The organism is Neolewinella lacunae, assembly GCF_014349155.1.
Classification (GTDB): Bacteria; Bacteroidota; Bacteroidia; order Chitinophagales; family Saprospiraceae; genus Neolewinella; species Neolewinella lacunae.
Genome location: NZ_JACSIT010000069.1, coordinates 1 through 57,671, shown reverse-complemented (window position 1 = coordinate 57,671; position 57,671 = coordinate 1). Strand labels below are relative to the sequence as shown.

Below are 57,671 nucleotides of genomic sequence, written 5' to 3'. Positions count from 1 at the left end.
CAGACCCGATGCGTCACTTACTGATCTTACTAGTTTTAGCCATTTGTTCTTCCTATCTGCCCGCCCAGTTGGTCGGCGACACCGAAAATGGCCTGGCCAGCTACTACAGCGCGGAATACCACGGGGCTGAAACGGCCTACGGGGTGATTTACGACAAAAACCAACTCGTAGCCGCCCACCGGCAGTTTCCCCAGAACAGCGTCGTGCGGGTCCGCAACATCGAAAATGGTAAGACTGTCGACGTACGCATCATCGATAAAGGCCCCTTTATTCGCGGCCGCGTCATTGAACTGAGCGAGCGCGCCGCCGCCAACCTCGGCATGCTCGGCAAAGAAACCGTCCCGGTGGAAATTACCCTGCTCTCTACCCCCAGCCAGCCCGCCGCGGTCAACACCGATCCTCCCCGGCAAACGCCCGTTGTGCCCGAAGCCACCCCGGCCACTCCCGTCACCCGCCCAACTACCGAACCCGCAGCCACGCCAGCGACCGACACCCGCGTAGTGACGCCCGAGCCCGCCCGCCCCGCGCCCGTCCAGCCCGGTGAAGTAACGCCCCGTAGCACTCCGTCCACCACGGCTCCCATCAGTACCCCGCCCCCCACCGTATCCGCCGCCGACGCGGTAAAAGCCACCCCAGTGGTCAAGAAAAACTACGTTCGCCAAAATGCCTTTGCCCCCGGCACTTACAAGATCGAATTGCTCAAGCCAAGCGGCGGCAACTTTGGCGTGCAGGTAGGCAGCTTCAAGGACCTGGAAGGCTCCATGGATAAGGTAGCTGAACTACAGGGCAAATGGTTTGAAAACATCCTGGTCCAGAAGATCAACTCAGGTCCCTTTGCTACCTACAAAGTCATCCTCGGTCCTTTTGATACGCAAGCCAGCGCCACCCGCTACGCCTCCGACCTCAAGAAGCGCTACAAGATGGATGGCTTCACCGTTACCCTCGAGTAAGTCAAAAAATTACCGGTACTTCAAACGCTACGGCCTGCCGGGTAGTAGGGTGCGTAAAGGCAATCCACTCGGCGTGCAGACACAGCCGGCTGGCCGCAACGCCGTATAAGTCATCCCCTACGATCGGCGCGTTGAGTCCGCCGGGGTGGGCGGCGTGCACGCGAAGCTGGTGGGTGCGCCCGGTAACCGGCCACAAGTGAACCAAAGTACGCTTGCCCTCCCGCCCGATTACTTTCCAGTGGGTGCGGGCGGTCTTGCCGTGGGTCGTACAGACGATCTGCCGTGGCCGGTCTTCCAGGTCGCCCCGCAGCGGCAAATCAATCGTCCCTTCTTCGCCGTCCACCACGCCTTCGAGCAGGGCGATGTAGCGCTTTTGCACGGAGCGTTTGAAGAACTGGTGCTGGAGCAGCTTGTGGGTTTCTTTATTTTTGGTGAGGAGGAGCAGGCCGCTGGTGCTCATGTCGAGACGGTGGACGATCAGTGGTCCGGTAGCACTGGGATACCGCTTTTTGGCGCGCAGCCAGACGGAGTCCTCGATGTTCTTGCCGGGAACGGAGAGCATCTCGTGGGGTTTATTCACCAACAGGAGGTCATCGTCTTCGTAGACGACGGTGAGGGATTTGCCTACGGCGGGGTTTTGGAGCAGGGGGTTGGGCTCAACGGACAGGCCCTGGAGCATATGGCCCAGGATGGGTTCGCATTTGCCCCGGCAGGCGGGGTAAAAGTTGCCGTGCTTGCGGATTTCCGAGGCAGGAGATTGTCCCCACCAAAACTCGGCCATCGTTACCGGGCGCAAACCGTGGCGGTAGGCGTACTGCAAAAGTTTGGGGGCGGCGCACTCCCCTGCCCCGGCCGGCGGCGTCTGGAAGATGGTTTCGCGGAAGATGTCGGGCAAGTCCCGCTCCCGGCCCTCCGCGTCCAAAAAGCGGTACTGCTCGAAGATGCGGTGCTGGAGGGCGTGCGAAAGTACCTTGCGCTGTTCCCTGAGGTCGGCTACCTGCCCGGTATAAGTCTGGAGCGTAGCGCGCAGGGTGGCCAGGCGCTGTTCCCAGGCCCGGACGAGGTCTTTGAGGGCAAAATGCTGCCCGACGCTTTCGCGGGCCAAGGCGGCTTCGAGTTGCTGAAAATCTGTGGGCGGAAGCAAGTCGCGTTGGGCATCCCGGCGGACGGCCCGCTGGCGTTTGGCGCTTTTGAGGGCAGCTTTTTCGGCGGCGATTTCGGTGGCGGCCTGGTCTTCGGCGTCGAGAAGGGCCTGGCGGGCGGCGGCCAGTTCCGGGCTGTTTTCGAGGGCTTCCAGCCGGGCGTTGAGGGCATTGACCTCCTGCTCGCCCGCCTTGTAGAAACCGTCTTCCTGCAAGACGTCGTAGACCGGTGGGACGAACCCGGGTAGGTGGTTGCTGTCCGCCAGTTTCCCTGAAAAAGCCGCCAGGTAGCCCACCTCGCCCGCCGGGTTTACCACTACGAGTACCCCAAACATCTTCCCCTGGGCACCGATGGCTCCGGGCTGACCGAAGTCGTAAGACCAGTCCGTCTGCGTCGAAAGGCGTTGCTGCAACTCCGCCGCTGCCCGCAAGGCCAGGGGATGGGGAGCGGAATGGAAGGGGTAGTTGAGCCGGGGGGGCAACTCGGCCAACGGCACCGGGGGCTGAAAGGGAATAAATTGGGGAGCGGCTTCGGTCATGGGGACGGCAAAGATCGGGATTTTCCGCCGGGGAAGCGGACAAGGGAAGCACCGAAGCCGCAAAAGCAGGATTTTTAGCGTACCTTCGTTGGCCAGCGGGGCCTGCGGTGAACGCCCCGTCTTCCTTTCTGATAATTGAAATTTCCGGTCCGATGAAATTACTTTCCGTCGCGCGGGGGGCTTGCCTGGCTCTCCTTATCCTTACCCTGGCACCTGCGTTGAGCGCCCAAACGGAGCACAGTGTGGCGCGGCAGTGGAATGAGCAGATGCTGGAAGCCATCACCAATGATTTCGCGCGGCCGGTGGTGCACGCCCGCAACCTTTACCACATCTCGGCGGCGATGTACGATGCCTGGTCTTTGGCCACTGAAAAGGGACGCCCCTGCCTGATGGCCAGCACCCAGGCCGGCTACCGGCTGGGCATCGACCACTGGAAAATCCCCGCCTACGCTGACCCCGACACCGCCGCCGAAGAAGCCATCAGCTACGCCGCCTACCGCATGATCCTGCACCGTTATCAGCGGGCACCGGGCTACGCTGGCATCGTCAGCCGCGCCGAACAACTGATGCAAGACCTGGGCTACGACCCCGCCTACACCGGCACCGATTACCAGGGCGGTGGCCCCGCCGACCTGGGCAATTACATCGCCCAAAGCATCATCGCCTTCGGGATGCAGGACGGCAGTAACGAGGTGGCCAACCACGCCAACCGCACCTACCCGGCCCCCTTCAACTCGCCGCTGCAATTCACCAACCCTTTCTCCATTTTTGCCGTCCTGGACCCCAACCGCTGGCAAACCCTGCAATTTCCCGGGACGATCATCGACCAGTCTGGCCAGGTCATCGGGAACGTCCTGTTGCCATTTTTAGGTGCCGAATGGGGAGACGTCACGCCCTTCGCCCTGAAAGCCGAAGACCGGAAAACGCCCGTCCCCGGTGTACACTACGGCAACAGCCCGATTTACCACGACCCCGGTCCGCCCCCCTACTTTTCGCGTACCGATACCCAGCAGCTCGCGTACTACCGCTGGGGCTTTGAACTGGTTTTGAAGTGGTCTTCTCACCTCGACCCCCGGGACGGGGTGATGTGGGACATTTCTCCCGGTGCCCTCGGCAACTTCACGGGTACTTATCCTACGGACTACGCCGACTACCCTGATTTTTACAACGTGCGGGACGGGGGAACCTACAACGCCACCGGCCACCCCGTCAACCCCGTTACCGGCCAGCCCTACCCGCCCAATATCGTCCCACGCGGCGATTACACGCGGGTTTTGGCGGAATTCTGGGCCGACGGACCGGCCAGCGAGACCCCGCCGGGGCACTGGTTCTCCATCTTCAACACGGTGCTGGATCATCCCCTATTTGAGCGCCGCATCGGGGGGGAAGGACCGGAACTGCCGGCGTTGGAATACGACGTCAAGGCCTACCTCACCCTGGGCGGAGCCATGCACGATGCGGCCATTACGGCCTGGAGCATCAAGGGTGCCTACGACTACGCCCGGCCCATTACCGCCATTCGCTACATGGCGGTGAACGGGCAGAGTTCTAACCCCAACGGCAGCAACTACAGCATCTTTGGCCTCCGCTTCGACCCCGGACTGATTGAGCCCATTACCGATTTCTCGGAGCTCGAAAACAATACCACTTTGGCCCTGGTCAAAGCGCGTGGCTGGATCGGCCCCGATGCCATCGCCAACCCGGAGACGGACGTGGCGGGCGTGGGCTGGATCAACCCCACGATGTGGATGCCCTACCAGCGCCCCAATTTCGTGACCCCCAACTTTGCCGGCTACATCTCCGGGCACTCTACCTTTAGTTCCACCGCCGCAACGGTCCTGGAAAAACTCACCGGCTCGCCCTATTTCCCCGGCGGCGTGGGGGAATTTGTGGCCTCCAAAAATTCTTTCTTGGTCTTTGAAGAAGGGCCAAGCGTTGACGTGGTCTTGCAGTGGGCGACCTACCGCGATGCCTCCGACCAAACGAGCCTGAGCCGCATCTGGGGCGGGATTCACCCGCCGGCCGATGACGTCCCCGGCCGCATCATCGGCATGGAAGTGGGCGAAGACGCTTACGACCGCGCCACGGCCATTTTCGCCGAAGACCTCACCGCCACCCAAAGCCCTGCGCAGGTAGAAAACCTGCGGGCCTACCCCAACCCCGCCCGCCGGGGTATGGCCGTTACGCTGGCGTTCAGCGACGAAAACTTCCGGCGGCAAGTGCGGGTGTACGACGTGAACGGGCGGGTTCTCCAGACCTTGCCGGCACCGGGCCGTACCGTCGGCATCCCCACGGATGTTCTGCCGGGCGGCCTGTACTTCGTGCGGACCCTCGATGGCCGGGCGGGTGGTGTCTTCCAGGTGTTTTAGTGCACAGTGCCGTAGTGGAGTAGTTTATAGTTGAACTACTCCACTACCAACGATATCCCTTGATTCGGAGAACTTATCGGATATTGACGGCGAAAAGCCGATCAATCCACCATGTCTACTCCCAGCTATACCCGTCCCTTTTACGCCTTACTTTCCCTGCCGGCTACGGCCATGGGTTTTGCGCTCTGCGTGCAGATTGCGGCCCTGAGCTGGATATTGAACACCCAGTACGGGCTCAACATCGAGGAGATTGGATACGTCTGGCTGGCCGGTCCGGTAGCGGGTATTCTGGGGCAGGTCATCATCGGAGCGGTGAGCGATAATGTCTGGCTCTGGGGCGGGCGGCGGCGGCCCTTCATCGTGATTGGGGGGACGATTGCGGCGCTTATGATCCTGGCCCTGCCTAACCTGGGCCTCATCCAAACTGCCCTGGGGGTAGAGAGCATCATCGGCATTGCCATTGCCGTAGCCCTTACGCTGGACCTGGCCATTAACGTCAGTTTCAACCCCGCGCGGTCCATCATCGCCGACGTAACGCCGCTGGGAGACGCCCGTACCAGGGGCTTCACCTGGATGCAGACCATCTCCGGCTTCTTCGGGGTACTGGCCTACCTGATGGGGGCATTCATCAGCAACTACTTCCTGATCTACAGTGGCGCGGCCATCGTGTTGCTCTTTTCGCTCATCCCGGCCTTTTACATCCGGGAGCCACGACACTTGTCCGTGCCCGAAGAACCGGAGGCGCTTAACGTACAGGAGGCGCTGGTGCCCGACGTAGGCATCGGGGTGGCGAACAACAGCACCGACTGGTCTTCCTTCCTGAAAATCTGCCTGGCCCACGGCTTCACCTGGGTGGGGGTGCAGACGATGTTCATCTACACTTTTGCCTACATCAAGGAGGTGATTATGGGGTTTGAGACTACGCAGGACCTCAGTGCCACCCAGAACGACGCCATCGGTTTCAGCATCGGGGTAGCATTTGCCATTCTGAACACGGTGGGGTTCCTCTTGCCTGCGCTGGTACTGACGCCCATTGCGGAGCGGATCGGCCGGGTAAAAACCCACGCGGCGGCCATTGCCATCAGTGCGCTGGGCTACGGGCTCATCGTGGCGTTTGGTACCTCGGTGGCGGCGTTTTACGCCCTGATGGCGGTGGTGGGCATCGGCTGGGCGGCGGTGGTGAGCCTGCCCTTCGCAATCATGACCGAGGTGGTAGACCAGCGGCGGATGGGCCTGATGATGGGTCTTTTCAACCTCTCCGTTGTCTTGCCGCAAATCGTGGCTTCCAACCTCGGGGGCTTCATTGAGGCGGCGGCGGATAAATCAATGATCTTCTGGATTAGCGGCGGCACCCTGGCGGTAAGCGCCTTGCTGTGGCTGCTGGTCAAGGAGCAACGGAGCGGGACGAAGGAAGGGGCGCTGACGCAGGTGCATTGAGGGGATTGGGAGATGGTTCATAGTTCTGTAGTTCTGGGGTTCTGGGGTTCTGGGGTTCTGGGGTTCTGTGGTTTGTCTTGGGGGGCGGGAGAATGGCTGCGGCTGGGTGGGTAAAAGTGACCAACAGATTACCAGCGAATTTTCGCTAAACCTTGGTGATCGGGGGCAACTGCCCTATATTTGCGATCCGCAGTTTGGGGGAAAGGTGTTGGGCATTGCTTCCTGGTCCTTTCCCTGGCACCTGCGGCCGCGCAAGATGCCTCGCAGTTTGCGTGGTCCCGACGAGCGAAAGCGGAACTCGGGGCCGCGCCCACTGCTCTGGCCCAGGCGTGGTAAGAAACGAGCCCGATTAAAGTGATCAAAGCGAAAATATGAAGCTGCTGGTTTGCGTCAGTAAGACGCCCGAAACGACTACCAAAATCCAACTTACGCCCGACCAAGCGGCGCTGGACGAGCGGGGCGTGAACTATATCATGAACCCCTACGATGAGTGGTACGCGCTGGTGCGCGCCATGGAACTTAAGGAAGCCGTTGGTGGCACGGTGACCCTGCTCAACGTTGGCCCCGCCGACAATGACGCGGTCATCCGCAAGGGCCTCGCCATTGGGGCTGACGATGCCATCCGGGTAGACGCCACCGAGGGCGGCAGCCTCTTCATCGCCAGGCAAATTGCCGCCCAGGCCAAGGAAGGTGCCTACGACATCATCTTCTTCGGCAAAGAAACGATTGACTGCAACGGCTCCGAAGTAGGGGCTATGGTCGCCGAGCTGCTTGACCTGGCGTACGTCGGCGACGCCAGCAAACTGGAGGTGAACGGCACGGCAGCCACGGTTACGCGCGACATTGAAGGCGGCGTGCAGGTGGTGGAAGTAAACACCCCTTTCGCCCTGAGTGCCGCCAAAGGCATGGCCGAGCAACGCATCCCCAACATGCGCGGCATCATGATGGCCAAAACCAAGCCCCTGAAGGTAGTTCCCGCCGTGGAAGCCAGCCCCACCACCCGGGTGCAGCACTACGACCTGCCGCCCGCCAAATCGGCCGTCCGGCTCATCGACCCCGAAAATATGGACGAACTGGTGCGCCTGCTCCACGAAGAAGCCAAGGTGATTTAACGCCCACTTCAGCCCTTTCCCTTAACCAATCCAGATGCCCGGCCCAGCGCCAGATCTGCCCAAAAAATCAATACGATGGTCCTAGTATTTGCGGAAGCGAGCAACGGAAAATTCAAAAAAGCGGCCTTTGAGGCCGTTACTTACGGTGCCAAAACGGCGGCCGCCCTCGGCACCGAATGCCACGCCCTTACTTTGGGCGAAGCAGACGCGGCGGGAGAACTGGGCCGCTACGGCGCCCAAAAAGTGTACCACCTCAACGCGCCCGAGTTGGCGACCTTTGACAGTGCGGTGTATACGGCGGCCATCGCCGGTGCGGCGCAGGCCATTGGCGCGAAGGTCATCGTCCTGATGCACAACAGTACGGGAAAGAACCTGGTGGGCCGCCTGGCCGCCCGGCTCGAGGCTGGCTCCGCGCCCGGCGTAAATGCCCTGCCCAAGGTTGAGGGCGGAAAGTTTACGGTCCGCAAGGCCGTATTCTCCGGCAAAGCCTTCGCTGAAGTGGAAATCCTGACGGACTACAAAATCATCAGCCTGGCTGGCAATTCCATTCCCGTAGAAGAAAGTGGCGCGGCCGTGGCAGTAGAAAGTCTGAACGTAGCCCTGCCCGCACCCAAAACCAAAGTGCTGGAGACCAAGCGGGCGGAGGGCATTACGCCACTGCCCGAAGCGGAGCTGGTGGTATCCGGCGGCCGCGGCCTCAAGGGCCCCGAAAACTGGGGAGTGATTACTGACCTGGCGGACGCCCTGGGTGCCACCACCGCTTGCAGCCGGCCCGTTGCCGACGTACACTGGCGCCCCCACCACGAGCACGTAGGGCAGACCGGCGTGGCCATCCGGCCCAACCTCTACATTGCGGCCGGCATCAGCGGTGCCATCCAGCACCTGGCGGGCGTCAACAGCTCCAAGACCATTGTAGTGATCAACAAAGACCCCGAAGCGCCCTTCTTTAAGGCTGCTGACTACGGGGTGGTGGGCGACCTCTTTGAGGTGCTGCCGCGCTTGACGGAAGCGATTAAAAAGCATAAGGGGGTGTAGTTAGTTCAGTAGTTCATAGTTCAATAGGTGATACACTGACGGGTACTGAGCAACGACTATTGAACTATGAACTATCCAAGGGTTGTCGTAGACCAATACTTTTGGTTAGGTGCAGGGGTAGATTGATGCCTTTTTTGCGGAGCCTTGGGGTGGATGAAATTCCTAGAAAGGGGGGTAGGGGAAAAGACTGGAAATAGTATCTTTGGAGCACGTTCAATCTATCGCCAGGTGGTTTTAGCCAGCTGTGTGATGGGTGCATTTGTTTCACAATCTGCTTCTGAGATCATGCAAAAAATACTCTTCCTCTCGCTGTTGATGGCGGGTAGCCTTTCCATCGGCGCACAAGACTTCATGCTGCAAGGCTGGTTTTGGGATTATCCTAAGGATGGATGCTTTACCTCCTCAGGCAATTACAGTGGGCCAAACTGGGCCAGTACGGTAAACAGCAAGGTGAATGACCTGGCCAATGCGGGCTTCACCTACGTTTGGCTGCCGCCCCTTTCCCGGGCCAGCTTCGGGGCCTGCTCCAATGGCTACGACCCCCAGGACCTCTACGACCTGGGCGACCCCGCCATTGGCCGTACGGGCTTCGGTACCCGTGCAGAGGTAGACGCCCTGGTGGCCAACCTAAGTGGGGCGGGCATTCAGTCGGTGGCCGACGTCGTATACAACCACCGCGACGGGGGAAAGCCGGAAGACAACCCCGCCGTGAAAGCCTACATTGAAACCCACTTCAACGGGATGGGTAAGCAACCCTACCCCAGCGATCGCTTCCGCTGCCGGCTCCCCCTGGGTGGTAGCTACGGTGCGGGAGATTACTACTTCAAAATCAGTTCCAAAACCCAGAGCTACGGACCCAACGAATACCAGTTCCGGGCCTACGTCGCGGGGGTCCCGCGCGCGGCGGCACCCGACATCAACGAAAACGAGCCCAACGGGGGCGGGGATTGCAGCCCACAGCCGTTTAATACCGTACAACTCAACCAACGCATCCGCGCCACCCTCTTCGACTTCAGCGGCTGCTACACCGACGAGTTTAAGCTGAGCATCAGCGCGGCCGACTTCCTGGCCGGTGGAGATGACCTCTTGATCGACCTCATCAACGCCAACGTCAGCGAGCGCGGCTACTCCGACCACCGCATCTACGCCATCTACTACGAGTCCAACCCCGGCACCCAGGGCATCAATATCCCGCTGGAAGACCTGAAATACCAAACTTATACCGACTTTACGACCATGCCCAGCGGGCAGGGGCCGATGAACTTCGAAAATTTTCGTCCCAACAGTGCGAATACGAGCACCACCTTCATGGCTGGCGACTTCGATGCCCCCCTGTTTTTCTACGACGTGGTGCAGGAAAATCCTTCGACCCTGGCTACTTACGCCGACTGGACCCACTGGCTGCTCAACGACGTAGGCATGGGCGGGCTGCGGCTTGATGCGGTCAAGCACTTCCCTCCCGTTTTCGTCGCCCAAATCCTCGATGAACTCGCCAGCCGCAACCCCGGCTCCAACCCGCCCATGGTGGTCGGCGAATTTTTCGATGGCAACCCCACGCTGCTTGCCGCCTGGGTAGACCAGGTAAACAGCAACATCACCAGCAGCACGGCCTACGCCCGGGTATTCGACTTTACCCTCCGCAATGCCCTGAAGGAGGCCTGCGACAACGGTGGCTACGATTTGCGCAACGTCTTTTCCAGTTCCCTGCGCGACAATGGCCTCTCCGGCTTCAACGTAGTAACCTTCATCAACAACCACGACTTCCGGGGACCTGGAGAACCCGTACAGAACGACTTGCTGCTGGCTTACGCTTACCTGCTGACGAACAACCAGCTGGGCGTCCCCACGGTATTTTACCCCGACTTCTTTGGCACCAGCATCCCCAACGCGCCCGTCTTTAACCTGGGGGCGGAGATCAGCGAACTGATGCAAATCCACCGCGACCACATCTTTGGCTCGCCGACGGTAGACTACCTCAACCGCTTCGGAACTCCTTATTTCGCCAACTATCAGCAAGGGAGCTCCAACCGGGCCCTGATCTACCAGATCATCGGCGGAGCAGGAGCGACGGACCTGGTGGTGGCCATTAACTTCGGCAATTCCACGCTGAAGGTAGACCAGACCATCAACGCTACGGCTTCCGGCGGGCTCACCCAGGGATCCATTTTTAATGATCTTACGGGCAATGCCTTCAACAGCAGCACTACCCTTAACGGGAGCAACCAAATCCTGATTGACGTACCCGCTAAGTCTTTTGCCATCTACGCCGCTACGGGAGCCAGCCTCCCGGTGGAACTGCTGAGCTTCACGGCACAGGTGGATGCCAAAGGCCTGGTTCAACTGGACTGGGAGACCGCCCTGGAAGAAAATGTGGCCGACTTTGTGCCCGAATACAGCGTGGATGGCAGCACTTTCGTCGCCTTGAACCCCGTCAATGCCCGCAACACGCCGGGTAAGTACGCCTACACGGATAACCGCCCCTGGCCGCAAGCGGTACGCTACTACCGGCTCCGTTCCCGCGATACCGACGGGCAGGAACAACTGAGCGCCGTGCGCCGCCTGACTTTCCGCGCTAACGACCTCCTGCGCGTCAGCCCCAATCCCGCTGGCGACCGGGTGCGGGTCTTTGGCCTGGCCACCGAAGCGGCGTGGCTGCTGACCAACGTTGCCGGGCAGCGCCAGGACCTGAACGCCCACCGCGGCGACGGCTGGCTGGAAATGGACCTGACACACCTCCCGGCGGGCCTCTACTACCTGCGCACGGGCGGAGAAGTCGTCAAAATCGTCAAACAGTAGCCAAAGCGGGCTTCCCGGCCTGCCCGTCGGGAAGCCCGCCCCCGCACCAAACTAAATTTTCCCGCCCCTCTTTTCCAATTCCACGAAAAGCTGTACCTTTGCGGACCGTTTCAAACCCGGAGTAAAAAACAAGATAGCATGGCACATCATAAGTCAGCCCAAAAGCGGATTCGTCAAGACGCCAAGAAGCGCCTTCACAACCGTTACTACAAGAAATCTACCCGTACCGTCATCGCCAAAGTGCGGAGTATGGAAGACAAAGACGAAGCCGAGAAGCAACTCCCCCGTCTTTTCAGCATGATCGACCGCCTGGCAAAGCGCAACCTGTTCCACCCGAACAAAGCTGCTAACCTGAAGTCTGGCCTGGCCAAGCACGTTCAATCCCTGGGCTAGCCCACGCTTTACCCCTTGGGTTTGATCGTTTTCGGGAAGCCTCCCTTTCGTTACGCGGAAGGGAGGCTTCCCTGCGTTGGGGAAGGGAGTAAAGGGGGGAAAGGAGTAAGGGGATAAAGGGGGAAAGGAGGGACCCTGCTGCGCAGGTCTTTTTTGAACCACTAAGGACACGAAGATGGACTAAGTAGGGAAGGGGGCCACAAAGCCCCTGCCGGCCCTGGAGGGGCCGCTTGGGTAGCGTCGGGTGAAGCCCGACGTTTTCGTTTTAGTCCGTAAAGTGTAGACATTCAAATATGAACAGTCTCGTTGCCAACCGTTTGACCTGCCTTATTTCGCCTGCAAGTGGATGATGATGCGCTCGCCGTGGTCGCGCGTATTCTCGATAAAGAGCTTGCTGGTTTCCTGGCCGGCGCAGGCTACGCCCGCCAGATAGACGCCGGGCAGCTGGGTCTGGAGCGTCTCCGGGTCAAAAATTGGCTTGCAGGCATCGTCGGTTTCCACGGGTAAGCCCAGGCGTTCAAACAGGGCGTAGTTGGGCAGGTAGCCGGTCATGGCCAACACAAAATCGTTGGCTACGCGCAAGGGGCCTGCGGGGGTATTCAAGTCTACAGAAGCAGGATGAATGGCCGTAACGGTGGTATTAAAGTGGGCCGTGATGCTGCCTTCCTTGATGCGGTTTTCGATGTCGGGGCGGATCCAGTACTTCACCCGGTCGTAGATGCTGTCGCCACGGATGGCCATGGTCACGCGGGCTCCTTTGCGCCAGCACTCCAGCGCCGCGTCGCAGGCACTATTGGCTGCGCCGACGACCAGAACCTCCTGGTTGATGTAAGCGTGGGGGTCATCGTAGTAGTGCTTTACCTTGGGCAAATCCTCGCCCGGCACGCCCAGCAGGCGGGGGGTATCGTAAAATCCGGTGGCTACGCACACGGCGCGGGCGTGGTAGGTCGCTTTACTGGTACGCACGGTATACCCCTGGGGAGAGCGGGGCTCCATGCCCAGCACTTCTTCGTAGAGGTGAAGGTGCAACCCATTGGCCTGGGCCAGGCGGCGGTAGTATTCGAGCGCCTCGGAGCGGGTGGGTTTATCGCCGTGGCTGATGAAGGGCGTGTTGTGAATTTCCAGCTTCAGCGAGGTGCTGAAAAAAGTCATATTGACGGGAAAATGAAACAGGCTATTGGCCAGCATCCCCTTTTCGATGATGAGGTAGCGGAGGCCGGCCTTTCGGGCGCTGATGCCCACGTTGAGGCCGGTGGGGCCACCGCCGATGATGAGGAGGTCGTAGGCTTGGTCGTCCATATTTGCTGGGGCTGACGCCGGGGAATACTTGTTCCGGCGACTGACGGTTAGTTGTGGGCTCGCGAACGCCGCAGAGGGCTGCCCAAGGGGGGGCAAGCGGAAAACAGATAAATGTCCACCTTGGTTGGCCGGGCGGGTGGGGAGCGCGGCGGGCTTCGTACTTTTGCCGCATGTCTGCTACCCCTGCCTCACTACCTGCGGCCCTGCTCGGGGCCTTTCTTACGGAGCTTCGTGCTACTTTTTCCGACCGCGAGCCGCGTGGCCTCTACCAGCCGATTGATTACATTCTGGACCTGGGCGGCAAGCGCGTCCGCCCCCTGCTGGCCCTGCTGGCTGGCCGGATGTACGGCGATGAAGACCTGCGGCAGGCCATGCCCGTGGCACTGGCCGTGGAGGTATTTCACAACTTCACGCTCGTCCACGACGACATCATGGACGATAGCCCCTTGCGGCGTGGGCAGGCCACCGTCCACGAAAAATGGGACGTCAATACCGGCATTCTCAGTGGCGACCTGATGCTGATCCAGGCCTACGCCCACCTTTGCCGCTGCCCCAACGCGGCGGCGCTGCCGGGCCTGCTGGCGGCCTTTAACCGGGTGGCCACTGGCGTTTGCGAGGGGCAACAACTCGACGTAGATTTCGAAACCCGCTCCGACGTGACCGTCGGGGAATACCTCAGCATGATTGAGCGCAAAACGGCCGTGCTACTGGGCGGGGCTTTGGAGATGGGGGCGCTGGCCGCAGGTGCAGGGTCGGTTGATGCGCAACATTTGTACGCTTTCGGCCGGCTGACGGGACTGGCCTTCCAGCTCCAGGACGACCTGCTGGATACGTTCGGTGATAGCCAGGTAACGGGAAAGCGGACGGGCAACGACATCATCCGCAACAAGAAAACCTTCCTTTATCTCCAGGCCAGCGCAGCACTGCCGCCCGCCGAAAGTGCGGAACTCGCCGCCCTCTTCGCCAGCTCCCCCGCCGATCCGGGCCCTAAGGTGGAGCGGGTGACGGAGCTGATGGTCCTGGCTGGCACACCCCGGGCCGTAGCGGAACTGCGCGATGCGTACCAGGCCGAAGCAGTTGCCCACCTCACTGCGGCGGGTGGTGACCCGGCGGTGAAAGAAGTCCTCCTCCAACTCGCCGAAGATTTGCTTCAGCGCGAAGCTTAGGATTCGATTTTCCTTGCTTTTTCAACGGGACCTGGCACCTGCGGCCGCGCCCCAACGTGGCACTAGTAGCAGGTGACGAGCTGCCGCAGGGCGTCGACCTGATAGATTTGGTATTCCTCGTAGCCGCCGGACCAGAAGATGCGGACGTAGTCGAGGGCCTGGCCGCCGAGCTCCTGGGCGGCACCCCGGGGGAGGCGGTAATCAACGTTGTAGTTGAGTTCGCGGCGGCCGTGGTCGATGATGCCGACGACCTCGCGGGCGGCCTGGAGGGAGATGTGCCGTCCGTTGAGCAGGTGCAGGCTGAGGCTGGAATTCTCCGGCAGGAAGCCGTAAGAAGTCATGGCATTGGCGTTGGCGAAAGTGAGGGTGAGGTGGAGGTAGCGCTCGCCGCGGTCGTCGCGGGTGAGGTAGGCGGTGCAGCGGAGGTATTCCTTGCCATCGAGGAAGGGCCGCAGGTTTTCGTCGGTGTGGGTAAACAGCAGGCGGGGAAAGGTGACGGCTTGGGCGTTGTTGACGCTGGGCAGGCCGACGGGGTTTCCGCAGGGTGGTGCTTCGTAGAGGGGAAGGCGACCGGCGGCGGGGCCGAAGCCGCTGAATACGGGCTCGGCGGGGAGGAGTTTTTCGAGGCTGCGTTCGGTCCGGGTGGCGGGTTTATCGATGGTGGGTCCGCGGCGTTCGCTCCGGCGGGCGGCGTTGTAGGCGTCGACGTAGCGACCTTCCTGGACGATGATGGCGGCGGCGGCGGCCCGCGTTTCGGCGGCGGTGCGGTCGGCCAGGGCATTGGTTTCTACTTGCCGGGCGAGTTGGAGGCGGCGCTGGAGGGCATTGGCTGCTTCGAGCCGGCCGCCGCTGCGGGCGCTTTCGAGGTCGCGTTCCAGCTGGAGGCGGTTGCTGACGGCGGCGCTGGCGCGGGTACGGGCCAGGGCTTCGGCTTCGCGGGCGAGCTGGAGTTTGCGTTCGGCGATGTGCTTAAGATCGGCCTCGGTGGGGTCTACGCCGTCGGCCAGGGGCTCGATGGTGGCCTTCACAACGGGGTAGATGTTCCTGGCACTGTCTTTTTGCATGGCATCGATCAACGTGAGGTCGTTGAAATAGCGGGCTGTCCCATCGGCGTACACGATGATCTTTTCGCCGGCCGCGTTCGTGCGCAGCTCTTGTCCCCAACCCTGCACCTGCGGCAGCGCCCAAAAAAGAACAAACCCGTACCAGAACCGAAAGGCGCGCGGAGTAAGCATGGGGCAAAGATACGGGTCCCCGTGGGGAGTGCCGCAGCAATTCCTGGTGCCTGCCAAAGCAGATCGCTCTATCTTCGCGTTTATGCAGTGTCTGCTTTTCAAGATCGGTTTTCTCCAGGTAGACGTCTGGGACCTGTTCGATATCCTGATCGTTGGACTCCTTCTTTACCAGTTGTACCAGTTGCTGAAGGGCAGCATCGCGCTCAATATTTTCGTGGGCATGGTGTTGCTGTTCCTCAGCTACCAGGTGTTTCAGGCGCTGGGGATGGACCTGCTGAGCAGCATACTGTTTCAGTTCACTAACCTGGGTTTCATCAGTCTGATCATCATTTTCCAGCCGGAGGTGCGGCGCTTTTTGTTGCTGCTGGGGACCAATACGCTGCGGCAGCGGGATTCGTTCTGGAGCCGGCTGCTGGGCAAGGAAGACCCCACGCTGGACGCCACCGAGGAGGTGGAAGAGATCCGGCGGGCCTTTCTCCGCCTGGCGCGCAGTAAGACCGGGGCGCTGATCGTTTGCACCCGCGATGCCGACCCCGAGACCATCATATCCGGGGGCACGCCCCTCAATGCCAACATCAGTTATGGCCTGATTGTCAGCATTTTCCACAAGGAAAGCCCCTTGCACGACGGGGCGGTGGTGATTGAAAACCGGCGCATTTCGCGGGCGAGCGCCATTTTGCCGGTATCGGAGAATACGACCCTGCCAAAGAGTGTGGGCCTGCGGCACCGGGCGGCCGTGGGGGTATCCGAAAAAATTGACGTGGGCTGCTTCATCGTTTCGGAGGAGACGGGGAAAATTTCCTTTGCCCACGGCGGGCATCTGGAACGGGGGCTGGGGGAAAAGCGGCTGACGGAGTTGTTGAATGCTTATTTGTGAGGTCAAGACGTTTTACGTCGCAGCTGAGGTCAAGACGTTTTACGCGCAGTTGTTTTAGAACAGTTCCGGACCTCCGGTCCGGTAGGTTTATTTTAGCCCATGGAGTTGCTTGGAGTTGGGGCATGGAGTTGCTTGGAGTTTTTGTGAGGTCAAGACGTAGGGTGTGTAATCTGACGGGAAATCTGTTCGCCGTTTTTTGGCTCCCTTGTAAAAACGTAACTACTGGTTTTAAACGTAGTTATGAGTTTTTCCAACGGCACAGTTACCGTGAGGGCATTCTGCATCAGATTACACACCCTAGGTCAAGACGTTTTACGGCGCAGGAAAGAGAATCTGGCACCCCTCACCCCTCGACGTGGAACGTCTCGACCTTTCGTCAGGCATCCCTCGACGTGGAACGTCTCGACCTAGGGTGTGTAATCTGACGGGAAATCTGTTCGTCGTTTTTTGGCTCCCTTGTAAAAACGTAACTACTGGTTTTAAACGTAGTTATGAGTTTTTCCAACGGCACAGTTACCGTGAGGGCATTCTGTATCAGATTACACACCCTACGTCTCGACCTTTCGCCAGCAGCCCCCTCGACGTGAAACGTCTGAACCTCAGCAAGAACATTAAGTGGACGGTAACGCGGGTCTTAACGGCTTTTAACGGTGATGAAGCAATTTGGGGCCGAACTTTGCCGCTAAATGAATAAAAACCGACATCCCGCTTCATAACCAACATCCCTCTGTATCATGAACTACCGCATTTTTTCCCTCCTCGCTGGCCTTTTGTTTTCGGTGCCAGCTTTTGCCCAAGTAGAATTTGGCCTCAAGGCCGGACTGGCTACTGAGTCCTTACAAGAAGAGCGCTTTGACCTGAGCCGCGCGGGTCGCGAAGACCTGGCGCTGGCCATTTCGGACGCCGACTACGGTTTCCAGTTTGGTGCCTTGCTGCGCATTCCTTTCTCCGAGCGCTTCGGCTTGCAGACGGAGCTGACCTTCAACAGTGCCAAAACCGACTTCAGCTTTGACGACCCCGACAGCGACGGCACCCAGGTGTTCCGCGAGCGCTACAACGACCTCAACGTACCCCTGATGGCCAGCTGGAAACTGGCTTTCCTGCGGCTGAACGCCGGGCCGGTGGGCCACTTCTTCGTTTCCTCCACCAGCGACCTGATGGATGCCGACGGACTGGAGCGGACCTGGGATTCGTTTAACCTGGGTTACACGCTGGGCGGCTCCATTGATATTGGAAAAATCACGCTGGACCTCCGCTACGACGGCAACTTCAGCAAATACGGCGAAGACTTCTCCGTAGCCGGCGAGACCTTCCGGGTGGACCAGGCGCCTAAGCGCTGGATTGGCACGCTGGCGTACCGGTTTTAGTGCAGTAGTCTTGTAGTTCATAGTTCAATAGTCCAGTAGTTCAGTAGGTGCCGGTTCCCTAATGAACTATGAACTATCAACTATGAACTCCCCAACCAACCCTGGCGCTTACCCTGGCCTCCTTAGCTGGAGACCTCAACGTGATGACCCGAACTTTGACACGCAACAACCGTACTTCGGAAATACCCGCTCGCATGACGGAAGCCGCACTCGTAAAGGCCTGCCTGGCGCAAGACCGACGCGCCCAAAAAGAACTTTACGACCGCTACAGCCGCGCCATGTACACGGCCTGCTACCGCATTTGTGGTGATTTTGACCTGGCCAATGATGCCCTGCAGGAGGGTTTCCTGAAAGTGTTTCAGAAACTGGACACCTACCGGGGAGACAGTACGGTCGGGGCGTGGATGAAAGTCGTCATCGTCCGCACGGCCCTCAACAAAATCCGTACCCAAAAGGTGATGGAGCCCTTGCCGCTGAACTACGCCGATGAGGAATTGGACTGGTCTGCCACGGCACTGGACACGGAATACCTGGAGCAGGCGATTCAACGCTTGCCCGCGGGATACCGGGCGGTATTCGTCCTGATAGAAGTAGAAGGTTATAAGCACCAGGAGGTGGCGGACCTGCTCAACATCAGCGTCGGCACCAGCAAAAGCCAGTTGTTTTACGCCAAAAAGAAACTGCGGGAGTACCTGCAAAACGTATGAAGGAGAAGAACGAAGCACGTCTGCGGGAGGCACTGGGTCGCCTGCCGGAATACGACCCGCCCGCAGGAGTTTGGGAGGACCTCGCTGCGCAGCTCCCCCCCGAGCTACAGGGGCGGCTGCCGAGTTATCCGCCGCCGGCAGAGGTGTGGAATGCCGTGAGTCGCCAGCTTGATACGGCCCAGCAACCCGGCGTCGAGCGCCCGTTGCGTAGCCTGCCCCGGCTTCCGTTCCGGTGGTCGGCCGTGGCGGCAGTACTGTTGTTGGTGTTGGGCGCAACGGCGGTGTGGCGGGGGATTGACCCGGGGCCGAAGGTTACTTACTCTTACGGGCAGGAAATCAGCCGGGAATCAACGGTGGCCGACTGGGACAACGAGGAAAGCAGTTTCGACCGCGTCTTGGCCGAGATCGAGGCCCGCAATGAGCCCAACCTGAACACCCTCCGCCTGGAACTCGACGAACTGACGGAAGCAAAAGAAGACATCAAGGCCATGCTGGTAGCCTACGGGGAGGACCCCGAGGTCGTGCGGCAACTCGCCGAGATTGAGCGCGACCGCTCCGACGTTTACCGCCGAATCATCGTAGAACTTTAAGTCCACCGCCCGAATGCGTTACCTCCCCCTGCTCCTATTGACCTTCCTTGGCACCTGCGTCAGCGCCCAACAAAATACCCCCTCGGGTAAATCGGGAAATGCCCTGCGCGAGGTGGTGACGAAGACCATTGAAGACACCTACGCCTATACGCCCGGCAAGGAACTGGCCGTGGAAGGGGAAAAAGCCGAGATTTTTGTGGAGACGTGGGATAAGCCAAAAATCCACGTCAAAATCGTCATGACGGCCCGCCACGCCAGGCTGGAAACGGCCAAAAAAGATTTGGAAAACCTGGAATACCTGAGGGAAGTGGCGGGGCAGAAAATATTTCTGCGCAACCGCCTGGTCGATAAAAACCTGAAAAGCAGCAGCGAGCTGACCATTCATTATTACATTACTTTGCCGGAGGAATGTCCGGTATACCTGAAAAGCTACTTCGGCGGCACGACCATTTCCAACCTGCGCAACCAACTGCGCATTAACGGGGAATATTCGGCCATTAACATCAACAATGTCCAGGGATTACTGGATATCCGCTCCCGCTTTGGCGACATCACCGGCGAACGCATCGACGGCAACGTAGTGATCAATTCCCGGCGTTCGGACATCAGCCTGTTCAACATCGGCGGCAATTTTACGATCAACGCCCAGTACGGTGAGCTCAAATTGAGTCCCAACCTGCGTATGCGCGACCTCAAAATTACGGCGGACAAGAGCGACGTCTACCTCTACGAGCCCGTTGGCGGCGAGGGAATGGCTTACGAGATATCCCTGAACAACGGCGAAATGAAGCTCCCCGACGGTCGCAAAGTGTTGGAATTGGAGCGCTCGGAGGAAGTCCGGCGGGTGGCCATCCGCCCCAACCGCGAGCGCATCGGCACCATTACGGCCAGCGTTTCCTTTGGCGATCTTTACCTGGATAAGCAGGTGCGGGAGTTGGAGCGGACGCGGTTTTGATAAGCGAACGTCGGGTTGGGATATGCAACGTAGCTATTCGCTGATTTTCAGCTGATCAGATCGCAGGGGTTTGTTGGTTCGGTAGTGGGGCATGGTCCACTACCGAACTACAAAACTACAGTACTGCCTTCTAAAAGCAGTTGAAGACCAATTAGTTGTGATCATTGCAAGGGCTCAACCTCTTGTTAAGCTTATATCACCTCCAAACTCTCTTCCGGCAACCAACCCTGCCGGCCGTCTTCCAGGCTGACCTTGCGGTAGCCATCAAAATCGTCGAGGATGCGCAGGCGCAGGCCCTGGTGCAGCGTCTCTTCCAGGGTAGCATCGGGGCCGGGCGCTACGCGGAGATCAGCCCCTTCGGTGATGAGGACGGCTTCGCGGTCGTTTTCCAGCAGCGCGTTACGGCTGTTGCCGAGGGCGAAAAAGAGGATGGCCAGGACGAGCAAAAAACCCGCGCCGGGCAGCAGGGCAAAGCGGCGTTTTTCTTCCATTTCACTGCGGCGCAACCACCAGAGGGTGATCCCCCCCACGGCCAGCCACCAGCAGGCCATCGCCAGCCAGTACGCCAACTCCGCGCCCAAAAATGCCGCACTGATCCGCCACCAGCGGATGAGAAAAAATTCTTTGATCTCCAGGCGGTTAATGCCCGCTTCGGCCCGGACGTAGCGGAGATTATTGGCCAGGCCCGCGTGGGCGGGTTTGATGCGCAGGCCGCGCTCGTAGTTCAAAATGGCGTAGCCGAAATTGCCGCGCGCGAAATGGGCATTGCCCAACGCCTGGTAGTATTCGGCACTCACGCCCCCACCCCGGGCCAGCAAAGTATCCAGGGCGGCAATCTGCGCTGCCGCATCATCACCCTGCAAACGCTGCCGGGCCAGGGCCAATGCATCGTCTTGGCCAACGAGGGCCAGACAGAGCAGGAGCGTAACGAGAAGGAGCAGTGGACGAAACATGGCGGAAAAATTGCGGCTAAAGGGACACAAGTTTACGGCATTCGGGGCGATACTCCCGCAGCATCAGCCCCCATCCCCTTCCGGCGTAGCCGCCGGACGCGGAGAACCCGTCGAGAGCGGCACACTGAGCGGGGCCGTACCACTGCCCGCCGCAAGGGGCCGGAAAAGATCGTCCAATGACGCGGGCCGACGCTCCGTTTCCCAACGGAAGCCCTCCAACTGAAGGGCCCGGTGGTCTACCGCCCCCATCGGATCCATCTTCCCACTCGGTGCACTCAAAAAACGGATTTTTTGGACGGTACCGTCCTGAAACTGCAGTACCATGGCACTGCAAGCCGTTTTATTCACGCCTACGTAGGCCTGGTTCTCGTCGAGGATGTAGTAAATCGCCTCGGCGTTGCCCGTCACTTCGGTACGCCGCAAGCCGGTAGAATCAAAAAAGGCTTCAATCTGCTTGCCTTTCACCTGGTTGAAGAAAAGGAGATCGGGGGTGGTGATTACCAGCGCATTGCGCCGCAACTGCACACGATCCAAAGCTTCGCCACGGAACAGGATATTGATCGTATCGCCCACCAGCTGGCTCGTATCCTGCCAGAGGATAGGGTTTTGGTAGAGCGTCAGAACCGAGTCGATGGTATTGAAGCCGAGCGAATCGCAGGCGGCCTGCAGGTCGCTCTTGAAAATGCGCACGTCGTGGTGGGCGGCCAGGTAGCGGATGCTGTCCGTCGTCACCGTCGTATCCCGCGCCAGGCGGGGCTGCACGAAGGTCGAATCCCCCAGGGTGAGGGTATCCTGCCCCACGACGCGACTGGTGACGAGGGTGTCCCGCCGGTCTTCGCGCACGGATACCAACGTATCGGCCACCATCCACAGGGTGTCGCCTTCCAGGACGGTGGAGAGCAGGGGGCGGGAGCCGAAGTAATCGGCCTGCCCCGGCGCCGGGCCCGCGCCGCCGGTGGCCAGCAGATAGCCCGTGGCTTCGTTGTAGCGGGCAGCGGCGGCCATGACCGTCGTCTGGGCCGAAGTATCCTGCCAGATGACACGGCCGCTGGCGGTGGAATAACCGGAGACGGGGTCGGAGTTCAGGCGATCAGCCACGATGATCATCGGTGGGGCGGAGACCCTCGGCCTACCCCCCGCAACGGCGTAGCTCTTGGCGCGGGCGTCGTAGTTAATGGTGTCTCCCGTGACGGTCTGGATGGAATCCCGGACGAAGGCCTGCCCCTCCAGCTGGTAACGGTCTTCGCGACGGAAGTAGTTGATGCGTTCGGCTTCGGCGCGCTGGAATTCGCCTTCGGCCACGTAGGCCTGTCCCTCCAGCACGTAAACTTCGTCTTTACCAAAGTAGCGGATGGTATCGGCCGCCGCCCGGCGTTCGCCGGAGAGATACTGGGCGTTTTGCTGGAAAACGGCTTCGTCCAGCTGCACGTCGTAGTAGCCCGCTTCGCAGTAAATGCGGTGGGTATCGGTGCGGATTACGGTGGGGCCCAGGAAGTAGACGCGGTCTTGGCCCAGGTCGTAGAGCAGGGTATCAGCCCGCATTTCGAAGCGCTCGTCGACCACCACTACGCTGTCCCGGAAGTACACTTTTTCTTCACCAGCGTAGTAGTAGCCATGGGTGCTGCGCAGCTCGGTGGTCTCGTTCACAATACGGCCGCCGGTGTGGTAGGTAGCCAGCTTGGTGGTCAGGTCGTAGGCCAGGCGGTCGGTGTACAACTCCGTATTTCCACGTTGCAAGACAACGCGGCCAATCAGGTCGGCCAGGCGGGTTTCGGCGTTGTAGTCCAGGACATCCGAGAAAGCGGCCAGGCTATCGCCCTGCTGGATGGTGACGTTGCCGTAGGCGTTCACCTGCACACTCCGGGCCAGCAAGACGCTATCGCCGTACATAAAAATGCTGTCCTGGCTCAGCTCCACGTTGCCCACCAGCAGCTGGGTTGCGCCCCGGTTGAGCATGCGCAGTTCATCGGCCGCATCGATGTTCACCACTTCCTTGACCACACTATCGCGCGGCGTGGCCTTTTGGGCGCTGACGCAGGTGCCAAGGGCAGACAACAGAGCAAAGAAGGTCAGTAAAGCGAGTTTCTTCATCGGGGCGGCAAAGATAAACAGTTTGGGAAGGGCGAGGGCCCGGCCAAGGTCCCAGGGACTAAGTGCAACCAAAGCGCTGTCCTGAAGACCCCGCACCGCGCAAGAATGTACCAGCAGCCCCCGCCTTTAACGGCAGTTTAACGTTGGGGGATAGGATTGGCCCTGGCTTGGTTTCACGGCTCCTTAATGTTCGTCGCCAAAACTTATTGCTGTTTTAACCCGCAAGTAGGCGCTGCTTTATACTGCTGGATCACCTTTGCGTCCGGTTAGCGGGCACCCTTTTTCCTGCTATTGCCAAAAGATCACCATCGCTCATGCCCCTGCTCCCCCCGGCTTCGCCAGCCAACGAAAGCAAACTTACCGTGCCGCAACATTTGCGGACCTATTACCGCTTCCAATCGCGGATCTACGACCTGACGCGGTGGAGTTTCTTATTCGGCCGGCGGCGGGCTTTGCAGCAGCTGCCCATCAGCCCGGCGGCAAACATTTCCATTCTGGAAGTAGGTTGCGGTACGGGACACAACCTGGTAGCGCTGGCCAAATACTTTCCGAATGCTTACGTGACGGGGATCGATTTATCGGAAGACATGCTGGCCATTGCGGCCAAAAAGGTAGCGCGTTTCGGCGGGCGGGTCACCTTGGAAGAAGGTGCTTTTGGGGTAGTGCCGTTGGAGGAGAAGTACGATTTGATCGTCTTCAGCTACTGCCTGACGATGGTTAACCCCGACTGGGATAAGCTGCTGGAGGTGGCCCGCAAAAGTTTGCCGCCCACGGGCATGCTTACCGTGGTGGACTTTCACGACAGTGCTTTTCCGTTTTTTCAGTCGCACATGAAAAAACACCACGTCCGGATGGACGCCCACCTGCTGCCGGTGCTCGTAGAAGAGTTCGAGCCGGTGCGGCACACGGTAAAATCTGCCTACGGCGGGCTGTGGCGCTGGTTTCATTTTGTGGGGCGGCAGAAGTAGCCCAGGGCGGGACGAAGGGGAATAATTGCTCCTCCAGGAACGGCACAGAATAAGCTGGTCGGTCGAGATTTATCCCCCAACCCCCGAAGGGGGCTGTCCCCGAACGGGAAGCGATCCGGGTTTAGGTGAAATTAGGCCGTGGAGTATTTTTTTGTCCCGCGCGGCAGCAAAATCAAATATCAAATATCAAGAATCGTCTATCGTCTATCAAATGGCTCTCCGCCGCACAGCGGCTCAACCATTTCGCGGGTGGGTAGCCCAACGGATCCGGGCAAGTACCTTACTTTAGGGCCAAATAATTGCCCGATGTTCAAGTCTGCACTGTTTTTTGCTGCTGTTGTTTTCCTCCTGGGTTGTGGGGGGGCGCCGGGGGGGGAATCGACCTCCACTGCCGATCAGGCTTCCACGGCACCTGCGGCCGCGCCCGCGAACGAAAAAAGTGCTGCGCCCGATGCGCACTACCGCCCGGCCTACCACTTTACGCCGCCGGCGGGCTGGATGAATGACCCCAATGGCATGGTTTATTTTGAGGGCGAGTACCACCTGTTTTACCAGCATTTCCCCGACGGCAACACCTGGGGACCGATGCACTGGGGCCACGCCGTGAGCAGCGATCTGGTGACCTGGGAGCACCTGCCCATCGCCCTGGCCCCCGACGAAAAAGGCTACATCTTCTCCGGCAGCGCGGTCGTTGACCGGGGCAATACCAGCGGATTCGGGCAAGGCGGACGCCCGCCGCTGGTGGCCATGTTCACCTACCACGATATGGCCGCCGAAAAGGCCGGAAAACAGGATTTTCAGTCGCAGGCCATCGCCTACTCCAACGACCGGGGGCGAACGTGGACGAAATACGCCGGCAACCCCGTCATCCCCAACCAAGGCGTGCGCGACTTCCGCGACCCCAAAGTCTTCTGGGACGCCGCCCACCGGCAATGGACGATGGTGCTGGCCGCCCAGGACCGCGTGCAGTTTTTCAGCAGTCCGGACCTGAAAAACTGGACCTACCGTAGCGACTTCGGGGCCAGCGCGCCCAACCACGCCGGGGTGTGGGAATGCCCCGAACTCTTCCCCCTGAAAATCAGCGAAAGCGGGGAAACGGCCTGGGTCTTGCTCGTCAGCATCAACCCCGGCGGGGCCAACGGCGGATCAGGGACTTTTTATTTTGTTGGCGACTGGGACGGCAGCACCTTCCGGCCCCGCAAGGAAGCCATCCCCACCCCGCAGGATACCGTGCAGTGGGTGGACTACGGCCGCGACAACTACGCGGGGGTGACCTTCAGCGACGTCCCGGCCACCGACGGTCGGCGCATCTTCATGGGCTGGATGAGCAACTGGGACTACGCCAACGAAGTACCCACCACCACCTGGCGCAGCGCCATGACCCTGCCCCGGGAACTGACCCTGCACGATACCGACTTCGGCACCCGCCTCCACCAGCAACCCGCCCGCGAACTGCTGAAATTGCGCGGCCAGCGCATCCCCCTGGAAATGCCGCGCATCGGCGACGGAACCACTACCATCGACCTGAGCCAGCTGCCCGCAGCGGGCGTTTTTGAACTGGACCTGACCATCGACCTGGTCGATAGCGACGCCGAAGAACTCTACCTCACCCTGAGCGACGCCACGGGCGAGCAATTTTACCGCGTGGGCTACAGCCGGCGCAGCGGCGTGGACAATGCCTTTTTCACCGACCGGCGGCAGGCGGGGCAAACGGACTTCCGGCCCAGCTTCGCGCCCGGCCTGACGGTGGCTCCCCGCTGGAGCAACGAAGGCAACCTGCGCATCCACGCCTTTTTTGACCGGACCTCCGCCGAGGTCTTTTTCGACGGCGGAGACCCGGTGCTGACGGACATCTTCTTCCCTACCGAACCCTTTACGCAGCTCACGCTGGAGAGCTACGGATCAGCGGGCGAGGGTATGCAGGAAGGCTGGAGTTTGGTGGAGGGGAGTATTTGGGCGCTGGAGTAGCTGTATATAGGGAGAGGTATTTTTTGTCATTTGATCGTCAGAAAAACAGAAAAAATTGCACAAAGCATAGCTTTCGCATTTGAAAGTAAAACTATCACACTCTTCGATAGTTTACCCTTCAAACGCCACAATTATGCTACGCTATCTCACCCTCGTACTTATCTTCCTGCTGGGAACGCTGGCGGGATACGCGCTCTCCGCCCAGGCCAGTGACTTGCCCATGCTGCCAGCCTCGGGAAACACGCGTTACAACAATTTACCGGTTGCCGAGCTCAATCTGGCCCACCGGCAACAACGCAACGGGCAATTTGAGCAGGCTCTACTAACTTATAACAGTGCATTGGCTTGGCAACCCAACTGGGTACCTGCGCTGGCCGAACGCTCGGCTTTGCTCGCCCGAATGGGCCGCGACCAGGAGGCCAACCGCGATCAACAACTGGCCGAACGCCAAAACCCAACTGCGGCTGCCTTTTACCTGGCCAAGGGGCGTAATGGATTGATGCCCTTCCTGGCCCTCTATCCCCAGGAATGGTACGCTGATCACTATGGCTTCCCGGAAGAACGCCAGATCTCCGTGGAGGCTACTACGCCCCAGGCATACTTTATCGAACAGTACCTCAGTATCATGGAAGGACCAGATACGGCCCAGGCAGTGCTCGCTTTGCAGCAAAAGGTAGATCAAGACGTCTTGGCCGCTAAGCGTAGCCTGGAAACCCTGCCGCGGGATTATAACCCCGGGGTAAAAAATATGCTGCTGGCCAACCTGGCCATGCTCAACCACGACTACCGCGAAGCGGTGCAACTCTACAACGATGCCCAACTGAAGTACGGCTTCAACTGGCCCGAATTGCCCTACAACCGAGGACTGGGTCAAATCCTGCTACACAACTACATGAACGGCTGCCAGGATCTTGCGCAGTCGGCCAAAGCAGGGTTTGCACCAGCAGGGGTGATGTACCAAAGCCTGTGTAATTTTTAGTCTCCCTCATCCTTAAAAACCAAATGCCATGAGAAGTCTGATTCGTTTTGTTGCCCTCTGTACCGCAGTCTTCCTCCTCTTCCCCAGCTGCACCATCGTACGCGAAGGGGAGGTGGGAGTGAAAAGGACCCTCGGTAAGTACAAAGAAAAGCCGCTGGATAAAGGTGTCGCCGTTTTCAATCCCTTCATCACGGCCGTACAAAAAGTGAGTACGCAGACCGAGAACATGGAAGTGGAACTGAACCTGCCCTCCAAAGAAGGTCTCAACATCCGCGCGGAAATCTCCATCCTCTACTCCGTCGATGGCACCCGGGCACCCGAACTGCTCCGCCAAATCGGGACGAACTACGAACGGTCCGTCATCCTCCCCGTCTTCCGTTCGGCGGTGGCCGACGTCTCCGCCCGCTACTTCGCCAAGGATATGCACACGGGCCAGCGCTCCATCATCGAAGGAGCCATCATGGAGCAAATGTCTAAGGTCTTGCTGGATCGCGGCTTAATCGTCGAAAACGTACTGGTTAAATCCATCCAACTCCCCGCCAACCTCGCCCGCTCCATCGAAGAAAAACTGGAAGCTGAGCAACAAGCCCTGCGCATGGAGTTCGTCCTGCAGCAAGCCAGGCAGGAAGCCGATCAGCAGCGCATCCGCGCCGAAGGTACCCGCGATGCCCAACTCATCATCGCTGAAGGCCTGACGGCCGAAGTACTCCGCTTCAAATCCATCGAAGCTTTCCTGGAACTCTCCCGATCCCCCAATGCCAAAGTCATCATCTCCAACGGCGAAATGCCCGTAATGATTGAAGGAAACCAGAAGTAAGCCTGCAACCCTGAGTAAAAGCGTTTTTTCCTACTAGTGAGTAAAGTTGAGTGTCAATTCGTCGTTTTTTGACGCCGCGGCATATTGCGCGGCGTCTTTTTTTTTGGCGGAAGTGCGTAAATCGAAATGTTTTGAGCCGGACGGGACGTTTGGCACCGCAGGAAAGGGGTTTAAGCTGGACGGGACGTCCGGAACCGTTTTATTTCCCCACCTCTTCCGCCATCTGCCGCTCGACGATCTCGGAGTAGTACGCGCCGTTGGCCATCAGTTCTTCGTGGGTCCCCATCTCGGCAATACCGCCGTCTTCCAGGACGATGATCTTATCGAAGCGCAGGTGGCCGTAGATGCGGTGGGTGATGATGATGGCGGTTTTATCGGCCAGCGCCTGGTTGAAATAGCCCAGGATCTGTTGCTCCGTGTTGGTATCGACGGCGCTGAGGCAATCGTCCAGAATGACGATGTCGGGCCGTTTGATGAGGGCGCGGGCGATGCTGACGCGCTGTTTCTGGCCACCCGAAAGCGTAACGCCGCGTTCCCCCACCAGGGTATCGAATCCTTGGGTGAGGCCGGCGATGTCTTCGTAAACCGCCGCGTGGCGGGCAAACTGTTCCACCTCCTCCCGCGAAGGATCGTGCTGGGCACCAAAGGCGATGTTGTTGTGGATGGTATCGGAGAAGAGGAAAACGTCTTGGGGCACGAGCCCGATGCGCTGCCGCAGGTTGGCCAGACCGCGCTCCCGGATGTCTTTGCCGTCGATGAGGATGCGGCCCGTAGAGACGTCGTACATCCGCACCAGCAGGTCGGCTACCGTCGTTTTCCCCGAGCCCGTCCGCCCGATGATGGCCAGTTTTTCACCCGGCCGGAGGGTGAAACTCAGGTCGCGGATGGCCCGGATACCCGTATCGGGATAGGTGAAGCCGACGTTTTCGAAGACGATCTCTCCGCGCAGGGCCTCCCGCTCCGTGGGGGCGGGGTCGACGATGCTGGCTTTGGTTTCCAGAAATTCGTTGATCCGCTTCTGGCTGGCAGCTGCCTGCTGGACGATGCTGGCAATCCAGCCAATGGCCGTCACCGGCCACGTCAGCATGTTGACGTAAATGACGAACTCCGCGATGTTGCCCGCCGAAATATTGCCCGCCACCACCTGCAAACCGCCCACGTAAACGGTGATGATCGTGGAAGCACCCACCATGAAAACCATCAAAGGGAAAAACCAGGCGTCGATCTTGGCCAGGTCCATACTCATGCGCTTGTATGTCTCGCTTTCCTCGGCGAAGTAACGGACTTGCTGCCGCTCCCGGACGTAACTCTTCACCACCCGGACGCCGCTGAACACCTCCTGGGCAATGCTTGTCAGCTTCGAAAGCTGTTGCTGGATGAAGGTCGAGCGGGTGTGGATGAGGTTGCTGACGTAGTAAATGCTGATGGCCAGCAGCGGCAGCGGAATGAGGGTGTAAAGCGTCAGCTTAGTGCTCACGGCCAGCATGCTGATCACAACCAGCAGGATGGTGGACACGAGGTTGGCCAGGTACATCACCGCCGGGCCCAGGTACATGCGTACCTTATTGACGTCCTCGGTGATGCGGCTCATCAAATCCCCCGTGTTGTTGCGCTTGTAAAAGTCGAGGCTCAGCTCCTGGTAGTGGTCAAAAATCACCTCGCGCAGGTCGTACTCAATCAGGCGGCTCATCACGATGATGGTCTGCCGCGTGAGGTAAAGGAAAAAACCCATCAGCAGGGCCAGCAGCAGCACCAGGCCCGCAAAGAACATCAACGTCGTGGAAAGGATGCCGAAGTAGGTATCGCCGACGGTCGTAAAACCGTCGTACATCCGGTAGTTGTTCACCTGTTCCACCACCAGATCCAGGGCCTCGCGGATCACCTGCGGCTGCAAAACACTGAAGTAGTTGGAGATGCAGATGAAGGCAATGCCCAGCAGCATTCGCCAGCGGTATTTCCAGAAAAACTGGTTGAGAAATTTGAGTTCGCGCACGGTGGGTGGGGGGCTTGAGTGGTCCGTCTCCTAGGGCAAACGTGCGGAAAGACGGGAGGTTGTACGGCGCGCATCTTTTCCAGGGGGCGCGGCCGCAGGTGCAGGGGAGGTTGGAATTGAACATTTACAATTAGCTGGGCTGCTGCCTACGGCGGTAAACATTCAACATTCAACATTTGCTTCGCGGGAGGTTGGGGAGTTTTGTACGGCAACTGTTTCCCCTTTTGGTCTTAGTCCCTCTTCGTGTCCTTAGTGGTAGGCTGTCTAATCTAATGGGTTTAACCCGTACGCGCTTTAGGGGCCTGGACCGCCTAGGTTGAGACCCTCTGGGTCGATCCAGCTAATCACGGTGCCCCCCTGGGTTGAGACCCTCTGTGGGTCGATCCAGCTAAGTAAATTGGCGTATTCTCCTACGGCCCAGAGGGTCTCGACCTATTAAGCGCTTGAGCCTCCCCGGTTGGCTAAAGTGAGTACGGCTGCGGCCTGGCTAATTAGACAGCCTAGCCTTAGTGGTTCAAAAGTGGTGGAGCCGTTGTACGGCGAAAAACGCCGAACTGCAAGGTTATCAGTAGGTTACGAAGCAACTTAATTTTAGCGAAAATTCGCTGATCCTCAACACTTTATCCCAATCATTGACCCAACAACAATTTTGCTTTTCATTTAGCGAAAGCCGGCCTTACCTTCGCTCCCATGACCGAACTCGAACTGGTAGCGGATAAGCTGCTTTCCCTCGAAGACCTGAGCCGCCGCCGCTGCGGTTGGCGCACCTATTCCCAGCGCACCGTTTTCACCAATGGCGTTTTTGACCTCATTCACCCGGGGCACCTGACCTACCTGGCCCAGGCTGCCGCCCTCGGCCAACGGCTCATCGTCGGCGTAAATTCCGACGCCAGCGTGAAAGGGCTCAAGGGAGAGAGCCGGCCGATTATGCCACTCGCGGCCCGGATGCAACTCCTGGCCAGTCTCTTCTTCGTGGATGGCGTAATCGCCTTCGACACAGATACTCCTCTGGAGCTCATTAAATTTTTGCGGCCAGACGTACTCGTAAAGGGCGGAGACTACCAGGTAGAAGACATCGTTGGCTACCGGGAAGTGATCGGATGGGGGGGTGAAGTTACTACCTTGCCCTTCCTCACGGGACACAGCTCCACGGGCATCATCGAGCGGATGAGCAGCTCGGGGTTAGAATAATGGTTGAACCCTGGCGAAATTCACAAATAGCTGTAGTTCTGTAGTACGGTAGTGGACAATACCCCACGAACTGCAAAACCATTGCGATCTAAGAGCTTGTCTAAATTTTTATTTCCTGATAACCAAGCACTTATGAACCTGGCGTCACAAAAAATGGCTTACGTAGTCCACTATGCGCGCAATTTTTTGTCTAGCCAGAACCATAAGTCATTGATTATCAGTTCTTAAAAATTTTAGACAAGCTCTAAGGCCTGAAAATCAGCGAATAGCTACGTTGCATACCCCCAACCTGACGTTAGGATAGGGTATTTTTCCCGGCGGCGGTGGCCAGTCACTGCTTCTTTATCCCGTACTTTGCACCTGCGGCCGCGCCCCCCTGGCCACACCGCAGCGCAAAAAAACCCTTTGCATGACGATTAAGGAGATAACCGACTACCTGGAATCCATCGCGCCCACCCACCTCCAGGAGGGGTACGATAATGCTGGCCTCATCGTGGGATACCCGGCCACGGAGGTGACGGGGGTGCTGACCAGCCTGGACTGCACCGAAGAGATCATTCTGGAAGCCAAGGCCCGGGGCTGCAACCTGGTGGTGGCCCACCACCCCATCGTTTTCCGGGGGCTAAAGCGCTTCAACGGCAGCAACTACGTGGAGCGGACCGTCATCCGGGCCATCCGGGAAGGCGTGGCCATCTACGCGATCCATACCAACCTCGATAACGTCCGTCACCGGGGCGTGAACGAACGCATCGCCCAGCGCCTGGGCCTGCAAAACCTCCGCGTCCTGGCCCCCAAAAGCGAAGACGGCACCGTCGGTTCCGGCATGGTCGGGGAACTGCCCGGGCCCATGGACGAGACGGCCTTCCTGGCCCACCTGAAAGCCAAAATGGAGGCACCCGTAGTCAAACACACCGCCCTGTTGGGCCGTGCCGTCGCCACCGTAGCCCTCTGCGGCGGCGCGGGAGGCTTCCTGCTGGAAACGGCCAAAAGCGCGGGTGCCCAGGTTTTTGTGACGGCCGACTACAAGTACCACGAGTTTTTCGACGCCGACGGGGAGATTGTCATCTGCGATATTGGCCATTACGAAAGCGAACAGTTTACAACTCAATTACTTGCGGAGTTGTTAACTGAGAAATTCACTACCTTTGCGGTCCTTTGCACGGAACGGATAACCAACCCCGTTCGCTATTTCGTGTAAAGCCCCCGCTTACCATCACAAAATTATCCCCCCCAGACGCATGGCAGCAGTCACTGAGAAGACGGTAGAAGAAAAAATGCGCGAGCTGTACGCCCTGCAGCAGATCGACAGTCAGATTGACGAGATCGAAATCCTGAAAGGCGAACTCCCGATGGAAGTTCGTGACCTGGAAGACGAGATCGCCGGCCTGGCCACGCGCATCACCCGCCTGGAATCCCAGGTGAAGGAGCTTCAGATGGAGATCAACCGGCACGACGCCAACATCCACGAGTCGGAGCAACTCATCCTGCGCTACGAAGAGCAGATGAACAACGTGAAGAACAACCGGGAGTACGAAGCGCTGATGAAGGAAACCGAGATGCAGCGCCTCGAAATCCAGCTTTCCGATAAGAAGGCCGGTTCCGCCGCCCGCGAGCTTGAAACCAAGCAGGCCGCCCTGGAAGCCACCCAGGAAAAGCAAACGACCAAGCAAGCCCTGCTGGCCATCAAGCAAGACGAGCTAAAAGCCATCATCGCCAAGACGGAAAAAGACGAGAAGAAACTGCGGAAGCTTTCCGAGAAGCAGCGGAAAGACATTGCCGAGCGCCTCCTGCGTGGTTACGACAAGGTCCGCAAGACCTACCGCAACGGCCTGGCCGTTGTCACCGTGGAACGCAACTCCTGTGGCGGCTGCTACAACGTCATTCCGCCCCAGCAGCAGCTCGAGATCAGCCAGCGCAAGCGCGTCATGATCTGCGAACACTGCAACCGCATTCTGGTCGACCGCAACATCGAGCAAGAGATCGCGGCCGAAATGAACGACTAAGCGCCAGCATTGGTGCTCCTTGCGCACGCGCGCAAAAATCACGGCCTCCGTCAACCATACTGACGGAGGCCGTTTTTTTATTCTCCTCCCCTCCTTTTCCCGTTCCGTATGCCTGCTCCGTTCGTCCGTATTCTTGGTTGTGCTTGCCTGGCCCTGTGGTTTTCCTGCGCAGGTCCGTCCTCCCCTCCCCCCTTGCGCATTGCCGGGGCCGCCAACCTGCGCTACGCCCTGGAAGAAATCGCTGCCGCTTATACCCAGGAGACTGGCCAGCCCTGTGAACTGATCTACGCCGCGTCTGGGAAACTGACGGCCCAGATGGTCGCTGGCGCCCCCTACGATGTCTTCCTCTCCGCCGACGCGCGCTACCCCGCTGAGTTGGCCAGGCAGGGCCTCACCCACGGCCCCGCCCAAACCTACGCGCGGGGCCAGCTGGTGCTCTGGACGCTCTCCCCCACCCTCTCCCTCGACGCAGCGGGGTTGCTCGACGGCACGGTGCAACACGTCGCCCTGGCCAACCCCACTACGGCACCCTACGGCGCGGCGGCCGTAGCCTACCTGCAACGGGCGGACCTGGCCGATACCCTGCGGAGCAAACTCGTCTTCGGGGAAAGCATCGCCCAGGCCAGTCAGTTCGTCACCTCCGGCGCGGCGGAAATGGGCTTCACGGCCCTCTCCATTGTGCGGGAGCTGGAGCGGACGGAGCCGGTGCGGTGGGTCCTGTTACCCGCCGATACGTACCCGGCCCTGCGGCAGCAGGTGGTGGTTTTGCGGCGGGAGGGCGAGGTAAAACCGGGGGCGGAGCGCTTCCGCGATTACCTGTTCACACCTACTGGCCGACGAATCCTCACAGAATTCGGATATTTGACCGAGTGATGAGCTGGCAACCCCTTCTGCTTACTTTCCAACTGGCCCTGGCCACCACGGCGGTGCTGCTGGTGTTGGCGCTGCCGCTGGCCTACTGGCTGGCCCACACCCGCTCGCGCTGGAAGGCGGCCGTAGAAGCACTCGTCAGTATGCCGCTGGTGCTGCCCCCTACGGTGATCGGCTTTTACTTTTTGCTGGCGTTTAGTCCCAACGGCAGCTTCGGCGGCTGGATCGATGCGTGGCTGGGCCTGCGGCTCGTCTTTTCGTTTGGCGGACTGGTGGCTGCTTCGGTCATTTATAGTTTGCCGTTTATGGTGCATCCCGTCCAGGCGGGCCTGGCGGGCCTGCCGCCGTCGTTGGCCGAAGCTTCGGCGCTGCTGGGGAAGTCGGCCTGGACCACCCTTTTGCGCATCCAATTGCCCAACATCCGGCCGGCGCTGCTGACGGGCACGGTGCTGTCTTTCGCCCACACGATTGGCGAGTTCGGCGTTGTCCTGATGATCGGCGGCAACCTGCCGGGCAAGACCCGGGTGGCCTCCATTGCTATTTACGACGAAGTAGAGGCCCTCAATTATCCGGCGGCCAATGCCTATTCTTTGGTGCTTTTCGTCGTTTGTTTTGCCATTCTGCTGGCCGTCTACTGGGTCAATGGCACCGGAGCCAGCCCCATCACCACGGCTTTCCGTAAACGACCTTCGCTTTGATCGAGGCCCAACTTCAGAAGCAACTCAGTGGGGCGGGTGGCGTGCTCGACCTCCGCCTGGATTTCCAGCTGGGGGCGGGCGAGTTCGTGGCGCTCTACGGTCGTTCCGGTGCGGGCAAAACCTCGACGCTGCGCATGTTGGCGGGCCTGTTGCAACCCGACGCTGGCAGCCTCCGGGTGGGCGGCACCACCTGGTTCGACGGGGCCAGGGGCATTAATCTCCCCCCGCGCCACCGGGGCATCGGCTTCGTTTTTCAGGACTATGCCCTTTTCCCGCACCTTAGTGTGGAGGACAACCTGCGCTACGCCCTGCGCAAAGGGCAGTCGGCCGCCGCCGTCGCCGAGTTGCTCGAAGTGGTGGAGCTTGGCCAGTTGCGGCATCTCCGGCCGGCCCAGCTCTCCGGGGGGCAGCGGCAGCGGGTGGCCTTGGCGCGGGCGCTCGTTCCGGCTCCGTCCCTGCTGCTGCTCGATGAGCCGCTGGCCGCCTTGGATACCGACTTGCGCGGTAACCTCCAGACTTACCTGGCGGAGATACACCGGCAGCGGGGCTTTACCGCTTTGCTGGTGTCCCACGATCCGGCGGAAATCCAGGCGCTGGCCAGCCGCGTGTTGGTCCTCGAGCAGGGCACCTTGCGGGATGCGGGTCCGCCGGCCGTTTTTTTCGCTGGCGGGGAGGATTTGGCCCTGGCCGCCGAGGTGCTCGCCATCCAGCGGGAAGACGGTCGGGCCTGGCTGCTGGTGCGGGTGGGCGGTGAGGAGTTGCGCCTTCCCCTTCCCGAGGAGATGCCGCAGCCGTGGCGGCCGGGGATGCGGGTTTGTATTCGGTTGGGGGAAGGGGAATAAGGGCGCGGGCGCAGGTGCCAGGTAAGGAACAAGGAGAAAAGCAATATCCCCTACATCACCGCCTTCACCCAGGAACACTGCCGCAGGGTTCGTTGGAAGAAGTCGGTTTTGGCAAATTTTCGGGCCACGGGCGCGAAGCTGGCGCGGTATTGTGCTTTTTGTTTAGCGGCCAGTTTTCCGTCGGCGTCGTAATACCAGTAACCGTTTTCCAACTCGGTAGCGCGCTGCCACCGGGAGAAGCCCACTGCCGCCCGCACGAAGGCGATCTCGGCGGCCAGCTCCGGGTTTTTCGCCGTGGCTTCGGCGCAATCCAGGTATTCATCCACGCGGCTGGCTTCGTAGACCAGGGCGAAGTCGGCCGGCGTATGCGGTACGGCAGCGTGCATCTCGGAACTGCCGGGCCAGGGCCGGACCTTGTCCGCTGGAGTTGAGGACTTGCCATAGCGGAGCATCATCCAGGCGGGGCCAAACTGACTCATGTTGTACCAGGCTTTGGCCAGGGACAGGCAGGCGGCGGCACCGGCGTCGCTGGGTTTATCCACGTTGGCCTGCAGGGTCAGCAGCTGGCGGATAAGCTCCGCTTTGCCCGGGAACTTCGCCGAGGGTTTCACCACGTCGCTGAGCGGTGAGGTTTTCAGGTACTCGGCAAAAGCGTAGTTGGTGGCGTACCAATCGGCGGGGATGGCGCTGAAATGTTCCAGGGCGGTAGCCAGGTCGTTGCGGCGCAGGGCCAGCGTACCGGCCAGGTCGCGCAGGGCGTTGGGGTCTACCTGGGCCTCGGGGTTGAGGAAGCGGGTCAGGGCGTTCTTCGGCCCCTCGCCGGCGGCGTACTGGATGACCCGACGCATGGTTTGGTCGGTAATGGGCCGGTCCAGGTAATCGATCAGGGCGTAGTACTCGGAGGCCCATTCGTAGCCGATGGGAAGATCGAGGGAACGCAGGTGCAGGAAGTAGGCCGTCACGGTATCTCCGGCGGCGGCGTACTGCTCGGCGGCAATACGGGCCAGGGCGGCAGCACGGTTGTGCTCGGGGTTCGCTTCCCAGTAATCATTCTCCTCTGCGGTGGCGGGCTTGAGGTGCTCCAGCAGCATGGGAAGGTTCTCGGCAAGGTACTTATCCTTTTCGCTCTGGCTGAGGCGCGGGCTCTGGATGGAGGCGAGGTAGCGGATGATGCTGACCTGAAAGCCGAGGGCATCGTCGCGTTGCTCGGTTCTTCGGACGTGTTTCAGCGCGGCATCGTAGTCTTCATCGAGCAGCGCCAGTTGGCCGCGCAGGACGTCGGCGAGGCGCGGATCCGGGGTATTCAGCTGGGCGAAAAAGGCCCGGACTTCTTTCACGTAGGCCCGGTCGCGGACTTCGCTTTCTGCCCGCAACTTGTCCCGTTCAGCCTCGTAATTTTCTCCCCACTCGGGATCGGAGAAATTGGACACTGCGGGGCCGATGCCCGTCAGGCGGTAGCTCAGCAGCCAGTCTTCCAGCTTATTGACTTCGCGGACGGCCAGCAGCGCCAGTACGGGGTTAGAAGGATCCAGGCGGTAAGCTTCGCGGAGGTATTCCAGGGCCGGGCCCTTGCGCTTGAGGGCGGCCAGGGCGTAGAGGTTGGCGCGTTCGGCGTCGTTGCGGGTGGCGGCGAGGTAATCGCGGGGATCCAGCTGATCGGGCGTACGCTGGTGGGCGGCGATGGCTTTTTCGGGAACGGCCCGGAAGGCGTTAGCCATTTCTACCACGTAGCGTCCTTCCTCATTCCATTGGCCAGCGAAGTGGAAGCGCGCCCAATCGGCCAGTACCCCCGGCTGGTTTTTGAAGTGGCGATTGAAGTAGGTCTCCATACTGGCGGCATCGTCAGCGTAGTAAGCCAGCAGGAGGAGCTGGTAGGCGTAGCGTGCTTTGAGGAAGGTGCCGTCTTTGGCTTTTTCGTAACCGGCCAGGGCAAGGGCGGGGTAATCGGTGGTGTCTTCGGCTTCTTCTTCGGGTTCGTCCCACCAGTTGTAGACGCGGTGGGGGACTTCGTAGCCTTTGGCCCACAGGGCGTAGTTGAGCAAGTCGGGGCGACGCTGGATGGCTACCCAGGCGGGGTTATTCTGGAATGCTTCGCCGGGGCGGCCGGCGGCAGCGGCTTGCCAGTCGGGCAGGCGGGTACCGTAGAGGATGCGCATTACGTCGTCTCCCGTCACACCGCCGCCGAGTTCCCTTGCCCAGTCCTCCACATTGCTCCTGCGGTCGCGCCCATCTTGTGCGTTTTCCCAGTGATTGAGCTGTTCTGAAGAGTAGAAAAAAGCCGAATACTCGCTGCCTGCGACGTAGGGATTGAGCAGGGCGATGCGGTATTGTTCCCCCAGCACGTAGTAGCCACAGGCGGCCAGGGGGCGGACGAAAAAGGAGGCAAAAAGCAGGAGGCCAAGCGTCAGCAGGGAGGAAGTGCGCATAATTTTTGGGAATAAGGCCTAAAAGTAAGGCAAGCGGGGGAGTAGCTGTTAGGCCAGCCGGCAAGATTATTTTTCGGTGGCCGCAAAGGTGCTTATCAACTCCGGCACCCGGTACTTTTCGATCAATTCCGGCTGCCAGTCGAAGAACAGCAGACTCCGGATTTCCGCCTTTTGCCGCAGCAGCGCGGTAGCTTCCAGGAGGGTGGCGTGATCCTGCGGACCGTCGTAGCGCAGGGCATCGCCGGCGCGCAGAAAAGTACCCGCCAGGGTCGTATCCCGCCGCAGCAGGTAGCGGCCCGGGGCGGTTGGCAGCAGGTAATTTTCGGTGCCCACCGGTGCATCGACCAGGCCCACCAGTTCTTCGTTGCGGAAGGCGGCCCCCCACTCGAAAAGGGGCAGGGCGGCGTCGAGCGGGAGGGGATAGGGCGGGGCTTTGAGGTAGCCCCGCAGCAGGGCCAGGTCAAAAATGGCGTTCGCGCTATGGGGGTCTCCTACGGGCAGGAAGTTGTAGCACATGAGCAGGCCGGAAGCAACGGGCGGAATGCCGTTTTCTTCCCTTTCCCGGTACTGATGGAGGCGGACCGTGACGCTGAGGTGGAGTCCGGGGCGTTGTTTTTGCAGTTCCCGCAGAAAGCTGAAGTAGGCATCGCGGGTGCTTGGCGTCCAGTCGCAGTCGATCTGCCACTCCGTAGCCCGCGCAAGTTCAGGATGGGCAGCGGAGAATTTTTGGATGCCCGCTGCGGTTTTTGCCGCCAGTGCCACGGGGTCAGGGTCGTAGGTAAAGACGCGATTGACGATGAATACCACCGGCGTGAGTTCCAGCTCCGCTACGTTGACGAGGTCGGCCGGGAGTTCCACGGGGCCCCGGGGCTGGGTGCTTTGGCTGCCGGGGTCCCAGTCGAGGTCAAACAGCCGCAGGTAGAGCCGCTCAAAGCCGACGCGTTGGGCCAGAGTCCGGTCAGCGGCTGTAAAAGCCCAGTTTGCCTTCCAGTAGTATACGCCGGCACCGGGCGGCGGATCATCCGTTGCGCAGGCACCGAGCAGCAGACCGAGCAGCAGCAGGCAAGAAGAGCGGGACATAGCAAAGCGTGGAGGGGGGAAGAAAAAAGGGGCGGACGCCTAGCGCCCGCCCCGAAAGCGTTTTGAGTGTAGTTTGAATCGCAATTGATTCAAGGTGCTCACAAAGTGGGTGTGTCTCCAGCCAGCCTTAGCGGCCAGGGGCCTGACGCAGGACGGAGACACTACCAGAATTTAGTGAGAGTCAAAGCTTTGGTTCGATTGTTGAGATGCGCGGACCAGCTCGGCGTACTCCGCCGTAGTCAGACCGTCGTAGCAGTACTGAATGGGGTCTACCTGGACGCCATTGAGGTGTACTTCGTAGTGCAGGTGATCGCCGGTACTCAGGCCGGTACTGCCTACTTTTCCGATGGTTTCTCCACGCTCAATCAGGGCACCGTTTTTCACCTTGATTTCGCTCATGTGGGCGTAGAGGGTCTCATACCCAAAACCATGGTCGATGATGACGCACTTGCCGTAGTGGCCTTTGTCTCCCGCCCAAACCACTTTTCCTTTCCCGGAGGCCTGGATGGGTGTGCCTTTGGCGCAGTTGAAGTCGATGCCGTAGTGCATCTTCTTCACCTTGTAGACGGGGTGAACCCGGTAACCGAAACCGGAAAGGTTATCGATGTGGCGGTTGTAGCGATCGCTGCGGATGGGTTTGATGCTGGGGATGGAGGCCAGCATCTCTTCCTTCTGGGTAGCCATTACGGTGATGGAATCCAGGGAGCGGCTTTGGAGGTCGAGCTGGTACTTGAAGCGATCCAGTTCCTGCTTGAGGGTGGCGATGTGCTCCCCGCTGCGGGGCAACTCCCGGAGGTCGGTGTACGCATCGTGGCCACCGCGGCCGCCCTGCCATACGTCCTGGTCGATGGGGTCCATGCCGAAGACGATCCGGTGGGCCGCAGCATCGCGTTCCTGGATGTTGTTGAGGACTGCCGACATTTCAGTCAGCTCCTTGCCAGCATTTTCGATTTGGCTGCGGAGGATGTCGTTTTCCTGAATCAACAGGCGCTCCGATGGGCTGGGCAGGTACCGGTGGACGATGAACATCATCATGAACGCCGTCAGGCCAACCGCACAGCAAAAAGCAGCAATTCTTAGTATCGTGTAACGGAGTGGTTCTACAACCCGATCGTACTGTAATGACTGGTGATTAAAGACGAATTTTTCGCGTCTCATATATTCAGAAACTTAGTCAAAAAATGACAACGGCGTAAACCCAATTGGTTTTCCACGTATTCAATCCCATGCCTCTTCACAGCTGGCCATTGTCTAGTTCCCATGAACTTTTGGGCCAAATGCCCTGGTTCACATCCGCTAAAGTATAGTCCGGAAACTAATGTTGATAGTTTAGGATAGAAAAAGTTATCAACAGTGTAGTTAAAATGCGAACATTTTATCCACATTCGGGCGTTTTTGCCTCAATTTAAGCAAATTGTGGACGTTAATTTTTTTGTGTTTATTTGTTTTTTTATATTTTTTAACAAACATAAAATTTAACGAACAATTCTTCGCAATTTCACGGGCCAACACGCAGTTTAGCGAAACATGCCAAAACAATCGTTATAGCGGTCTGCATTCCTTTTCCGTTGCAGTTCACGGCTGCCGGCCATATCGATGGTCAGCGACACTTCAAAGGTTGCGCCCAGTCCGCCCGGCACCGTGCGCAGCTGAGATACCACGGCGTCGTAACTGAAGCCCACCTTAAGTACGTCCTGCCGGAAAGCTACTGCGGCGATGAAGCCATCGGCATTCCCGAAGGCGTGGCGGTACCAGCCGCCGATGGCCAGTGGGCCGTAGCCGAAGTAAGTCCCCAGGTTGAGTTGCCGGAACTGGGCCTGGGAGGTGTACAGGAAATTGGGCGTGATGTAGGAAGGCCGCCGGGGGTTGCTGTAGCGCTTTACGTCGAACTGCGCGCCGCCGGTGATCGTCATCCGTTGGGGCCGGCCGGCGTAGAGGTTGTCGTTCAGCTCAATGAGGCTTTCGTCGGGGCGGTTCAGGTGCTCGAAGCTGACGCCCCCGTAGTACTGCTTGCCGTAGAGGACGACGCCTACGCCCAGGTCCGCCGAAGTTTTGGAGGCACTCGCCAGGGCTTCCATGGTGGCCCCGTTGGCCCCCACTACGGGGTCCAGGACATCCCCGAAGGTCAGGCGCTGAAAATCCAGGGCGGTACTCAGGATGCCCGCCGCCAGGCCAATGCGGGCGTGGAGGTCGCGGTTGAACTGCACATCATAACCATATACTATGGCCGCTTCGGTGTTTTGGTAGACGCCCTCCAGTTGCCGATCGGAAAGGAGGCGCACACCAAAACTCGAGTTGGTCCCCTCAATGGGCTGTTCATAGGCTGCGGCCATCGTGGTGAAGGCGCTGGGGTAGGCCGTGTGCTGGGCGCGGTAGTTCAGGCTCAGGCGCGGGGCGGAGCCGATGCCCACCAGCGCGGGGTTGAGCCGCAGGGGCGCTGCGTAAAACTGGGAGAAAACCGCATCCTGGGCGGCCGCGGGCACGGCCAGCGCCAACAACAACAGGGTAAATAGGGACCTACGGGGCATGGGAGACTTTCTGGGAATGCCTAAAGCTAAGCCTGGCACCTTGATTTGGCAAAATGCGGCCGGCCGATATTTGTCCTTTTGGGCAATTGCGGACATTTTGGGAGAGATAACGCCCACTTGTACTTCCAGCCACCCAGATTTCCTCGTGCGGCCAATCCTTGCCCCGTCCACTTTCCCCGGCACCTGCGGCCGCGCCCACTACCGCTGCGCCCTGAGGCCGTCGGCAACCGGACTTAAACCACCAACAAAAGCAGCAATTGCGGCCCGGAAGACAACGTTTTCCCCCGGCCATTGTATCTTACCCTTGCCCCTCCCCCGTTAATTATGCGCCAGTACTTTTTACTATTCCTGCTGACCGTTTTGTTTGCTCCGCTTGCCGCCCAACTCCGCCTGCAAGACGAGTTGCGGTGGAGCCCCGACCCCGTTACCGTGGAGTGGGAAGGCCTGCGGCAGGTGGAATTTTCGTTCACCACCGTGGCCAGTATGGGCGCGGCCGCAGGTGCGGTGGATGTCGCCTCACGGAATGCAGGGGACGTCAGCGCCCAGCCCACTTACCTGCGGACCTTCCCCGCCGCTCCGGGCCGCAGCTACGCCGTGGAGGTCATTTCCTCCCGGTTCGAGCCCTTCGCAGCCCCCGCTGGGGCGGGACCATTCCCGACGGAGTTCAGTTTCACCACCAGCGTGAGCCGGCAGCCGGAAGGTTACCTCGGCAAGGTCTCCGCACCGGCCATCATCCAAACCCCTACGGGACCCCAACGCCTCGTGTCTCTGGACATTCGGATCGTCCCCGCCGCTGCCGCCGCCCGCCCGCGGATGGAATTCGCCACCAATTCCGTCCTCCAATCCGGCACCTGGTTTAAGCTCACCGTAGCGCAGGGGGGCGTCCACAAAGTCACGCGGTCCTTCCTGACTGACCAGCTCGGCGTCAACCTCAGCGGCATCGACCCCCGCAACATTGCCCTCTTCGGTCATCCCGGCACCGGCAAGCTGCCCGAAACCGTCAACGAAGCCTTCCCCGATGACCTCACCGAGCTGCCCATCTTCATCGAGGGGGAGGCCGATGGCAGCTTCGATGGTAACGACTTCCTGCTCTTTCACGCCCACGGCCCCGACGCCCGCACCTACCATGCGGCCCAGGATCGCTTTGAGACCGTCAAAAACATCTACGCCACCACCAATACCTATTTCCTCCGCCTCGGCACCAGCCGTGGCCGCCGGATCAGTGACTTGTCCGCTGCCTCGGGCGGTAGCAGCACCACCAGTTACGACGCCCTTTACCGTTTTGAAGAAGACCGCTTCAACGTCCTGAACGAAATCGGGGGCAATTCCCATGGCTCTGGGCAGAGTTGGTTTGGCGATTTTTTTAAGGTGGCCCGGGAAAAGACCTACCCTGCCCTCTTCACCATTCCGGCGGCCGTGCCCGGTGAGCCGGCCGAACTCCGGGCCCGCATGGCCCTGCGGACCGACGCGAGCAGCCGCTTTTTCATCGACGTCAACGGGCAGCGCCTGCAGAGCAGCCAGGGCAGCACCGTCCGCTTCGGCCGCCAGGAACAGTTTGACGCCTACTATCCCGCTACCATCGTCGGGGAAGTCCCCATCAATGGCCCCGACTTCAGCCCCACCATCGACTATCCCTTCCCGGGCAACGCGGGCAACAGCGAAGCCTGGCTGGACTGGATCGAGCTCCGCGCCCGCCGGCAACTCAGTTTTGGCAACCTGAGCCAGTTTGATTTTCGGGATACCCGCTCCAGCGCTCAGGCTACGGTGACTTACAGTTTCAGTGATTTCCCCGCCGACGGCCGGGTGTGGCGCATTGACGGTGCGGATATTCGCCAGGCCAGCGTCAGCAACGGCAGCTTCAGCGCCCCGGCGGGCGGGCAGGTATTTGAGTACGTCGCCTTCCGCAGCGGCGCGACCTTGCTGGCGCCCACGGGTGGCAAGCGGGTAGAAAACCAAAACCTGCACGCCATCACCGGGGCCGATATGCTCATCGTGGTGCACCCCGACTTCCTCGTGCAGGCCACCGAGCTGGCCGAACACCGCCGCAGCCACAACGGCCTGAACACGGTGCTGGTAACGACCGAGCAGATCTACAACGAATTCAGCAGCGGGCGCGACGATGCCGCTGCCATCCGCAACTTTGCCCGGATGGTCTTCGAGCGCTCCCCTACCCTGCGCTATCTCTTGCTTTTTGGCGATGGCAGCTTCGACCACCGCAATGTGCTGGAGCTGGGCACCGCCTACATCCCCACCTACCAGCACGATGGCGAGCCTACCGAGGTGGGCAGTTTCCCTTCGGACGACTTCTTCGGCATCTTCACGCCCGCCAGCAATGGCCAGCCGCTGGAGCCCGATCTGAGCGTCTCGGTAGGCCGGCTGCCCGTTAAAACCAGCGACGAGGCGGTGCAGGTGGTCCGCAAACTCATCCGCTACGACACCGACCCCAGCACTTTGGGCGACTGGCGCAACCGCATGACCTTCGTGGGCGACGATGAAGACGGCGGTGTACACACCCGCGACGTCAATACTGTTGCCAACTCCGTCGCCGAACGCAAACCCGACCTCAACTTTGATAAGCTCTACTTCGACCTCTTCCCCCAGGAAAGCCTCTCCGCTGGCGATCGTTTCCCCGACATCACGGAAGGTCTCGACCGGGCCATCTTCCGGGGTGCGCTGGCCGTGACCTACCTCGGCCACGGTGGCCCGCGCGGCTGGGCCCAGGAACGCGTGCTGACCATCCCCCAGATCCGGAACTGGACGCGGCCGGCCAACTCTCCAGACCCCATCCAGCCGCCCGTGTTCATTACGGCCACCTGTACCTTTTCGAATTATGACGACGCTACCTTCGTCTCCGCCGGCGAAGAAGCGCTCCTCACCCCCAACGGCGGCGTGGTGGCGCTGCTGACCACCACCCGCCCCGTCTTTGCCAATCGGAACTTTACCCTGACCAACAACACCGTCCAGGCCATGCTCGACCGCCCCGACGGCAACTGGCGGAGTTTGGGAGACGTTATCCGCATCGCCAAAAACCAGATCTCCTCTCCCACCAACAGCAGCATCCTGAGCAGTGCAACGGAGAACGCCCGCAAGTTTACCCTGCTGGGCGACCCGGCCACCACGATTGCTTTTCCTACTTTTTCCGTCCGGACCACCCAGATTGACGACCTGCCCGTGGAAGAAAGCCGGCAGGACACCGTGCGCGCCCTCCAGAAGATGAAAATCAGCGGGGAAGTCACCGACCTGGAAGGCAACCTCCTGACCAATTTCAACGGCCAGGTTTTCCCAACCATTTACGATAAACCGCAGACGGTGACCACGCTGGCCCAGGATGCAACGAGTCCGCCCATCGACATCTCCGTGCAGCGCAGCATCGTTTTCCGGGGGCGGGCTACGGTAACGGGAGGCAAGTTCAGTTTTGAATTTGTGGTGCCCCGCGACATCAACTACGCCTTCGGAACCGGCAAAATCAGCTACTACGCCGCCGACCTGAGCCAGCGCATCGACGCTTCGGGATTTTACGACCGCCTCATCATTGGGGGTACGAACCCCAACGACATTGCTGACGACGAGGGCCCCACCGTCGAAGTGTTCATCGATTCTGAAGACTTCGTGGCGGGCGGGCAAACCGACAAAGACCCCCTGTTGTTGGTGAACCTCACGGACGACCTGGGCATCAACGTTACGGGCAGCAGCATTGGCCACGACCTGGAAGCCATCCTCGACGAAGACACCCGCAACAGCATCGTCCTCAATGAATATTACGAAGCCGAAGCCGACGATTTCCGGCGCGGAAAAGTGCGTTATCCGCTGTTCGATCTTGCCCCGGGCTTGCACACCGTCACCGTCCGGGCCTGGGACGTGGCCAACAACAGCGCCCAGGGCAAGACTGAGTTCATCGTAGCTGCCAACGCCCGCGACGCCTTAGAACGGGTTTTGAACTACCCCAACCCCTTCACCGATCGTACCTGCTTCCAGTTCGACCATACCCTGGTGGGACAGGAGGTGGAGGCCATTGTGCAGATCTATACCGTCAATGGCCGGCTGGTTAAAACCCTCACCAAGGCCTTCCCCTTCAGTGATGGCACGGTGCGCCGCGATGATTGCATTGAGTGGGACGGCCTGGATGAGTACGGAGACCAACTGGCCCGCGGGGTGTACCTCTACCAGGTAAGGTTGCGCGGCGACGGCGTTAACGTCATCGACGGCGAGCTGGAGAAGCTCGTAATTCTGAAGTAAGGCTGCCGGGGCTCAGAGCATTGCGCCCGAAAAGCCAAAAGGGAGGAGTTCGCCGGCCGATGCAAATACGTAGACGGGGCCGGTTTCTCCCCGCAGGATGAGTTGCATGGGTTTGCCGAAGCGGGTTTCGTGTTCGAGCAATTGTTGCCGGCAGGCACCACAGGGGCTGGCGGGACTGCCTACCACCTGTTGGGCAGACTTCACGGTGATGGCCATGCTCACCACGGCCATGCCCGGGCGCAGGCTGGCGGCGGCAGCCAGGGTGGCGGGCTCGGCGCAAAGGCACATGGGGTAACTCGCATTTTCCGTGTTCCAGCCCGTCACAACCGTTCCATCTTCGAGGCGGGCGGCGGCGGCGACCTTGAAGTTGGAGTACGGCGAATAGCTGTGGCCCAAAGCTGCCGTGGCCGCCGCCAGCAACTCCTGGTCGGGTGCCGGCAAGTCGGCAGCGCTGGAGAAAACGGCGTAGTGGATACGGTGGGTGGGCATGGCAGGATGGGGGCTTTTGCCCACAGGCAACGCCGGCACGGCAGGTGTGGTTTTGTTTCAGAGGAGAAGGGCTAACTTTAGCCAAAATACCACTATGTTTTCGAAACGTTTGCCGGGACCGGCCATGAAGCCGCGCCACTGGTTTTGGGAAATGGTGCTGGAAATAGTCATCATCATCATCGGTGTGCTGGTCTCGATCTGGATAAGCAACCTTTTCCAGCAAGGGCAAGACCGGCGCAAGGAAAACTTCTACCTCCAGAAAATTGAGTACGACCTGCAAAGGGATTTGAGCCAACTCAGCTCCGAGCGGCAGCAGCGGGCCGGGCAACTGCAGGCGGCCAAGGAAATGACGGCCGCCCTCCAAGCGGCTGGTTCCGGGGAAAACATCACCAAGGTAATCCAGGGCTTTCAGCAGCTGCTCGTGGCGGTCCGTTTCCGCCCTTCCGATGCGACCTTCATTTCCTTGAAGAGCACGGGAGACCTGGAGCTACTCCGCAACGATTCTCTGGTAACGGGCCTGATCGAACTGTACAGCAACAGCTTTGAGAGCCTGGAATTAAACAACGAGGACGTCAACACCTTCCGCAACAATTTCATCCTCCCCTACGCAGTGCAGCACCTTGATTTCCGGGTCCGGGTGATTGACGCATCGGTGCGGCTGGAGGAGGATTTCGGCCCGATGAACCAATTGTACAACCAGGCACTCTACGAAAGCATCAGTCTGGAATCCACCGTTGACGCTTATGACCAAAGCATCGCCGCGGTGGAGGAACTGCTGGGGATGCTGGGCAGGGAGCTGCGTTAAGGAACCTCCCCTGCTCCTCTGCCGGAAATGGGGACCTCGCTTCCCCGGCTTCCCGAACGCTTCCCCGGCACCTGCGGCCGCGCCCAAAGCACCGTAACGCTAAGCAAAAACCTGGCTTCCCTTGACAAAACGATGGTGAAGAGGTCGCTCCACGATGCCGCTGGTTGCGTATCTTTGCCCATCCAAACTAAGTTATCATGCCCACCACCACCAACCTGCGGGAAGTCACTACGAAGGCCGACTTTCACCAATCCGCCCGCGAAGACCGCTTTCAGTACCACGACTACCTGGGCGTGGATGACCTGCTGGAAGACGACCATAAGATGGCCCGCGCGGCGGTGCGCGACTGGGTGAAGAGCGAGGTGAGCCCCATCATTGAAGACGCGGCGATGCGCGGCAAATGCCCCACCCACCTCTTCAAGGGGCTGGCCGAGATTGGTGCTTTCGGCCCCAGCCTGCCCGTCGAATACGGCGGCGGGGGAATGGACGAGATTGCCTACGGCGTGATCATGCAGGAACTGGAACGCGGCGATAGCGGCATCCGCTCGATGGCCTCCGTGCAGGGCAGCCTGGTGATGTACCCCATCTACAAATACGCCAGCGAAGCCACCAAGAAAAAGTACCTCCCCAAGCTGGGCAGCGGCGAATTCATCGGTTGCTTCGGCCTGACGGAGCCCGACGCGGGCTCGAATCCCGGCTCCATGCTTACCAACGTGGTGGACGACGGCGATGCCTACATCCTCAACGGCGCAAAGATGTGGATCACCAACAGTCCCGTGGCCGACCTGGCCGTAGTTTGGGCCAAAGACGAAGAGGGCAAGGTGCGCGGCATGGTGGTGGAAGCGGGCTGGAAAGGCTTCAGCGCCCCCGAAATCCACGGCAAGTGGAGCCTGCGGGCTTCCGTTACCGGCGAGCTCGTCTTTGAAGACGTGCGCGTACCGAAAGAAAACGTTTTTCCCGACGTCAACAGCCTCCGTGGCCCGCTGAGCTGCCTGAGCAAAGCCCGCTACGGCATCGCCTGGGGAGCCATTGGGGCAGCGCTGGATTGCTACGACTCGGCCCTGCGCTACAGCCAGGAACGGGTGCAGTTTGATAAGCCCATCGGCAGCTTCCAGCTGACGCAGAAGAAACTGGCCGAGATGATCACGGAAATCTCCAAGGCCCAACTCCTGGCCTGGCGGCTCGGCACGCTGGCCAACCGCGGTGAGGCTACGCCAGCCCAGATCTCGATGGGCAAGCGCAACAACGTCAACATGGCCCTGCAGGTAGCCCGCGAAGCCCGCCAAATCCACGGCGGCATGGGCATCACCAGCGAATACCCCATCATGCGGCACATGGCCAACCTCGAGTCGGTAGTCACCTACGAAGGCACCCACGATATCCACCTCCTCATTACGGGGATGGACGTGACGGGATTCAATGCTTTTGGATAGGCAAGCCGGGCGGCGGGCCGGTACATGGCGGCAAGGCCTGGTGCTGCTGGGCATGGCCGGGCTGCTGTTGCTCATTGCGAGCCGCTGTGCGGAACGCCCTGCACCCCCACCCCACCCCGGCGCGGCCCTGGCCGAAAGCTACTGCGGGAATTGCCACCTGGTGCCCGACCCGGGAGACCTGCCCGTCCACATCTGGAAAGACTAGATTTTGCCCAAGATGGGTGCCTTCCTGGGCCAGTACGGCACCGTGCTCGGCCGCAGTCACTACCTCGTGGACGGCAAGACCAGCCGCTTTTTGGCCCCGCTTTACCCCGTGGAAGCCACGATTGACTCGGCGGACTGGGCGCTGCTCCAGGAATACTACCTGACGGCAGCCCCCGAGACTGCGCCGCTGACGCCCGATCCCCAGCCCGTCCGTAAAATGCAACAATTTACCGTGCGGCCCATCTACGCCGGTGCGGAGGAAAGTGACGCGCCCTACACTACCCTCATCAAATTTGATGCCGGGCGGGGGCAGATCGTGGTTGGCGCGGCGGGGCAGCAGGGCGGTCGGCTGCGGACCTTCAGCGGACAAGGAAAACTGCTTAGTTCGGAGCGCATGGGCTCGGCACCTTCGGACATCGACCTGGGTAACGGGCGGGTGCTGACCATGGGCAGCCTCATTCCCAACGATTTGCCCCGGGGGCAGGTCCTGCAGCCAGGGAAAGACAGTACGCTGGTGCTGCTCGATAGCCTGGCGCGCCCGGTAGAAATGCTGCGAATAGACCTGGACCGCGACGGGACGGAAGAATTGATTGTGGCGGAATTTGGCAACATGGCCGGTGGGCTCAATGTCTACCTGCCGGGGCCGGGCGGGAATTGGCAATTCGTCCGGAGCCTCCGCCAACGCTCCGGGGCCATCCGGCTGAAAAGGGTGGACCTGGACGGGGATGGCTGGGAAGACCTCGTGGCGCTGTTTGGGCAGGGAGATGAAGCGGTGGTGGCCTTTCTATCGCGGCCGGGAACCACGGAGACCAAGGTGGTGCTGCGCTTCCCGCCCAGCTACGGCTCTTCGGACCTGGAGATTGCCGACCTGAACGGGGACGGCCACCCCGACCTGGTGTGCACCAACGGTGACAATTTCGACTACCCTCCTTTCCCCAAGACTTACCACGGCATCCGGATCTACGAAAACGATGGTGCTGGAAATTTCAGCGAGGCCTTTTTCTTCCACTTCGACGGGGCTTACAACGTGGAGGCTGCTGACTTCGACGGCGATGGCGACATTGACCTCGCCGCACTGGCCTACTTCGTGCCCGATCACCTGCGGCCAACCCACAGTTTTGTTTACCTGGAGCACACCTGGAGCCTGCTGGGCAACTACGCCTTCCGACCCGCGGGTTTCCGCAAGGCCGATCACCTCCACTTTTTGACCATGGACCAGGGAGACGTGGACCAGGACGGCGATTCGGACCTTCTCATCGGCAACTTTGCCACCTACCTGCCCGACGGCGTAGTGCCCCAGGGTAGCGCGGTGGATACCCTACCGGCTTTTCTGATTTTAGAAAACCAGGGGGGGAAGTAAGGGGCAAGGTTATGAATGTGTGTTAGAAAGATAAGGACAGCTTCCTTCGGAAATTAATTAATCCATTTTTGATGTCATTTAGCCTGCACAGTATTTTGGTTTGCCCTAAGGACAGGTTGCCGCTGGAGTTTAATCCCAGCCTGCAACAGTTCATTTGCTTAAGCGAAGGAGCGACAAGGGCTTACAAGGTGGTGGACCAAATCCCAATCATGATGGACGAAACCAGGGCGGAAGCTCCCTCCGCCATCCACAGCGCCCAGGGTTCGGTATTCCATTACGTAGACCATTACGAAAAAGACGCCCGGGTGTTTGATTATTTCCAAACCCCGGAGGACCCTGCCACGGTGCACGAAAACCGGCGGCTGCACGAATTCATTTTAAGCAAAGTCCCCAGCAGCGTGGAATCCGTTCTGGACATTGGCTGCGGAAACGGCTGGGTGGCCCAACACTTCGCCAAGCGCGGCAAGCCTATTGTTTCCTTTGACATTTCGTTGGACAATATCCAGCGGGTTTTGAAAGACAATCCTTCCCCTACGCACTACGGCGTCAAGGGGGATGTCTTGGCCTTGCCCTTTCAGCGGGAGTCTTTTGATTTGATCATTTCCTCAGAAGTAATTGAACACGTCCCAGACACCGCTTCCTACCTGAGTAATATTACCAACGCACTTAAAAAAGGAGGGCGCGCCATCATTTCTACCCCCTACAACGAAAAGCTGCAGTATTCGCTGTGCATACATTGCAACCGCTCCACGCCCCTCCACGCGCACATCCATTCTTTCCGGGAAGATTCCATTGACCACGTAGTAAAGGCGATCCCTGGAGTATCCGTTCGTGCATTTACCATGTCGAACAAAGGGCTTCTTTTTTTAAGGACCCACAAATTTTTAAAATACCTGCCTTTTAGCATTTGGGGAGCAATCGATAAACTGGCCAATAGGCTGATCAATAAGCCAGCGCGGTTGATTTATGTTTTAGACAAGGACCTAAAATCGGCAAGTATGTCGTCTCAGAAAAGGACGTAGGCCACCATCAAGAGCAGGGAATAAACCGCAAAAGTCCTCACATCCACATACCTGGATAAGGAAATCTCCGCTTTTATTTTGAGGTAAACGATGAGCACAACCTTGTTCAGGATGTCGGCGATCACAGTAGAAACGACTACCCCCATCAACCCCATAAAAGGCACCAAGATTAGCGACAAAATAATATTACTCACCAACTCCGACAAGCTGAAGAGATAAAGCCGGCGCGTGAACCCAAAGGCCAAAACAACGGGCATGGGGAACAACAACCTACTCACGACTAGGAACAGGTACACCCGGAAAAGGGGCAAACTGTCTGCGAACACCTCCGTAAAAACGATGGTCCACCACCAGGGGGAGCTGAGCATCAGCAAGATGGCTCCGCTAAACACCCAGTGAAAAAGGCGGCGGGAACTGCTTTTCAGCAGGTCGAGGCCCGCCGAAATGTCTTCCGTCAGCCGCGGCAGGACGACGACCATCGTTCCATTGACCACGGCGGCCAGCAGCGGCAGCTCGCGCGCGCCGTAGCGGAAGATGGCAAATATCGCTTCGTCTCCCGCATACCAGTAATTCACGAACCAGGGGTCGAAGGCTGTAACGAGGGTGCCTGCGGACGCATAAAGGATGAGGGAATAGCTGGTGGTGAGCCAGGATTTTAACAAACCCGGGTCATGCTTTTCCAAGCGCCCGGGCTGCTGTTGGGGTATTTGCTGTTGCTGCCAGGCATCCCTCAGCCACCACAGCAATAAGACGAAGCCCTTGCCGCCGGAGAAGACGGCAAGGACCAAAAGCGCCTGCACCAAATTAGCTCCGTAATAAAGCGGGACCAGAATGGACAAGGCCAAGCCCAGCGCGGAAAGCCCGCTAAATACCGCCAGTGCGCTTGCCTTCCCCCGCACGACCAGCACCTGCTCGAAGAAAAGGCCGGGCCACTGCGCTAGCAAAAATAGAAAGAAGTATCCCCACCCCGGCGGAGCTTCCCCCAGCCGCAACAAGCGGAATAGGGGCTCATGTAACGCGGCGGCGACCAACAACAGCAAGGCGGAAAAACCCGCCACCCCACCGATGGCCAGCCGAGAAAACTGCTGGGCTTCGGCGGGCCGCGTCAGCCGCACGTTGAGCAAGTAGCCCTGCAGCAAGCCCGTCAGCCACCCAAAACTGATGATGTAGCCCAAGAACAACAAACTTTCCCACTGCCCGATCACCTCCCGACCTATCCCCAGCCGCGGCAGCACCAGCGCCACACCGATCAGGGCAGCCTGCCGGGCAACTTGCGCAAACTGACCGGCACGGATGAGGGATTTAGACATAGGGAAAGAGCAATAAAGCCAGTGAGAGCAGCGAACGCCAAGGGAGACCCCTGAGTAACGTCAGGTTGGAGGTATGCGACGTAGATATTCGCTGATTTTCAGATGCTTAGATCGCAATGGTTTTTTAGTACTGTAGTTTTATAGTTCGGTAGTAAGGTATTGTCCACTACAGAACTACAAAACTACAGAACTATAGTCCTCTGCCTCCTAAAGGCTATTGAAGACCAATTATTTGTGATTATTGCAAGGGCTCAACCTCCCCTTAAATGAGCTGGGTCTCGTGGGTCAACTCCATCCCATACTCCTTCATTTCTTCCAAAACCGGTTCGTACACCTCCCGCATGGTGGGGATGTGGACGCCCGTAGCTTTGATCATGCCCTGGCTGATGAGGCGGGTGAAGATGCCCATCGGCAAGCCAACCAGGCGCGACATGGCTGTGTCTTCTGCGTTCTCGCCCTTCATCGTCAGGTTGGAAACGTCACGGTATTTTTTGCCGTCCAGCTCGTATTCGATCTGGTGCTGCATCACGATGAGGTCTTTGTCTTTCGGGCCCAGTTTCCACTTTTCCAGGAGGAGGTCTTCCAGGATCAGGGCCGGGGTGGCGTCGGGCAGGTTGATCTTTTTCTTGCGGAAGAGCCCGAGCCAGTTGAGGCGCTCCATGGCTTCGCCATTGACGTCGATTTTGAGCATCTGCGCGATGCGGTCCCTGACCGAGCCGGGGCCCGAAGGTGCGAGGGCCTCCATTAGCTCGTGATAGGTGATCTTGTCGCTGTCCAGAATCGGGAAGTCGGCGTTGGTCAGGCCGATGCGCACCAGGGCGCTCCAGGCGGCGCAGAAGCCGGGGTAGCGGAGGGTGCCGCGCAGGATGGTGGGGATATCGTGCAAGCCATACTGGTGGCGGTAGAGGAGGCTATCGCGGTTGGCGTAGGCCTCGAACTTGCCCAGGCCCGGCACCTCTACGTCCCAGGTCGTCCGGAACAGGCGCTGGTAGGGCAGAAACTTGAGCTTGCCGTTGTAGAGGTACTGGGCGGTACCCTGGCCCGCCAGTACGACGTTGCGGGGGTTCCAGGTGAATTTATAGCCCCAGGGGTTGTCGTTGTTCTCCGGTGCCACCAGGCCGCCGGTGAAGGAATAAAATGCCGTGATCTTCCCGCCCTTTTCCCGGATTTCGTTGATCCGCTGCATCGCCGTCATGTGGTCAATGCCGGGGTCGAGGCCCATCTCGCCCATGAAAATCAACTCGCGGTTGCGGGCCTCGTCGCCCAGCCGGTAGAGTTCCTGGCTGACGTAACTGGCCGTGATGAGGTGCTTTTTGAGGCGGATGCAGTCCTGTGCCACCTCAATGTGCAGGTGTGCGGGGAGGAGGGAAACGACAATGTCGGCCCGGTCAATGAGGTCCCGGCGGTCGTTCGTCTTCGTCACGTCCAGCCAGGCAGCGTGCCCCCGGGGGTGGTCTTTAATTTTAGCCGCAGCCGCCGAGGGGTCGGCATCAGCAACGGTCACCGACCAGCCGAGTTCCGTACTTTTTTGCAGCGCGTAATTGATCAGCGCCGACGAAGAGCGTCCGGCACCAATAATGAGTATTCTTGCAGACATTGGCCTTTACTTGTAGGGAAGGCAAAGGTACTGCGCCGCTGAGTAAGGGAGTAAGGGGGGAAAGGAGTAAAGGGGGAAAGGAGTAAAGGGGGAAAGGAGTAAAGGGGAAAGGAATAAAGGTCGACTCCTTCTCCCTGACCCCGGCAGGGGTTAGTGCCCCTCATTGCCCTTACTGCCTTATTGGTTCAAAAAAAGTCTGCGCAGCAGGCAAAAACCCAATGGCTCAAAAAAGGTCCATCATTTTCAATCCTACCGCGCAATTTTCTCGCGCAGCATGTTCCGTGCCGTCCACACCCGGCTTTTGGCCGTGCCGATGGGGACTTCCGTCAGCGTGGCGATGTCTTTGTACTTCAGGCCATTGAAGTGCAGGAGGAAGGCGCGGCGGTAAATCTCGGGCAAAGACTCTACCTGGGCCATAATTTCCTCGGCGCCTAGGCTGCTCTCCGCCGGGTTGGGGGTGCTGATCTGGTTCGACCAGTTGCTGGCCAGCGGCTGCTCATCGGTGATCTCCTGCCGGCGCTTGCCCTTGCGGTAACCCGTGATGAATACGTTGCGGATGATGGTCTTGACCCAGGCCTGGAGGTTGGTACCCCGCGTAAAACGCTCGTGGTTTTTCAAAATCAGGTAGATGGCCTCCTGCAGCAAATCGGCAGCTTGCTCTTCGTCCCGCGTCAGCGTGAGCGCATAGGGGCGGTATTCGGGGTAAAAACGGTGGCTGATGTGCTGGATTTCCTGGTGGGTCACGGCAAAAAACTTTAATTTGCTGCAAAAAAGGGGTGGGCGCGGCCGCAGGTGCAAGGAGATTTCGGCGAACAGTCGTTTTTCACCGATGAACCGTCAGTGGGTCTGCTGCTTATGACTTTTCGGTGACGCGACGGCCGAGCCGGGGGTAAGTTGCCAAAGCCGTTACTGCCTTTCTTCCCTTTCCGGCGAACTAAATGCCGAAAGCAGCGTATCTTGACATCAGGGCACTACTGGCCCCCACCACCACACTCCAAGAGCATGCGCATTTTATCCCTCCTTTTCTTCCTCTTCTTCCTCGCCGCCTGCAGTGGCCCCACGGAAACCACCGTCTCTGCCTCCGCCGATGGCCCCGACCGGGCGAGCGCCGCTGCCGACGGCGGTATGATCCTCACCCCCAGCGCCATCCAGCCCGTGACGGTATTCACCTACGAAGACATCATCTGGGGCTTCTGCTGGCTTCCCGACGGCCGTATCCTGGCCACCGATAAAGCCGGGAAACTCCTGGTCATCAACGAACAGGGCCAGGCCACCCCGGTAGGCAGCGGTGTACCCACCGTCCGCGACCACGGCCAGGGCGGTTTGATGGACGTCCTTTTGGACCGCGACTTCGCCAACAACCGCCTGGTCTACCTCTCCTATTCCATGCCCGGTGCCAATGACAGTGGCGTAGCCGCTACCGCCGTTGGCCGTGGCCGCCTCAGCGACGACGCCACGGCCCTCGAAAACTTCACCGTCCTCTACGCAATGGACGATAAAACCGACAAGGGCCAACACTACGGCAGCCGCCTGGCCTGGGGACCGAACGACGGGCACCTCTACTTCACCATCGGCGACCGCGGCGACCGCGACAACAACCCCCAGGATACCACCCGCGACGGCGGCAAAGTTTACCGCATCGCCGCCGATGGCTCCATCCCCGCCGATAACCCCTTCGTCGATTATCCCAAGGCCAAAACCGCCATCTTCTCCTACGGCCACCGCAACCCCCAAAGCCTCACCTTCCACCCCGAAACGGGTGAACTCTGGGAAACCGAGCACGGCCCCCGCGGCGGCGACGAAATCAACATCATCGAAAAAGGCAAAAACTACGGCTGGCCCGTCATTTCCTACGGCATCAACTACAACGGTACCCAGTTTACCGATAAGGTAGCCCAGGATGGCATGGAGCAACCCCTGCACTACTGGGTACCGAGCATCGCCCCCAGCGGCATGGCCTTCGTCACCGGAGACCGGTACCCGGGCTGGAAGGGCGATCTGCTCGTCGGCAGCCTGAAATTCATGCGCCTGCAACACGTTCAACTCAACGGCAAAGAAGTCGTCGGCGAACAAAAACTGATCAATAACCTCGGCCGCGTCCGCGACGTCCGCATGGGCCCCGATGACTACATCTACGCCAGCGTCGAAGGCGAAGGCATCGTACGGCTGGAGGTACAGTAAGCACTGCTGTACTTAACGTGAGGTTGAGCCCTTGCAAGAATATCCGTTCAAAGAGTGGGGGCGGGGCTATGTCTACTTGTGTGTGAATTGAGGGAAATGGACCAGTTACTTTTCAATGGAGGCTTCTAGAGTCCTAATATGGATTTCCAGTGGGTTGTAAGACCCCTCCCCCGTCCCCTCCCCATGTGGGCTACTCTCCCTACACAAGTTTTGGGGCAAAAATCATTAGAAATTAGGGTGATATTTGACTGTAGATCAATTTAAACCCTTCGAGTCGTTGCTTGAAAATCTTTAGCCCGCTAAGCAATGTGATCACGCCTGGGGGTCTCACGTTGATGTTTCTTGGTGTCCAGCCTCCTAGTCGGGCGATAATCCATACAGCCCAAGCAATACTATTGGTAGGGTTCTGGTTGGCCTGGCTAGCCGTACGTCCTTCCAGTTTAGGGAGCAATGCTTTTAGCAAGAGGAGTTCTACATTATCAAAGACGAGCCTGGCACTATCTGAAACGGTTAGTGTTCGACCTTGTCGCAACGCCAGCACCTTGATTGCCTCCCCGTAAACCAAGTAGATTAGTCGTTTGAGTGCCATTCCACTACTAAATTGACTTTTCTCCAGCTCGAACCCCTGACTTTTAGTGAGGCGAAAGAAGTCCTCTATCCACCAACGCTTGACGTACCACTCGACAGCTTGAAGTGCCTGCACCAAGTTTGTTACCTCATGAGTAGTGTACAGATACCAGTGGAGAGGTTCTTCCCCTTCGGCCCTTTCCCCCGCTTCTATCTCTTTGACTTCTATGGCCTGTATGGAAATTGTAGCTGGATGATCTTTTTTCAGCCGATGTAAACTAGAAGGACAAACAACTTCTACAGTTGACCACCTGATGGTCATCTGGGCGGTGCGGTCGCACCGTTTTTTATTGCCCTTGATTTCCAACTCGTACTCCCCTTGCCAGGGCTGGTCGTCCAGATAGGCATGAAGCAACTGTCCATTGGCTAATTTACGGTTTTGTGCACTTCTGATCAACAACTTAACCCGGCTATCAAAGGGGTGGGCGAAGAGCTCATACATATCGGCTTCCCGGTCAGCAATGGCTGTAAAGTTTTTCACCTTTGGCATCTTGGCCACACTATCCTCTATTGACTTGATCCAACGGTAAGAATGCTTTTCGGTGATGGGCTGCTTGGTATAACCCCTGTTTGCTTTCAGTTCCCGATCCTCTGGCAACTGGTAGATTGCTAAGTCGGTAATCCCAAACGGAATCCCCGTTGCCTCATCGAAGCCCAAGGTCGGATGCACGAACAGACCCAGCGAACGGTTATCCCCCAGAACGCCAATATCGGCATCATCCGCCGAAAACCGCCCTCGGTGTGCCTCGAAGTTGTACTGCGTGGTGTCTTGAACCAACACGACATGATCCAAGTCTTGCAAGTGACAAGGTGCTGAGAGTAACTCTCCCAAGTCTTCCAGCGTGACATTTTCATTGTTCATAAACCGTTCTGTGGCTACTTGCTCGGCCTTGTTCGAGCCGAAGCGGTTTACAACGCATGTCAGGCTCAGACGGATCAGCGAGCTGATCTTGTCAAATCTTTTTTTAAACGAATCTCCATGAGGTAAATATGCGATGTTTTAACGAATAAACTTGTGTAGGGAGAGTAGC

45 protein-coding genes are annotated in these 57,671 nt (G+C 59.3%); 30 read left to right on the top strand and 15 right to left on the bottom strand.

Annotated features, from left to right (window positions below; all coding sequences use genetic code 11):
• The first annotated feature begins 8 nt into the window (after positions 1-8).
• Complete coding sequence (locus tag H9S92_RS05760; RefSeq protein WP_187465765.1) at positions 9-950, top strand: septal ring lytic transglycosylase RlpA family protein; 942 nt, start codon at positions 9-11, stop codon at positions 948-950.
• Position 951: 1 nt separating this feature from the next.
• On the opposite strand, the gene H9S92_RS05755 is transcribed toward H9S92_RS05760, so the two are convergent.
• A complete protein-coding gene (locus tag H9S92_RS05755; protein ID WP_187465764.1) occupies positions 952-2,631 on the bottom strand; it encodes an RluA family pseudouridine synthase in 1,680 nt (559 codons plus the stop codon).
• Between the two features lie 152 nt (positions 2,632-2,783).
• Between H9S92_RS05755 and H9S92_RS05750 the strand changes: the two genes are divergently transcribed.
• The 6 genes from H9S92_RS05750 to rpsT all read left to right on the top strand — a co-directional run bounded on the left by H9S92_RS05750 (position 2,784) and on the right by rpsT (position 11,773).
• Positions 2,784-5,000 carry a DUF6851 domain-containing protein gene (locus H9S92_RS05750; protein WP_187465763.1) on the top strand — a complete coding sequence of 739 codons (2,217 nt, stop codon included), beginning with the start codon at positions 2,784-2,786 and terminating at the stop codon, positions 4,998-5,000.
• 111 nt (positions 5,001-5,111) lie between these two features.
• Positions 5,112-6,437, top strand: a complete 1,326-nt coding sequence (locus tag H9S92_RS05745) for an MFS transporter (protein WP_246463682.1) — start codon at positions 5,112-5,114, stop codon at positions 6,435-6,437.
• 371 nt (positions 6,438-6,808) lie between these two features.
• Positions 6,809-7,549 carry an electron transfer flavoprotein subunit beta/FixA family protein gene (locus tag H9S92_RS05740; RefSeq protein WP_187465762.1) on the top strand — a complete coding sequence of 247 codons (741 nt, stop codon included), beginning with the start codon at positions 6,809-6,811 and terminating at the stop codon, positions 7,547-7,549.
• Between the two features lie 75 nt (positions 7,550-7,624).
• Complete coding sequence (locus H9S92_RS05735; RefSeq protein ID WP_187465761.1) at positions 7,625-8,584, top strand: electron transfer flavoprotein subunit alpha/FixB family protein; 960 nt, start codon at positions 7,625-7,627, stop codon at positions 8,582-8,584.
• Positions 8,585-8,869: 285 nt separating this feature from the next.
• The gene (locus tag H9S92_RS05730; protein WP_187465760.1) at positions 8,870-11,380 is read left to right on the top strand and encodes an alpha-amylase family glycosyl hydrolase; all 2,511 of its coding nucleotides are present in this window, start codon (positions 8,870-8,872) and stop codon (positions 11,378-11,380) included.
• A gap of 138 nt (positions 11,381-11,518) precedes the next feature.
• The gene (gene rpsT / locus H9S92_RS05725; RefSeq protein ID WP_187465759.1) at positions 11,519-11,773 is read left to right on the top strand and encodes a 30S ribosomal protein S20; all 255 of its coding nucleotides are present in this window, start codon (positions 11,519-11,521) and stop codon (positions 11,771-11,773) included.
• Between the two features lie 327 nt (positions 11,774-12,100).
• On the opposite strand, the gene H9S92_RS05720 is transcribed toward rpsT, so the two are convergent.
• Positions 12,101-13,072 carry a YpdA family putative bacillithiol disulfide reductase gene (locus tag H9S92_RS05720; RefSeq protein ID WP_187465758.1) on the bottom strand — a complete coding sequence of 324 codons (972 nt, stop codon included), beginning with the start codon at positions 13,070-13,072 and terminating at the stop codon, positions 12,101-12,103.
• A gap of 170 nt (positions 13,073-13,242) precedes the next feature.
• Between H9S92_RS05720 and H9S92_RS05715 the strand changes: the two genes are divergently transcribed.
• Positions 13,243-14,238: a polyprenyl synthetase family protein gene (locus H9S92_RS05715; protein ID WP_187465757.1), complete on the top strand. Its 996-nt coding sequence runs from the start codon at positions 13,243-13,245 to the stop codon at positions 14,236-14,238.
• A gap of 62 nt (positions 14,239-14,300) precedes the next feature.
• Here H9S92_RS05715 and H9S92_RS05710 read toward each other — a convergent pair whose 3' ends face one another.
• Positions 14,301-15,473 (bottom strand): hypothetical protein, encoded by a 1,173-nt coding sequence (locus tag H9S92_RS05710; protein WP_187465756.1) that lies wholly within the window; start codon positions 15,471-15,473, stop codon positions 14,301-14,303.
• Between the two features lie 82 nt (positions 15,474-15,555).
• On the opposite strand from H9S92_RS05710, the gene cdaA reads away from it, so the two are divergent.
• The 5 genes from cdaA to H9S92_RS05685 all read left to right on the top strand — a co-directional run bounded on the left by cdaA (position 15,556) and on the right by H9S92_RS05685 (position 19,969).
• Positions 15,556-16,350: a diadenylate cyclase CdaA gene (gene cdaA, locus H9S92_RS05705; protein WP_187465755.1), complete on the top strand. Its 795-nt coding sequence runs from the start codon at positions 15,556-15,558 to the stop codon at positions 16,348-16,350.
• Between the two features lie 734 nt (positions 16,351-17,084).
• The gene (locus H9S92_RS05700; protein ID WP_187465754.1) at positions 17,085-17,717 is read left to right on the top strand and encodes an outer membrane beta-barrel protein; all 633 of its coding nucleotides are present in this window, start codon (positions 17,085-17,087) and stop codon (positions 17,715-17,717) included.
• 194 nt (positions 17,718-17,911) lie between these two features.
• On the top strand, positions 17,912-18,424 hold the full coding sequence (locus H9S92_RS05695) for an RNA polymerase sigma factor (protein ID WP_246463681.1): 513 nt from the start codon (positions 17,912-17,914) through the stop codon (positions 18,422-18,424).
• Complete coding sequence (locus tag H9S92_RS05690; RefSeq protein WP_187465752.1) at positions 18,421-19,014, top strand: hypothetical protein; 594 nt, start codon at positions 18,421-18,423, stop codon at positions 19,012-19,014. Before H9S92_RS05695 ends, H9S92_RS05690 begins: the two co-directional genes overlap by 4 nt.
• 13 nt (positions 19,015-19,027) lie before the next feature.
• Positions 19,028-19,969, top strand: a complete 942-nt coding sequence (locus H9S92_RS05685; RefSeq protein ID WP_187465751.1) for a DUF4097 family beta strand repeat-containing protein — start codon at positions 19,028-19,030, stop codon at positions 19,967-19,969.
• A 191-nt stretch (positions 19,970-20,160) separates the two neighbouring features.
• Here the strand turns inward: H9S92_RS05685 and H9S92_RS05680 are convergent, their stop codons facing one another.
• On the bottom strand, positions 20,161-20,922 hold the full coding sequence (locus H9S92_RS05680; protein WP_187465750.1) for a hypothetical protein: 762 nt from the start codon (positions 20,920-20,922) through the stop codon (positions 20,161-20,163).
• A 63-nt stretch (positions 20,923-20,985) separates the two neighbouring features.
• Positions 20,986-23,013, bottom strand: coding sequence for an OstA-like protein (locus H9S92_RS05675; protein ID WP_187465749.1), 2,028 nt, complete (start codon positions 23,011-23,013; stop codon positions 20,986-20,988).
• A 314-nt stretch (positions 23,014-23,327) separates the two neighbouring features.
• Here H9S92_RS05675 and H9S92_RS05670 point away from each other — a divergent pair, with 314 nt between their 5' ends.
• The 4 genes from H9S92_RS05670 (at position 23,328) to H9S92_RS05655 (ending at position 27,745) form a co-directional block, all read left to right on the top strand.
• Complete coding sequence (locus H9S92_RS05670; RefSeq protein WP_187465748.1) at positions 23,328-23,981, top strand: class I SAM-dependent methyltransferase; 654 nt, start codon at positions 23,328-23,330, stop codon at positions 23,979-23,981.
• 306 nt (positions 23,982-24,287) lie between these two features.
• Entirely contained in the window at positions 24,288-25,949 is a 1,662-nt protein-coding gene (locus H9S92_RS05665; protein WP_187465747.1) for a glycoside hydrolase family 32 protein, read from the top strand.
• A 133-nt stretch (positions 25,950-26,082) separates the two neighbouring features.
• Positions 26,083-26,928: a hypothetical protein gene (locus tag H9S92_RS05660; RefSeq protein ID WP_187465746.1), complete on the top strand. Its 846-nt coding sequence runs from the start codon at positions 26,083-26,085 to the stop codon at positions 26,926-26,928.
• Between the two features lie 28 nt (positions 26,929-26,956).
• Positions 26,957-27,745, top strand: coding sequence for a prohibitin family protein (locus tag H9S92_RS05655; RefSeq protein WP_187465745.1), 789 nt, complete (start codon positions 26,957-26,959; stop codon positions 27,743-27,745).
• 199 nt (positions 27,746-27,944) lie between these two features.
• Here the strand turns inward: H9S92_RS05655 and H9S92_RS05650 are convergent, their stop codons facing one another.
• On the bottom strand, positions 27,945-29,738 hold the full coding sequence (locus H9S92_RS05650; RefSeq protein ID WP_187465744.1) for an ABC transporter ATP-binding protein: 1,794 nt from the start codon (positions 29,736-29,738) through the stop codon (positions 27,945-27,947).
• A 690-nt stretch (positions 29,739-30,428) separates the two neighbouring features.
• On the opposite strand from H9S92_RS05650, the gene rfaE2 reads away from it, so the two are divergent.
• The 6 genes from rfaE2 to H9S92_RS05620 all read left to right on the top strand — a co-directional run bounded on the left by rfaE2 (position 30,429) and on the right by H9S92_RS05620 (position 35,342).
• Positions 30,429-30,929 (top strand): D-glycero-beta-D-manno-heptose 1-phosphate adenylyltransferase, encoded by a 501-nt coding sequence (gene rfaE2, locus H9S92_RS05645; RefSeq protein WP_187465743.1) that lies wholly within the window; start codon positions 30,429-30,431, stop codon positions 30,927-30,929.
• 409 nt (positions 30,930-31,338) lie between these two features.
• Positions 31,339-32,127 carry a Nif3-like dinuclear metal center hexameric protein gene (locus tag H9S92_RS05640; protein ID WP_187465742.1) on the top strand — a complete coding sequence of 263 codons (789 nt, stop codon included), beginning with the start codon at positions 31,339-31,341 and terminating at the stop codon, positions 32,125-32,127.
• Between the two features lie 40 nt (positions 32,128-32,167).
• Complete coding sequence (locus H9S92_RS05635) at positions 32,168-32,932, top strand: zinc ribbon domain-containing protein (protein WP_187465741.1); 765 nt, start codon at positions 32,168-32,170, stop codon at positions 32,930-32,932.
• Between the two features lie 108 nt (positions 32,933-33,040).
• A complete protein-coding gene (gene modA, locus H9S92_RS05630; RefSeq protein WP_187465740.1) occupies positions 33,041-33,805 on the top strand; it encodes a molybdate ABC transporter substrate-binding protein in 765 nt (254 codons plus the stop codon).
• A complete protein-coding gene (modB, locus tag H9S92_RS05625; RefSeq protein ID WP_187465739.1) occupies positions 33,805-34,500 on the top strand; it encodes a molybdate ABC transporter permease subunit in 696 nt (231 codons plus the stop codon). Before modA ends, modB begins: the two co-directional genes overlap by 1 nt.
• Positions 34,497-35,342 (top strand): ATP-binding cassette domain-containing protein, encoded by an 846-nt coding sequence (locus H9S92_RS05620; RefSeq protein ID WP_187465738.1) that lies wholly within the window; start codon positions 34,497-34,499, stop codon positions 35,340-35,342. Before modB ends, H9S92_RS05620 begins: the two co-directional genes overlap by 4 nt.
• Before the next feature lie 50 nt (positions 35,343-35,392).
• Here H9S92_RS05620 and H9S92_RS05615 read toward each other — a convergent pair whose 3' ends face one another.
• From H9S92_RS05615 to H9S92_RS05600, 4 genes are all read right to left on the bottom strand, one after another.
• Complete coding sequence (locus H9S92_RS05615; protein WP_187465737.1) at positions 35,393-37,768, bottom strand: hypothetical protein; 2,376 nt, start codon at positions 37,766-37,768, stop codon at positions 35,393-35,395.
• A gap of 66 nt (positions 37,769-37,834) precedes the next feature.
• Positions 37,835-38,848 carry a hypothetical protein gene (locus tag H9S92_RS05610; RefSeq protein ID WP_187465736.1) on the bottom strand — a complete coding sequence of 338 codons (1,014 nt, stop codon included), beginning with the start codon at positions 38,846-38,848 and terminating at the stop codon, positions 37,835-37,837.
• Between the two features lie 171 nt (positions 38,849-39,019).
• Positions 39,020-40,006, bottom strand: a complete 987-nt coding sequence (locus H9S92_RS05605) for a M23 family metallopeptidase (protein ID WP_187465735.1) — start codon at positions 40,004-40,006, stop codon at positions 39,020-39,022.
• A 359-nt stretch (positions 40,007-40,365) separates the two neighbouring features.
• Positions 40,366-41,376 carry a PorP/SprF family type IX secretion system membrane protein gene (locus H9S92_RS05600; RefSeq protein WP_187465734.1) on the bottom strand — a complete coding sequence of 337 codons (1,011 nt, stop codon included), beginning with the start codon at positions 41,374-41,376 and terminating at the stop codon, positions 40,366-40,368.
• A gap of 324 nt (positions 41,377-41,700) precedes the next feature.
• On the opposite strand from H9S92_RS05600, the gene porU reads away from it, so the two are divergent.
• Positions 41,701-45,612, top strand: a complete 3,912-nt coding sequence (gene porU / locus H9S92_RS05595; RefSeq protein ID WP_187465733.1) for a type IX secretion system sortase PorU — start codon at positions 41,701-41,703, stop codon at positions 45,610-45,612.
• A gap of 12 nt (positions 45,613-45,624) precedes the next feature.
• Here porU and H9S92_RS05590 read toward each other — a convergent pair whose 3' ends face one another.
• The gene (locus H9S92_RS05590) at positions 45,625-46,101 is read right to left on the bottom strand and encodes a cytidine deaminase (protein ID WP_187465732.1); all 477 of its coding nucleotides are present in this window, start codon (positions 46,099-46,101) and stop codon (positions 45,625-45,627) included.
• Positions 46,102-46,195: 94 nt separating this feature from the next.
• On the opposite strand from H9S92_RS05590, the gene H9S92_RS05585 reads away from it, so the two are divergent.
• From H9S92_RS05585 to H9S92_RS05565, 5 genes are all read left to right on the top strand, one after another.
• A complete protein-coding gene (locus tag H9S92_RS05585; protein ID WP_187465731.1) occupies positions 46,196-46,906 on the top strand; it encodes a DUF6090 family protein in 711 nt (236 codons plus the stop codon).
• A 197-nt stretch (positions 46,907-47,103) separates the two neighbouring features.
• Positions 47,104-48,339, top strand: a complete 1,236-nt coding sequence (locus tag H9S92_RS05580; protein WP_187465730.1) for an acyl-CoA dehydrogenase family protein — start codon at positions 47,104-47,106, stop codon at positions 48,337-48,339.
• Positions 48,332-48,544 carry a hypothetical protein gene (locus H9S92_RS05575; protein ID WP_187465729.1) on the top strand — a complete coding sequence of 71 codons (213 nt, stop codon included), beginning with the start codon at positions 48,332-48,334 and terminating at the stop codon, positions 48,542-48,544. Before H9S92_RS05580 ends, H9S92_RS05575 begins: the two co-directional genes overlap by 8 nt.
• A gap of 12 nt (positions 48,545-48,556) precedes the next feature.
• Positions 48,557-49,903 carry an FG-GAP repeat domain-containing protein gene (locus H9S92_RS05570; protein ID WP_246463685.1) on the top strand — a complete coding sequence of 449 codons (1,347 nt, stop codon included), beginning with the start codon at positions 48,557-48,559 and terminating at the stop codon, positions 49,901-49,903.
• A gap of 305 nt (positions 49,904-50,208) precedes the next feature.
• Entirely contained in the window at positions 50,209-50,925 is a 717-nt protein-coding gene (locus tag H9S92_RS05565; RefSeq protein WP_222935991.1) for a class I SAM-dependent methyltransferase, read from the top strand.
• Here H9S92_RS05565 and H9S92_RS05560 read toward each other — a convergent pair.
• The 3 genes from H9S92_RS05560 to H9S92_RS05550 form a co-directional block, all read right to left on the bottom strand.
• Entirely contained in the window at positions 50,910-52,235 is a 1,326-nt protein-coding gene (locus H9S92_RS05560) for an MATE family efflux transporter (RefSeq protein WP_187465726.1), read from the bottom strand. The genes H9S92_RS05565 and H9S92_RS05560 overlap by 16 nt on opposite strands.
• A gap of 262 nt (positions 52,236-52,497) precedes the next feature.
• The gene (locus H9S92_RS05555; protein WP_187465725.1) at positions 52,498-53,832 is read right to left on the bottom strand and encodes a saccharopine dehydrogenase C-terminal domain-containing protein; all 1,335 of its coding nucleotides are present in this window, start codon (positions 53,830-53,832) and stop codon (positions 52,498-52,500) included.
• A 249-nt stretch (positions 53,833-54,081) separates the two neighbouring features.
• Positions 54,082-54,576, bottom strand: coding sequence for an RNA polymerase sigma factor (locus tag H9S92_RS05550; RefSeq protein ID WP_187465724.1), 495 nt, complete (start codon positions 54,574-54,576; stop codon positions 54,082-54,084).
• A 258-nt stretch (positions 54,577-54,834) separates the two neighbouring features.
• On the opposite strand from H9S92_RS05550, the gene H9S92_RS05545 reads away from it, so the two are divergent.
• Positions 54,835-56,013, top strand: a complete 1,179-nt coding sequence (locus H9S92_RS05545) for a PQQ-dependent sugar dehydrogenase (protein ID WP_187465723.1) — start codon at positions 54,835-54,837, stop codon at positions 56,011-56,013.
• 232 nt (positions 56,014-56,245) lie between these two features.
• On the opposite strand, the gene H9S92_RS05540 is transcribed toward H9S92_RS05545, so the two are convergent.
• A complete protein-coding gene (locus tag H9S92_RS05540; RefSeq protein ID WP_187465081.1) occupies positions 56,246-57,502 on the bottom strand; it encodes an IS4 family transposase in 1,257 nt (418 codons plus the stop codon).
• Positions 57,503-57,671 lie beyond the last annotated feature (169 nt).

Excerpts from the sequence above, each read along its gene's own strand:
- modB (WP_187465739.1), top strand. The coding sequence starts at position 33,805 with ATGAGCTGGCAACCCCTTCTGCTTACTTTCCAACTGGCCCTGGCCACC.
- H9S92_RS05710 (WP_187465756.1), bottom strand. The coding sequence starts at position 15,473 with ATGCTTACTCCGCGCGCCTTTCGGTTCTGGTACGGGTTTGTTCTTTTT.
- H9S92_RS05680 (WP_187465750.1), bottom strand. The coding sequence starts at position 20,922 with ATGTTTCGTCCACTGCTCCTTCTCGTTACGCTCCTGCTCTGTCTGGCC.
- H9S92_RS05640 (WP_187465742.1), top strand. The coding sequence starts at position 31,339 with ATGACGATTAAGGAGATAACCGACTACCTGGAATCCATCGCGCCCACC.
- H9S92_RS05755 (WP_187465764.1), bottom strand. The coding sequence starts at position 2,631 with ATGACCGAAGCCGCTCCCCAATTTATTCCCTTTCAGCCCCCGGTGCCG.
- H9S92_RS05555 (WP_187465725.1), bottom strand. The coding sequence starts at position 53,832 with ATGTCTGCAAGAATACTCATTATTGGTGCCGGACGCTCTTCGTCGGCG.
- H9S92_RS05585 (WP_187465731.1), top strand. The coding sequence starts at position 46,196 with ATGTTTTCGAAACGTTTGCCGGGACCGGCCATGAAGCCGCGCCACTGG.
- H9S92_RS05740 (WP_187465762.1), top strand. The coding sequence starts at position 6,809 with ATGAAGCTGCTGGTTTGCGTCAGTAAGACGCCCGAAACGACTACCAAA.
- H9S92_RS05655 (WP_187465745.1), top strand. The coding sequence starts at position 26,957 with ATGAGAAGTCTGATTCGTTTTGTTGCCCTCTGTACCGCAGTCTTCCTC.
- H9S92_RS05690 (WP_187465752.1), top strand. The coding sequence starts at position 18,421 with ATGAAGGAGAAGAACGAAGCACGTCTGCGGGAGGCACTGGGTCGCCTG.
- H9S92_RS05730 (WP_187465760.1), top strand. The coding sequence starts at position 8,870 with ATGCAAAAAATACTCTTCCTCTCGCTGTTGATGGCGGGTAGCCTTTCC.
- H9S92_RS05600 (WP_187465734.1), bottom strand. The coding sequence starts at position 41,376 with ATGCCCCGTAGGTCCCTATTTACCCTGTTGTTGTTGGCGCTGGCCGTG.
- H9S92_RS05675 (WP_187465749.1), bottom strand. The coding sequence starts at position 23,013 with ATGAAGAAACTCGCTTTACTGACCTTCTTTGCTCTGTTGTCTGCCCTT.
- H9S92_RS05735 (WP_187465761.1), top strand. The coding sequence starts at position 7,625 with ATGGTCCTAGTATTTGCGGAAGCGAGCAACGGAAAATTCAAAAAAGCG.
- H9S92_RS05590 (WP_187465732.1), bottom strand. The coding sequence starts at position 46,101 with ATGCCCACCCACCGTATCCACTACGCCGTTTTCTCCAGCGCTGCCGAC.
- H9S92_RS05635 (WP_187465741.1), top strand. The coding sequence starts at position 32,168 with ATGGCAGCAGTCACTGAGAAGACGGTAGAAGAAAAAATGCGCGAGCTG.
- H9S92_RS05615 (WP_187465737.1), bottom strand. The coding sequence starts at position 37,768 with ATGCGCACTTCCTCCCTGCTGACGCTTGGCCTCCTGCTTTTTGCCTCC.
- H9S92_RS05540 (WP_187465081.1), bottom strand. The coding sequence starts at position 57,502 with ATGAACAATGAAAATGTCACGCTGGAAGACTTGGGAGAGTTACTCTCA.
- rfaE2 (WP_187465743.1), top strand. The coding sequence starts at position 30,429 with ATGACCGAACTCGAACTGGTAGCGGATAAGCTGCTTTCCCTCGAAGAC.
- H9S92_RS05670 (WP_187465748.1), top strand. The coding sequence starts at position 23,328 with ATGCCCCTGCTCCCCCCGGCTTCGCCAGCCAACGAAAGCAAACTTACC.
- H9S92_RS05715 (WP_187465757.1), top strand. The coding sequence starts at position 13,243 with ATGTCTGCTACCCCTGCCTCACTACCTGCGGCCCTGCTCGGGGCCTTT.
- H9S92_RS05605 (WP_187465735.1), bottom strand. The coding sequence starts at position 40,006 with ATGAGACGCGAAAAATTCGTCTTTAATCACCAGTCATTACAGTACGAT.
- H9S92_RS05660 (WP_187465746.1), top strand. The coding sequence starts at position 26,083 with ATGCTACGCTATCTCACCCTCGTACTTATCTTCCTGCTGGGAACGCTG.
- modA (WP_187465740.1), top strand. The coding sequence starts at position 33,041 with ATGCCTGCTCCGTTCGTCCGTATTCTTGGTTGTGCTTGCCTGGCCCTG.
- H9S92_RS05700 (WP_187465754.1), top strand. The coding sequence starts at position 17,085 with ATGAACTACCGCATTTTTTCCCTCCTCGCTGGCCTTTTGTTTTCGGTG.
- H9S92_RS05570 (WP_246463685.1), top strand. The coding sequence starts at position 48,557 with ATGGGTGCCTTCCTGGGCCAGTACGGCACCGTGCTCGGCCGCAGTCAC.
- H9S92_RS05760 (WP_187465765.1), top strand. The coding sequence starts at position 9 with ATGCGTCACTTACTGATCTTACTAGTTTTAGCCATTTGTTCTTCCTAT.
- H9S92_RS05545 (WP_187465723.1), top strand. The coding sequence starts at position 54,835 with ATGCGCATTTTATCCCTCCTTTTCTTCCTCTTCTTCCTCGCCGCCTGC.
- porU (WP_187465733.1), top strand. The coding sequence starts at position 41,701 with ATGCGCCAGTACTTTTTACTATTCCTGCTGACCGTTTTGTTTGCTCCG.
- H9S92_RS05610 (WP_187465736.1), bottom strand. The coding sequence starts at position 38,848 with ATGTCCCGCTCTTCTTGCCTGCTGCTGCTCGGTCTGCTGCTCGGTGCC.
- H9S92_RS05695 (WP_246463681.1), top strand. The coding sequence starts at position 17,912 with ATGACGGAAGCCGCACTCGTAAAGGCCTGCCTGGCGCAAGACCGACGC.
- H9S92_RS05560 (WP_187465726.1), bottom strand. The coding sequence starts at position 52,235 with ATGTCTAAATCCCTCATCCGTGCCGGTCAGTTTGCGCAAGTTGCCCGG.
- H9S92_RS05745 (WP_246463682.1), top strand. The coding sequence starts at position 5,112 with ATGTCTACTCCCAGCTATACCCGTCCCTTTTACGCCTTACTTTCCCTG.
- H9S92_RS05720 (WP_187465758.1), bottom strand. The coding sequence starts at position 13,072 with ATGGACGACCAAGCCTACGACCTCCTCATCATCGGCGGTGGCCCCACC.
- H9S92_RS05685 (WP_187465751.1), top strand. The coding sequence starts at position 19,028 with ATGCGTTACCTCCCCCTGCTCCTATTGACCTTCCTTGGCACCTGCGTC.
- H9S92_RS05750 (WP_187465763.1), top strand. The coding sequence starts at position 2,784 with ATGAAATTACTTTCCGTCGCGCGGGGGGCTTGCCTGGCTCTCCTTATC.
- H9S92_RS05665 (WP_187465747.1), top strand. The coding sequence starts at position 24,288 with ATGTTCAAGTCTGCACTGTTTTTTGCTGCTGTTGTTTTCCTCCTGGGT.
- H9S92_RS05580 (WP_187465730.1), top strand. The coding sequence starts at position 47,104 with ATGCCCACCACCACCAACCTGCGGGAAGTCACTACGAAGGCCGACTTT.
- rpsT (WP_187465759.1), top strand. The coding sequence starts at position 11,519 with ATGGCACATCATAAGTCAGCCCAAAAGCGGATTCGTCAAGACGCCAAG.
- cdaA (WP_187465755.1), top strand. The coding sequence starts at position 15,556 with ATGCAGTGTCTGCTTTTCAAGATCGGTTTTCTCCAGGTAGACGTCTGG.